This window comes from Chryseobacterium sp. CBo1, from assembly GCF_001693475.1.
Lineage (GTDB): Bacteria > Bacteroidota > Bacteroidia > Flavobacteriales > Weeksellaceae > Chryseobacterium > Chryseobacterium formosense.
This window is the reverse complement of record NZ_MAUH01000008.1, coordinates 57,672-115,342: the sequence shown is the minus strand read 5'-3', so window position 1 is coordinate 115,342 and position 57,671 is coordinate 57,672. Positions and strand designations below refer to the sequence as shown.

The following is a 57,671-nucleotide window of genomic DNA, read 5'->3' as shown; positions in this document are numbered from 1 at the left end:
GAGAAACGGCACAACATCTTGGAGAAGGTAGTACATTAACCACAAAAGTAAACGGAGAAGTAACATCACAATATACATTTCATAATAACGGAACGGTAAGTAGTGATTTAGGTCCTTTGGACAATAGATTTGACCATACAACTCAAGGAGGAACAACCATTATGGCTTCAAATTCAACAGGAGGTTATGGAGCTCTTAACTACGGAAACGTTGCTACAGGTGCTGCTTTAGAGCAAGGTTCAGGTATTGCACGGGTAGGATCTAATTATAAGCTTTACACCGCTACTCAAACAGGACGTGTATTTCACGGAAATCAGCACGTTAAAACCTACAGTATTTCTAAATTTGGAACCAAATTAGGATATGTAGCAGCAGGAGCAGGCTTGGTAATGGATGGTATTGGTGTTTATAACTATACTCAAAATCCAAATGCACCAGATGCTGTTACTCCTACAAAAGCTGCCACCAACACAGGAATGTCGGCTTGGGGAATATTAGGAGGTCCTTATGGGGTTATGGTATCTGCTGCTTATGGTGGAATGGAAGCAATATATCCGGGAGGTGTTGAAGGTGCTATGAATGATAATACTAAGTTTCAGTCAGAATTAGATAACGGAGTTAATAAAGCGGGTCCGAATAGAGTGTATATAATTCCAAGAGGTCCTAAATAAATGATAATATTATGAAAAAAATAAAAAAATATTATCATTACTTCTATTATAGGATTTACCGTTTTATAGAGTATACTTCAGAGCAAATGGGAGGTAAGTTTTTGACGGAGTTTAAAGCAGGAATTACAGTTATGGCTTTTGAAATCTGGTCACTTCTGTCTATTTATAATTATTATACTATAATTACAAAACAGAATCTACATTTATCATTTAAAAATCCTTTGATATATATTCCTTTTATAGTAATTATTTTATTAAAATGGCAAAACTTTTCTTCAAAAGAACAATGGTTTTTATACCATCAACAGTTTGATGCTTTACCTAAAGCAGTTAATAAAAAAGGCGGTTGGATTGTATTGGGAATAGCAGTATTTATTATACTAAATTTAGTTTTCTCCTTTTATCTAATGATGCAGATAGACTGGAGTAAATATAGATGATACAAAAAACCTCGCAAATTGCGAGGTTTTTTTGTGTTTTAATTTCCAAAATGACAACTAAAAATCTATAAAATAAGTTGTCAAATTGGCAACAAATATTTTTATTTTCATCTGAAAAAGGCGTTTTATTTACAGATTAGCAAATGCTTTTCTGGTTTTACAATCCCGAATGTAAGTATCAATAAGATCGTAAAGCCTCGCTCCCGCACGATTGTATCGTGTGGCAACTGAAACAAATCCCTCGCTTTTAGCGAGGGATTTTGCATTTATCTTAAACAAACCTAATGACAACTCTCCACACCATGCCTATGATTCGGATCCGTATTATGACAATCAATATCATGTCCCGGCGAAATTTTCATGGCTTCGGCTCTTGGAGAAATGTAAGGAATGCCTAATTCTAAACCTCTTAATATAAAAAGTCCACCCAAAAGGATCATGAGAACCGGGATGGCTTTTAAAATTTTTGTTCTGAATGCCTGATTAACGAGATTTCCGACCAAAACAATGGCAAACATGAATGGAAGTGTTCCCAATCCGAATAATGCCATGTATGAGGCGCCCTGCCAGATTCCGCCACTTGCAAGACTTGCGGTGAGCGCCATGTAAACCATTCCGCAGGGAAGAAATCCATTCAGAATTCCGGTGGTGAATCTTGAGCGGTAATCAGACTTCTGAAGCAATTTTCCTAAATTGGATTTAACCTTAAAAAGAAATTTAGAAATAAAAGGAATTTTCGAAGCAAAATCTTTTCCGCCAAAAGAAAATAATGCCATAATGATCAGCAAAACGCCCACTGCAATGGTAAGATATTGCTGGAAACCTGCCATTTCGAATCCTTCACCGATAATTCCTAAAACTGCTCCCAGAAATGCATAGGTGAAAATTCTTCCGAACTGATAGGTAAGATTCTGAAGATAATAATTGGTAGCCTGTTTTTTGGTTAACCCCATCGACAGCGCAATAGGACCACACATTCCGATACAGTGAAAGCCGGATGCGAAGCCTAAACCAATGGCCGATATGATGAGTGCTATTTCCATATCACATCATAATCGAGACGGTAGTCGGTTTTATCTTTTTTCCAGGTCAGTCTTAGCGTATAATTTCCATTTTTTAGAACTGCTGCCGGAATGGTGAAAGAATTGGCAGCATCCAGAGTGATCTCTTTTTTAATGTCTAAATTCTGGTCATCGGAACGGTTCAGCACGAAGCTTACTTTTGTGTTGGTATTGTTTATTTCTGCAGGAAATTTGATGGTAATTCCGGAAGTGCTTTGAGAGTAAACAGGCTTTTCTTCAAGGTCATCTGCTCGCTTTTTAGCATCAATTACATTTTGATACTGAAGTTCTTCTTCGTAATATTTGTCGGTAACCATTTCAGAATTTTTCTGTCCGTTTGGAAAAAGAAAAACCATCGACAAAATAAATATAATAAATGAGGCAAGTGCTAAAAAAATACCGTGTCCCCAAGTGAAATTTTTCATAATTGATAAGATTGATGTTGTATGAAGTGTTAATTAAATTAATAAAACAATTCATTTTAGATTTAATTTTTTTAAAACTGAAGCTTGAAAGGTCCTTCAAAATAGGTTTGATAAGAATCAATTAACTTCCCTTTCATATCGTAAACTCCGATGGTGATGTTTTGTTTGGATAAATTCATTTCAGTTTCCGGGAAACTGATATTGATCGTTCCTTTTGAAATTTTATCACGATCTACCGTAATTTTACTTGAAGAACTGAATCCGATTTCAGCATGCGCCGGATCAATGACTTTAATGGTTACAATTTTCTTGTCGTTGGTTTTGTTTAAGAAAGTGTAATTGTAAGTATTAATAATTTTTCCGTCTCTTACAAAGAATGTACTTCCTGCGGGTTTGATGAATTTTGCTTCCATTTCGCCACGGCTGGAAAGCAGAAATCCTAAAAATCCTACCAGTAAAACAAGAACAACGGCAAAACCTTTCATTCTTCCGGTAAATTTATATGGAGCTCCGGTTTCAATTTCTTTTTCGGATGCATAACGAATCAATCCTTTCGGAAGACCCACTTTCTCCATTACTTCATCACAGGCGTCAATACACGCTGTACAGTTTACACATTCTAATTGCTGTCCGTCTCTGATGTCGATTCCGGTCGGACAAACCACTACACACTGATAACAGTCTATGCAATCACCTTTTCCAACTGCTTTTCTGTCTTCACCTTTTCTCCATTTTGAACGGTTTTCACCTCTTTTAAAATCATAAAAAACATTAATCGTTTCTTTATCAATTAAAACACCCTGTAATCTTCCGTATGGACATACCAATGTACAAACCTGTTCTCTGAACCATGCAAATACAAAATAAAATGCCGCCGTAAAGAGAATCATCACCATAAAATTGGTCGGGTTGGCAAACGGACCTTGTGACACGATATTCAATACCTCTTCATACCCGACAATGTACATAAACATAAAATGGGTAATGATTAGTGAAATAATAATGTAAACCGACCATTTCAGGCTTCGTTTCCAGATTTTTTCGGTATTCCATTCTTGTCTGTCCAGCTTCATTTGCTTATTACGGTCTCCTTCGATCAGGTATTCTATTTTACGAAATACAGATTCCATAAAAATTGTCTGAGGGCAGATCCACCCGCAGAAAATTCTTCCGAATGCTATCGTAAAAATGATAATGAAAATAAGAGATGCAATAGCGCCTAAAGTAAGGATGAAAAAATCCTGTGGATAAAAAGGCTGTCCTACGATGAAAAATTCTCTGTCGATGACATTGAACATAAAGAACGGATTTCCGTTGATCTTGATAAACGGAACAGCAAAATATACGATAAGCAAGATATAGCTTACCAGATTTCGGTAATTGGTATATTTTCCTTTTGGTTTTCTTGGAAAAACCCATTTTCTTTTTCCGGATTGTTCCATTGTTCCTATAGAATCTCTATAGGTTTCAGGGTCTAAAACCTGTCCCTGTCCGCCGCGAGCGGCTTCTTCGTCTATTTTTGACATTTTCTCTAGGTTTTAAAAACGAAAAAACATAATTCGTTACTATTTTATTTAATAACAAATTATGTTTTTTCATATACTTTTCTATTTTTTTAATTACTGTTTTTCCCAATGCGCTTCGTCACCGTATGGAGGTGCACCGCCTTCAGCCGGAGTAATTGTTTTTTTCATCTGGTTGATCGAGTAAACGTAAGCTGCAACTTTCTCGATATCGCTTCCGGTTAAGACTCCGTTTTTACCCCAAGCCTGCATTGCCGTTCCTGTTACCCCATTTTCAACAACGTGGAATACGTTTTTGAATAATGTTTTTTCAGGCTGATTGTGCCAGAAATTATCGGTAAGGTTAGGACCAATACCTCCTTTACCTCCATCTGAGTGACAAGATACACAGTTTGATTTGAAGATTTCTTCACCTGCTGCAATATTGTCTTCAGAAAATTTCGCCGATTCTATAGTCACCGGTGGCTGTTCTGCAAGATACTTCGCAATGGCAGCTTCCTGTGTTTTATATTCCTGGTCATATTCGCTTAGCGGATGTGCAAAATCTGTAAATGAATAAGCACAGATATATACGATACAGAAAACCGTACCAAAGTAGAATAAACCGACCCACCATTTTGGCAACTGGTTATCCAGCTCCATAATTCCGTCAAAACCATGGTCGATAAGAATATCTTTCTCTTCCGTATCAGACTGCTTTTTGAAAGCTGCTGAATATAATCTTGTGAAATAAGGAATCTTTTTCTCAGCCAAATATGCTGATTTCTCTTCAGCAGTTAGCTTTTTAAATTTATTGTTTTCAATTAAATCTCCGATTGCAGAGTGGATGTATGCTAAAACGGCACTGATCACCACCGTACCCCAGAAATAAGGAGAAGTTAAAAACGAATAGCTTTGTACAAACAAATAATAAAAAATTACTAATAGTACCGTAATTATTAAGATGTTTACAAAAACCGGTGTTCTTTGTCTCATAATAAATAGTTTAATTTTTTAAATTAAAATCATCTTCGTCATCCTCAAGCGGAGCGTGTTCTTCTTCTCTGTAGTATTTTTTAGGTCTGCTGAAGACATAAATTAACAGTGCTACGAAGAACAGCATAAAGAATATCAGAGCCAATGTCTGGTAAAAACCTGCGTTTTCGGTATTGGATAATATGTCTTTAAAGTTTTGAGGAATCATCGGAAACTTTTAATAATTTTAGTTAGTACTTGCTGTTTTAATTTCAGTTGTTTTAATATCTGTACCCAATCTCTGAAGATAAGAGATCAATGCTACGATTTCTTTTTTCTCCAATTCTCCTTTTGGTCTCTTTGCATAAGCATCTTTCAAATCAGCTGCTTCTACAAAAATATCTTTTACGATTTTTGCTGCCTGATTGTCTGCCCATTGATCTGCAGAGTCAATTTGCGCTTTTGTATAAGGTACATCGTAAGTATTCTTCATGAATTTCAGCTTGTCGACCATTTTAGATCGGTCAAGATTATTTGAAATCAACCAAGGGTAACGAGGCATGATAGAACCTGCAGAAGTTGATCTTGGGTTATACATGTGCTTGTAGTGCCAAGAACTTGGGTTTTTACCACCTTCTCTGTGCAAATCCGGTCCTGTTCTCTTAGATCCCCAAAGGAAAGGTCTGTCGTAAACGAATTCACCTGCTTTAGAGTACTGTCCGTTTTTACCGTTAAATCTTACGATCTCATCTCTGAATGGTCTTACCATCTGAGAGTGACAAGCGTTACATCCTTCTCTGATATATAAATCTCTACCTTCAAGTTCCAGTGGTGAATAAGGCTTCACTGCAGAAATTGTCGGCACACTTTTCTTTAATGATAAAGTAGGAATAATTTCTACCATACTTCCGATCGAAATCGTTAAGAAAGATAAAACTCCTAATAATAAAGGCATTCTTTCCAACCAAAGGTGAGTACCTTCTCCTTCTTTTCTCTTGTTGCTGATGTTTGCCAATGCAGGTGCTTCAGCAGGAACTTCTTTCTGGAATGATCCTTTCTTGATTGTCATGTAAAGGTTTACCACCATAAACAGACCTCCGGTAAGATAGAATAAACCTCCTACGAATCTCATTTTAAAATAAGGAATGATCGCCGTAACGGTATCCAACCAGTTTTTCCATAATAATGTTCCGTCCGGGTTGAATTGCTTCCACATCAAACCTTGTGTAAATCCTGAAATATACATCGGAACTGCATAGAAAATGATTCCTAAAGTACCTAACCAGAAATGCCAGTTAGCCATTTTTACAGACCAAAGTTTTGTTCTCCACATGATCGGTACCAAATAATAGATCACACCGAATGCCATGAAACCATTCCATCCTAATGCGCCTAAATGTACGTGACCAATTACCCAGTCGGTAAAGTGACCGATTTTGTTGATGTTTTTTGTTGCCAATAATGGTCCTTCGAAAGTTGCCATACCATAACATGTAACTGCAACCACAAAGAACTTAAGAATAGGATTCTCTCTTACTTTATCCCAAGCTCCTCTCAAGGTAAGAAGACCGTTTAGCATTCCTCCCCAAGATGGTGCGATAAGCATGATCGAAAAACCTGTTCCCACTGCTTGTGCCCAAGCTGGTAAAGCGGTATACTGAAGGTGGTGAGGACCAGCCCAGATATATACGAAAATTAAAGACCAGAAGTGAATAATTGATAACTTGTATGAGAATACAGGTCTGTCTGCAGCTTTTGGTAAGAAATAGTACATCAGACCTAAAACCGGAGTCGTTAATACGAAAGCAACCGCATTGTGACCATACCACCATTGAACGATAGCGTCTTTTACACCTGCATACGCTGAATAAGACTTCCATCCGCCGAATGATAACGGCACCTCAAGGTTGTTGAAAATATGAAGCATCGCAACCGCAATCCACGTTCCGATATAGAACCAAATCGCAACGTAAAGGTGACGAACTCTTCTTTTCCCAATGGTAAGGAACATATTAATTCCAAAAATAATCCATGAGAATGCAATTAAAATATCAATTGGCCACTCGTGCTCAGCATATTCTTTTGAAGTATTGATCCCCATAAAGAATGTGATGAAGGTAGCTACAATCATGATTTGCCACGTCCAGAAATGAATCCAAGATAGCGTGTCGCTGTACATTCTTGTTTTTAAAAGCCTCTGTAAAGAGTAATAAACTCCCACATAAACGATGTTACAAACGAATGCAAAGATTACCGTGTTGGTGTGTAGCATTCTGATTCTACCAAAGCCTAATGCACCGTTGGTATTGATTAAACCTTGTATGTTTCCTGATGCCAGACTGTTGATTGTTGTATCATCGGTCCCGAACAAAAATTCAGGAAGCTCAGGATAGAAAAGCATCAATGCTGCCGTAAGTCCAAACACGAAACCGATAATTCCAAAAACTATGGTAGCGTATAGGAATGCACGAACAATACTGTTGTCATAACTAAACTTTTGTGTCTCCATATTAACTATTCACTTTTTTCTTCAAATTTATTATTATCTCCTTTTTTCTCTTCGTCTTTGTTGCCAGTTTCTTCTTTTTCCTTTATTTCATCGGAGTCAAAGAGAATTCTTACAGCTGGTGATTCATCATCTTCAAACTGTCCTTTTCTGGCGAAAACTATAAATACGACCAGAAAAACCGCAGCCAAAGAAACGCTGCAAAGGATCATTAAATATAGAATATCCATTTGACAACAAAATTAACCTATTTTCGGGGTTCAAATTTAGTGAAAAATAATGACATTCATCACGAAATAAGGTTTTCAGCTAATTTAAAATCAGTCTAAATAAGGGCTTTTACGCCTGTTTTTTGAAATATTTCTTCCCGAGGATCCAGGTTGAAACTGTTGTGAAAGAAATGACAGTGATCGAACTTGCTGGCATAATTAAAGCGGCAAAAAGAGGATTCATATTTCCAGATACAGCATAGGTTAAACCCACAACATTGTACAGGAAGCTGATCAAGAATGTTAATTTTACGATGGTAATCGAACCTTTACATACATTCAGATAACGGTCAAGCTGAGAAACTTTTTCGCCATTCATAATAACATCGGAAGAAGGTGTAAAGCTGTTGCTGTCGTCAGAAATTGCAATTCCCACGTTGCTCTGTTTTAAAGCTCCTGCATCATTCAATCCGTCTCCAAGCATGATTACTTTTAAGCCTTGATTTTGAAGGTTCTGGATGTAGTTCAGTTTGTCTTCCGGGTTTTGGTTAAATGCCATTGAGCTGTAGCTCGGAATGATGTCTTTAAGCTGATTTTCCTCAGAAGAATTGTCACCACTAAGAATGAAAATTTTATAGTTCAACAGCTTTTTGAAAAGATCTTTCAGGTTTTCCCGGTATTCGTTTTTGAAGATGAATTTACCAATAAATTCATTGTTTTTACTGATGTAAACAGCGGTCTCGAGATTTTTAGACTCCTGATTATTGTATTTTGCCGAACCAATCTTGTACATATTTCCTCTTACGGTTGCTTCGTAGCCTTTACCTGAAATTTCCTCAAAATGATCAACAGGGAAATATTCATCCTGAACTTCCAAAAATTCATATAAAGATTTTGAAAGCGGATGATTGGAGTTTTTAACCAGACTTTTAATGTTCAATAAATCAAATTCCTGAATTTCAGAACCTTCGTATTTGATGTTTGATTTTTTTCTATGGGTAATGGTTCCTGTTTTATCAAAAACCAACGCATTCACTTTTGCAATTTTTTCAATGGTCAGAGTATCTTTTACATAGAATTTGTTTCTGCCTAAAATTCTCATAATATGCCCGAAAGTAAATGGAGAAGACAAAGCCAATGCGCACGGACAGGCAATAATTAGTACCGCAGAAATTACCTGAAACATGGTTTCAAGATCGATGAAATACCAATAAATTCCTGCAACCAAAGCAATTCCTAAAATAATGAATGTGAAATATTTACTGATGTCGTTGATTAAGGTGTCAAGTCCGGTCTCATGCTTTTTGAATGCTTCTTTGTTCCAAAGCTGGGTAAGGTAGCTTTGATCCACGTTTTTAATCACTTCAAGCTCTAAAGAAGAACCAACCTGTTTACCTCCGGCAAAAATTTTATCACCCGGATTTTTCGTAATGCTTTCGCTTTCGCCCGTGATAAAGCTGTTGTCGATATTTCCGTTTCCGCTGATCAGAATCGCGTCAACCGGAATAATTTCCTGATTTCTTACTAAAATCCGGTCACCGATTTTAATTTCAGAAAGCAAAATGTTTTCCTGTTTTCCATTAAAATCTACTTTGGTTACCGCGATCGGATAGAAAGATTTGTAATCTCTGTCATAAGAAAGCGAGCTGTACGTTCTTTTCTGGAAAATTTTACCCAAAAGCATGAAGAATAAAAGCCCACAAAGTGTATCGAAATATCCAGGACCGTAATCGGTGGCAATCTCATAGATGCTTCGTCCAAAAAGAACGAAAATTCCCAAAACAATCGGAACATCGATATTCACAATCTTGTTTTTTAAACCATACCAAGCTGATTTATAATAATCTGAAGCAGAATAAAATACAACCGGAACGGAAAGAAGAAACATCAGAATTCTGAATAATCCTTTATAATGATCCATCCAGAAATCTTCACCACCAATATATTCGGGGAAGGCTAGAAACATTCCGTTTCCGAAAGCAAATCCAGCAATTGCCAGTTTTACCAATAAAGATTTGTCTAGATTGTCCTCGTTTTTATCAGCGGTCTCAAGATTGATGGCAGGTTTATAACCAAGATTTGTTAAAAATTTAGCTAAGTCACTTAATTTTAAATGATTATGGTTGAAAGAAATCTGTAAGGTCTTTCTTGTGAAATTCACCTGAGAATAATGAATGTCTTTATTCAGTGTGTGAAGACTTTCTAAAAGCCAGATGCATGACGAACAATGAATAACCGGAATTCTGAAAGTTACTAAACTTGTATTTCCTTCCGAAAAATCTGTGATTCTGTCGAAAATTTCAGGCGTGTCGAGATAATCATAATGTGAAGCATTTTCATCCGGACGGATTCCCGCTCTTTTATTGAGTTCATAGAAGTTGCTGAGATTATTGGTATTCAGGATTTCATAAACAGATTTACAGCCTGTACAGCAGAAAATTTTTTCATCGAAAGAAATTCTCTCTTTTTCTATCCCTTGTCCGCAATGAAAACAGTTCTCGCTCACCTTCATAAATTATTGAGTCACAAAATTATAACAATTTTTTTTTGTTTATCGATTTAAAATGTTCTATTTTTGTGACAAATGTCATAAAAATGTCGCAGGAACAACAAATTGCTATTGAAGAGAGATTTGCAAGAGTTTTTAACGATAAATCATTTAAAGAAAGGTTAACCAGTGCAGATTTTGATAAGTATGTGAAGGCAAAAAAGAGCCTTACTTTTCAAAAGCACGATATTATTTTCGAAGATGGTGAAACTCCGAAGGGAGTTTATTTTTTGGAAAAAGGTGCAGCCAAACTTTCTAAATCAGGAGCTTTTGGTAAAGATCAGATTTTAAGATTTATTAAAGAAGGGGATATCATTGGGTATCGTGCGTTACTTTGTGGCGAAAATTTTCAGGCAAAGGCCGAAGCAATGACGGATGTGGAAGCTACTTTCCTTCCTGCTGAAATTTTTATGGATTTACTTGAAGTTGATTCACAATTATCTTTCGTTATGCTTCAGAAGATCTCTTACGAATTGGGAGAATCTTCCAACACGATTACATTCCTTGCGCAAAAAACGGTAAGAGAAAGACTTGCTGAAATTTTATTACTTCTTGAGCAGAAATTAGGCACTGATCCGGAAGGATTCATCAAAATATCTTTAACAAGAGAAGAGATTGCCAACATCATCGGAACAGCTACCGAAAGTGCAATTCGTCTGATTTCTGAATTTAAAGGAGATCAGCTCATCGAAGTAGATGGTAGAAATATAAAAATTCTCAACCACGACAAACTCATGAAACTGGGTCACGTGGTTTTATAGAAATTCAAAAAATATAAGTCGGCTCAGTGCCGACTTTTTAACTTTTAAATAATCATAAATAGTATGTCTGTTCATTCTGAAATTAAAAAAGTTACGACCGAAACCTTGCGAAAAATGAAATTCGACAAGGAAAAAATAACAATGCTTACTGCTTACGATTTTACAACCGCGAAAATGGTTGATGCAGGTGGAATTGATGCAATATTGATCGGAGATTCTGCTGCGAACGTCATGGCTGGTTTTGAAACAACGCTTCCCATTACTTTAGATCAGATGATTTATCATACGCAAAGCGTTGTGAGAGGAACCGACAGAGCTTTGGTGATTGCTGATCTTCCTTTCGGAACTTACCAGAGTAATCCGGATATTGCTTTGGAATCTGCCGTGAGAATGATGAAAGAAGGTGGCGCTCATGCCATTAAAATAGAAGGCGGAAAGGGAATTTCTAAATCGATTAAGAAAATCATCAATGCCGGAATTCCGATTATGGGACATTTGGGATTGACTCCGCAATCGATCTATCAATTTGGCACCTATAAAGTAAGAGCAAAAGAAGAAGCAGAAGCTGAAAAATTAATCAGTGATGCAAAATTGCTTGAAGAGCTAGGTTGTTTCGGAGTTGTTCTTGAAAAAATTCCGGCTGATCTTGCAAAACAGGTTACAGAAAGTATCTCAATTCCCACCATCGGAATCGGGGCGGGACCTCATTGTGACGGCCAGGTTTTGGTTTATCATGATATGGTTGGGATGAATAAAGGTTTTTCGCCTAAATTCTTAAGAAGATATTTAGATTTATATACAGAAATTACAGGAGCTGTTTCACAATACGTAAAAGATGTGAAGAGTGCTGATTTTCCTAATCAAAATGAAAGCTATTAATGGACAGGAATAATTTGCAGACCGCACAGGGAATCATCTCTATTTTGGCAATTATTTGTCTGGCTGTGGGATGGTTTAAAATCTTTCCGGGAGATATTAATTATTTTTTATCGGGAAGATTATTTTATATTTTAATCGGCATCAGCTTTATTGTTCAGGCGAGAATGTTGACATTGATCAATCCTAAATTTGTTTACCCTTTATACGCCGCAGCAGGATTGTGTATTATAGGAGCTTTTTTACCGGTTGATTCAGGTCTTAATGTGATGAAAACGATTGGTCTTTTGGTTGGGGTTGTCATTTCTTTTATGAGCAGATCACAGTACCGTCAGTAATTATGGAAGAACAAATCGTCTACGAAGACAATCATCTTTTAGTCATCAATAAAAAAGTCGGGCAGCTCGTTCAGGGAGATAAAACCGGAGACGAATCTCTGCTCGATTCTATTAAAAATTTTATTAAAAAAAGAGATAACAAACCCGGAAATGTTTTTCTGGGTTTGGTGCATCGTATTGACCGGCCGACTTCAGGTTTGGTTATTTATGCTAAAACATCAAAAGCACTTTCAAGACTTACTCAAATGGTGAAAAATCGTGAGATTGAGAAAACGTATTGGGCGGTTGTGGCTAAAGAAATGATTCCTCAAAGTCAGAAATTGGTTCATTATTTAAAGAAAAACGAGAAAAATAATAAAGCAATTGTTTTTCCAAAAGCGACTGATGGAGCGAAAGAAGCTATTCTTACCTATAATATCATTAAAACGTTAGATAATTATCTTTTATTGGAAATTGATCTTGAAACAGGAAGGCATCATCAGATAAGAGCCCAATTATCAAAAACGGGAGTTCCGATCAAAGGTGATTTGAAATATGGTGCTCCAAGATCCAATCCGGATGGCGGGATCAACCTTCATGCAAGAAAGCTTCAGTTTATTCATCCTGTTACCAAAGAACCGGTAGAAATTGTTGCTCCGGTTCCGCAAAATGATGCGATTTGGAGGGCTTGTGAAGAATAGAAAATTTTGAAAACAAAAATAATACAAGCGGTTCTGAATTTCAGAACCGCTTGTATTTAAAGTAGATTTCTCAATTTCAAATCTCGAATCTCAAATCTCAAATCACAGTTATTGTCCTTGTTGCAAAATTCCGCCATTGCTGTCACTTTGCGTTGTGTTTTTGATCATATTCGGATCTTCTTTAGCAAGCTTATTTTTGGTTGGAATTTTGTAATTCACAGAGATTCCGAAACTTCTGCTGTCAAATTTATTGGATGTAAACACTTTTCCACCCAAAGAATTGGCTACGATGACACTTTTATTCTGATTAAAAATATCTCTTGCATAAAGTGAAAGATTAAGACGATCGCTCATAAATTTTTTAGATATGGTAATATCCAAAGCGTTGTTTAATGGTTTTTCAATTTCAAAATAATAGAAATTTCCTCCTTTTGGTATTACGTTGTAATTTGCCTGAAGTCTGATGTCTTTTGGTAAAATAAACTGTCCCATCAAGCTGAAAATCCAGAATCCTTTAGTCTTAAGATCCGGCATTTCCTGAATCTGATAACCTGTATAAACATACAATAAATTCATTTTGTCAGGATTCACATTAAATTTCATCAGCTCGCTGAACGGTGTCGTGAAAAGCATGAACGGAATAGGCATTCCTAAATTAAAATTATGCGTTCTGATGCTGTTGACTTGTACCTGTTCGTTTGTGATTAAATTATTTTCTCGGGTAACTTTCTGTACAATTTGGTTTTTTACCCAGCTTGTGTTATAGCCGATGTAAGCATAATCAAATGCGCTGATCTTGATCTCTGCATTGTCATAAATCGTTGGCTGAAGATTCGGGTTTCCGCTCGAATTTAAAGTTTCGGTACGAAGCACCGTGTTATTTGGGTTCAGAAGCGAAACACTTGGCAAACTGATCTTTTTGTTGTAATTAATATTTACAAAAAGCTGTTTCATCAGGTTATATTGCACACTTGCATTTGGAAAAATCTTGAATTTTTTAAACGGATTTAAATTATCCTGTTTTACAGTCCCGTTATCATCAAGCACTCGGGTAACTCCCGTGATGTCATAGTTTTCAGCTCTTGCTCCGGCAATGAAATCAAATTTTTTCAAAGTTGCCTGAAATTCAAGATATGCAGAAGCTGTCTGTCTTGTATAATCAAGATTCACCAGATTTCCGTCTTTCGTTTCAAAATTCTGCTGGTCATATAAACCTCCGAAACTCATTTTTCCTTCGTCAAGAATTTTCAAAGGCTGTGAATAATCAATCCGGAAATTATATAGATTGAATAACGAAGAATTGTTTAGTGAAGTCTCCCCAAACTGATCAAATTCAGAATTGCTGTTGGTGTAAATTGCTTTAAAATCAAGCTTTTTATTTTTATCATCAAATTTCTTCTGATAGGTTGCGGCAACTTCCTGTCTTAAACCTTTAGAATCACTTGTTAAATTTGATCTTGTTACCTCATTTAAAAATTGGTCAACTGTAACCGACGAGCCTCCATTATTATGATTGATGTCGTAATTCAGCAACAATCTGTCTTTTCCAAGATCAAATGTGAATGCAGAATTCAAATAATACGTTCTTCCCAAAGAATTGGATTGGTTTCTGCTTAATGCATCAAACTCAGAAAACGATAAGCTTTCGCGGTAATACTGTCCTAAATTTACCTGCCATCCAAACCATTTATTCCTTGAATTTAGCGAAAGTGAATTATTAAATCTGCTTCTGTATTTATCGTAATCTGAAAAACGGTAACCTCCGTTATAAACGGCAGTAAGATAATTTTTCGCTGACTTGCTTGTGATGATATTCAAAATTGCTCCGCCGGAAGTCGCCGGAAATTCTGCGCCGGGTTGTGTGATAATTTCAATTCTTTCGACCGAATTTGCAGGCATTCCTTCAAGAAAAGCGTTCAGCTCATTGCTGGAAATATTTAAAGGGCGACCATCCATATAAACATCAAGCGGTTTTCCCTGATACATCATTCCTACCATGTCTGAAACAACAAGACCCGGAAGTTTTTTTACCCCTTCCATTAATGATCCGGAATTTAAGCTTGGCTGCTCAGAAAAATCAAAAATCGTACGGTCTGCTTTTTGTTCAACGGCTTTTTTAGTTTTAGTAATAACTACCCCTTCGATTTGTTTTTCTTTTTCTGTGGCTTCTTTGTTGTCTTTGGTTTCCTGTGCAAAACCAAAAACCGAACCTAAAATTGAAAGCGTAAGTAATGTTTTCTTCATGATGTGAGTTAAAAATCTATTCAGTTAGACGCCGAAAAATCAGTTTTGTTACAAAATCTTATTGTGCTCTGTCTTTTTCATCAAATTTGATATTTTTTGTATTGACTTTCTTTTTGTTGTTTCCTAATGTATAATTTACGCTCAAACGAAAACTTCTTCCGTCCCAATAATTATTGAAATGCTGACTGTTGTCGCTGAAATATATGTTTCCACGGTATTTTTGGGCGAAGATATTGGTTACAGTTGCATTAATCTGAAGCTGTTTTTCCATCAGAGAAATTTTTATTCCCGAATTTAAATTAGAAAAATTCTGAAAGGAAGAATTTACATTTTTATAAGGCAAATCCTGGCTGTAATTAGCGAAGAAGAATAATGTTTTGCTTTTGTTTAAAGTGAATGTATTATTAAATGAATAGCTTAAAGAATGCCCTTTCCAAGTTTCAGCTTCAATATTGTAAACTTTTGAATCGGTTAGTGAACCGTTTACCGAAAGACTTGCTTCCCAGAATTTGAAAAATTTATCGGTGTATGAAACATTAAATCCATAAAAATTATTATCATAATAATTAAGATAAGTTCCTATTTGTGAAAGCCCGTCAATCATAGATATTTGTCCGAAACCATTTTTTAGTTTTAAATAATAAATACTTGCGGAAAATTTGCTGTTGTAAGTATATCCGAGCTCTAAATTATTGATATAAGACGGCGTTAGCAGAGGATTTCCGGATGAGTAAGAGTACGGATTTGAATACCATCGGAAAGGATTCAGGTTGCTCATGCTTGGGCGGTTGATTCTTCTGGAGTAAGATAGATTGAAAATATTTTTATCTCGTTTGTAAGAAACGAAAGCCGACGGAAACCATTGTCCGTAATTGTAAGAATTACCTGTGTTTGTTGATGGTGTGAAGCTTTGTGCATGCGTATTTTCGTAACGAAGTCCTGCTTTTGTTTCCCAGTGTTCACCGAAACTTTTCGCATAACTCACATAAGCAGCATAGTTTTCTTCTTGATAATTAAACAAATTGGCTCTCTGCAAATCCGGAATATATTGGTTATTGATAATGTTAAAATATTGAAGATCGGTAGAGTTTTTAAACTGATTGAATTTTAATCCGGTCTCGATGGTTCCGAATGAAAAAGGTAATTCTAAGTCGCCCTGTAAAGAGAAAACCTGTGGTGAAATAATGGAAGTTGTTTTTACATCCTGAACGGAATTATCATTCACTTTCAAAGTTGAGAAATTTACATCTGTATCCGAATTATTTTTGAAAAAATTCCCTGCGAAGCTCAGTTTTTTTCCTAATGTATCTAACTTTAAATCATAATAGGCACTCAAAGTGTGGGCTGGAAGTTTTTCGCGATGGAAGGTTTGGGTCAAAAGATTTTCGACTGTTGAATCTGGATTTATATTTTTTGTTTCATTGACGATGTTCATCCCCGATTTCTGATGAGCATAAATGTATTCCACCCCGATTTCAGAATTTTTATTGAGCTTGTACGAAAGATTTAGGTTTGGTGTCAATTCATTCCACATATCTTTTCTCACCGACCGGCTGTAGTTTTGCGTGGCTCCTAAAATGATATAGTTTTCTTCTGAGCGTTTGGCACTGTCGTAATAATTGAACTTTACACTACCACTAAATCTTTCAGTTTGATAATTAAGTGTTCCGCTGTTGCTAAAACCTGAATAGGTTCTTTGAATTAAAGTAGAATTGATATTCCCGCTGAAACCAAGATTCGGATTTTTTTTTAAAACAATATTGATCAGTCCGCTGTTTCCCTGAGCTTCGTATTTTGCTGGAGGAGTTGTGATGACCTCTATTTTAGCGATATTTTCAGAACGAATTGTTTTCAGATAATTGAGAAGCGCTATTCCTGAAAGATTCAGCATTCTTCCGTTGATCATCACATTTACACTGCTTTTTCCGGTAATAGAGATATTTCCAAGATTGTCATCTACTTTAAGCATTGGTACATTGGCTAAAGTTTCTGCCCCATCCATTCCTTGTGATGCGATTGATGCTTCAACATTGAAGATCAGTCGGTCAGCTTTTCTTTCTAGAAGTGCTTTCTTCTTTCCATTAATGGTTACCGTTTCTATGTTTTTTATTTGTAAAGAGTCTTTTTTTTGGGCATATGAAAAAATAGATAATAGTGAAGCAGCAATAAGGAATGTCTTTTTCATGAGGTTGATTATTTTTTTTGACAAATTTATATCTCACCCTTATCAGACAAAATGTCGTTTCGACCAATAAGGAGATATGTCGGTTTAAAATATTTTCGTCGGGAAAAAACGGAGGTTCATAGATTTGAAAGTTTTAGATAGGCTTTTGTATCTATTTTTGGTCAATGAAAAATATAATTCTTCTTATAAGTATGATTTTACTGCAGCTCTTTGCAGGCAATCACAAAGTAGATGTTTGGAAAACAATTACAATAGCTCCAAACGGAAGCATTGATATTGATAAAGTAAAAGCGCCGGTAACTTTAGAAATAAAGAATCTTTCAGATGAAAAGATAAATTTGGTTTCTGATATTAAAATACCTGCTGAAATTTCAGGTAAGTCTGAACTTAGATACAGATTGCCTAAAAAAAGCAGTTTAAAGCTGGAGAATAAAAACGCAACTTCGGTTTCAATATATTTGCATTATTACTCTTCTAAAAGTATTTTTATTAACAACAAAGAATTAAGATGAGAGCAAAGCAAATTTTATTTTTACACATTTTTTATTGGATTCTTAATCTAATTTTTTCCATCGTCACCCCGGTTATAGCCGGTAAAACAGAGTTCTTCGTTTTGAATGTTACTTTCTTTGCGGTTAGTTTTATTGCTTTTTATATCAATTATTTTTACATCGTTCCGTTTTTTTTCAATATTAAAAAACTCTATTTCACGATTTTCGGTTTTTTTGTAAGTGTAGGTTGTTTCGTATTCTTCCGTTATATGGTAGAAGAATTGATCTTGCCTCTTTTCATAGGACATGGCAATTATGCTGAAGGTACTTCGCTTTTGTATTACTATTATGATAATGTCTTTTATAGTTCTACCACGCTGTTCATCAGTACTGTGCTGTCTTTGTTCAATATATTTTTTAAAAGAGAAGAAGAACGGCAGAAATTGATCGAAGAAAAAAAATATGCCGAACTCAAAGCTCTGAAAACTCAGATTAACCCTCATTTTATCTTTAATTCGCTTAATAATATTTATTCTTTGGTATTCCAGAATTCTGAAAAAGCTTTGCCTGCGATTGAAGAACTCAGTAAGTTATTGCGGTATTCAACCAAAGATTTAGAGCAGGATTTTATTCCTTTGGAACGAGAAATCGGTTATGTGGAAAGTCTGATTGAGCTGGAAAAATTAAGAATCAAAAATCCTGAGAAAATTATAATTTCAAATCAAATTAAAAATCCTGCTTTGAAAATTTCACCGATGTTAATTGTTCCTTTTGTTGAAAATGCTTTTAAGCACGGTGATTTCAGAGATAAAGGTTTTGAAATGAATATTTCTGATGAAAATAAAATTCTGCATTTTTATCTTTTAAATTATAAAAAAGAAAAGATGAAAGATTCAGTCTCAGGAATCGGAATTGATAATGTCAGAAAACGTCTTGAGATTTTGTATCCAAAAAAGCATGAACTCAAGATTACGGAAACCGAAGCAGATTTTACCATAGATTTAAAGATCGATTTGAAGAATGAAGAAAATTAAATGTATCGTCGTTGATGACGAACCTCTTGCTGTGTCACTGATTGGAAATTATGTGGGAAAAGTTCCCTTTTTAGAACTTGTTTTTTCTACCGAAAATCCTATTGAGGCTTTGGAATTTATTCAGAAAAATGAAGCAGAACTTGTTTTTCTTGATATTCAGATGCCTGAAATAACAGGAATCAACTTCATGAAAATTGTTGGTGATAAAATGAAGTATATTCTCACAACAGCCTATTCTGAATACGCTTTGGAAGGTTATGAGCATAATGTAGTGGATTATCTTTTAAAACCGATTTCTTTTGACCGTTTTAATAAAAGTATCCTTAAAGCTAAGGAACGTTTTCCTTTGGATGATGCTAAAGAATCAGGGCATTTTTTTGTAAAATCTTCCGGACAGCAACATCGTATCAACTTTAATGAAATCCTTTATGTGGAAAGTATCAAAGATTATGTCAACATCAAAACTGAAGCTCAGGAATACATTGTTTTAGACACTTTAAAATCCTTGGAAAACCAGCTTCCTGAAAATTTCAGAAGAGTGCACAAATCTTTTATACTAAATACAGAAAAGGTGAAAAGTATTGGTTTAAAAAAAGTGATTCTTACTTCTGAACAGGAAATTCCGATTGGAGAAAGCTATAAAATGAATCTTCTGGATAAGATAAAATAAAAAAGCAACTTCAAACTGAAGTTGCTTTAGCAATAATATAAAAATTAAATTCTAATTTTCCTGTTGTTTGATTAAATTCAAAGCAGAACCTGCTTTAAACCAATCAATTTGCTGATCGTTATACGTATGATTTGCCATGACAATATCTTTAGTTCCGTCTGTATGAATAAACTCTAAAGTCAGTTGTTTTCCCGGAGCAAATTGTTCCAAATCCAAAAAGTTTACCACATCGTCTTCCTGAATCTTGTCGTAATCTGCTTCATTGGCAAATGTAATTCCCAACATTCCCTGTTTTTTCAGGTTGGTTTCGTGAATTCTCGCAAAAGATTTCACCAAAACAGCTTTCACACCTAAATGTCTCGGCTCCATGGCAGCGTGTTCTCTTGAAGAACCCTCACCATAATTTTGGTCTCCCACGACAATTGAAGGAATTCCTGCTGCTTTATATTGTCTTTGTACAGCTGGAACTTCGCCGTATTCTCCGGTCAGTTCATTTTTAACCTTATTGGTTTCCATGTTGTAAGCATTTACTGCTCCAATCAGCATATTATTTGAAATATTATCGAGGTGTCCTCTGTATTTCAACCAAGGTCCTGCCATAGAAATGTGGTCGGTTGTACATTTTCCGAAAGCTTTAATTAAAACTCTCGCTCCTATAATATTTTTTCCATCCCAAGCCGGGAATTCCTCCAATAACTGAAGCCTGTCAGAAGTCGGACTTACCTTCACCTCAACAGTAGAACCATCTTCGGATGGAGCCTGATAACCATTATCATCTACAGCAAAACCTTTTGCAGGTAACTCAAATCCTTTAGGCTCATCTAATCTGATTTGCTCTCCGGATTCGTTGGTTAAAGTATCTGTAATTGGATTGAAATCTAATCTTCCTGAGATAGCAACTGCAGCCACCATTTCTGGCGAAGCTACGAAAGCGTGAGTATTTGGGTTTCCGTCTGCTCTTTTTGCAAAGTTTCTGTTGAAAGAATGAATAATAGAGTTTTTCTCTCCTTTTTCAGCACCTTCTCTGTCCCATTGTCCGATACAAGGTCCGCAAGCATTGGTGAATATTCTTGCGTTCTCAAATTTTCTGAATGAATCTAAAAATCCGTCTCTTTCTGCGGTAAACTTTACCTGCTCAGAACCTGGATTGATACCTAAAATTGCTTTAGGTTTTACTCCTTTAGCAACAGCATCTTCCACTATAGAAGCAGCTCTTGATAAATCTTCATAAGATGAGTTGGTACACGAACCGATTAGAGCCCATTCCACTTCAAGAGGCCATCCGTTGGCTTCAGCTTTTGCTCTGAATTCAGAAACCGGTGTTGCTAAATCCGGAGTGAAAGGTCCGTTTAAGTGAGGTGTTAATTCAGAAAGGTTGATTTCAATTAATTGATCGAAATATTGCTCTGGGTTTGCATACACTTCAGCATCACCTGTTAAATGTTCAGCAATTTTGTCAGCAGCATCTACAACATCCTGTCTTCCTGTAGCAGCCAAATATCTTCTCATCGAATCATCATATCCGAAAGTAGAAGTTGTTGCGCCAATTTCAGCACCCATGTTACAGATTGTTCCTTTACCTGTTGCTGAAAGAGATTCTGCTCCTTCTCCGAAATATTCTACGATGCATCCGGTTCCACCTTTTACCGTAAGAATTCCTGCTACTTTCAAGATAACATCTTTTGCGGAAGTCCAGCCGGACATTTTACCGGTTAATTTTACCCCGATTAATTTTGGCATTTTCAATTCCCAAGCCATTCCTGCCATTACGTCTACTGCATCTGCACCACCAACTCCGATGGCAACCATACCTAAACCTCCTGCATTTACCGTGTGAGAGTCGGTTCCGATCATCATTCCTCCCGGAAATGCATAATTTTCAAGAACAACCTGGTGGATAATTCCAGCTCCCGGTTTCCAGAAACCGATTCCGTATTTGTCGCAAACCGAGCTTAAGAAATTGAAAACTTCTGAATTTTTATTGATACCTTCCTGTAAATCTGCTTCTGCACCGACTCTTGCCTGAATAAGGTGATCGGCGTGGGCGGTTGAAGGAACGGCTACTTTGGCTTTTCCGGCCTGCATAAATTGTAAAAGTGCCATCTGTGCAGTGGCATCCTGCATGGCAACTCTATCCGGAGCAAAATCTACATAAGAATTTCCTCTTTCATGTTCTTTTGTTGCGTTGCCTTCCCAAAGATGGGTGTAAAGGATTTTTTCTGAAAGTGTTAATGGCTTACCTGTGATTTGTCTTGCTGCTGCAATTCTTTCAGGATAACGCTCGTACACTTTTTTGATCATGTCAATGTCGAATGTCATATCTATTTTAATTTTTCTTTTTCAATAAATTTTCCCGGTATTTTTAATTAAAACTTAAACCGAAAGTTCTTTTTAGTAATTCATCAAAATCTGTTCCTACCAGTTATGGTAAACATAAATAAGATGTATGATGAATATTTTTTTCAACTATCAAGTTAAGGAAAAATAAAATTGCTGTTATTGACATAGGTTAAAATAATCTTAATCATCCTAAAATGGAAAGATTCTAAACAAATTAGCGTTTGAATAAACTAACGTATATTTTTAAGAATTGACTAAAAGTACTGTATATTTGATATTATCCATAGTACCTAATCAATGAAATCTCTTAAACTCTATCAGTTTTTTTTATTTGTTGTAATTTTTTTCAATACTAATGCGCAAACTTTCAAGATTTATCATAATGAAATTTTACTAAATACTGTAAATGTTTTCAAGCCAGCATCGAGAATCGAGATGATAAGCTCGTTAAAATTCAAAAATGAATATTATTCAATTTTTCAGGAAAGTGAGTTGTATTATTTGGGGCATTCTCAGAACTATTTGGTGAAATTTGACAATAATGGAAACATACTGTTGGTAATAAAGTTGCCTGAAAAACTATCCAATAGTTACCTGGATTTCTTTGAATTAAATGACAAGTTATATGTGCAGGATCAAGATAATTCAAGATACGTCTTTGATTTTGTTATGAATAAATTTTTAGAAACTTCAAAAGGGAATGATCTTGTTTATGAAAATACAAATTACAAAGTCTTTTATAAAAGCTTTGGAGAATGGGGTGAAGCGACTTGGTTTATCAATAAAAAAGACAAATCTGAATATTTCACAAGTAAGGATGGGAAAGATGTGAATTTCTTAAATGGAAAATTTTATATTACAAATCTTAGTTCAATATGGGAAATTGAAAATCCAAGAAAACTCGATAAATGCGAACCTGATCAATATTATGATGTAATTAATAATAAAAAGTTTGGAATGTTTACTTCCTATGATAATGATAAGGGAATTAATCTAATTTTCAAAGACACGGTTGTATATGATTCTTATGATCCAGGGACTCCAGTTGGAAGTTTAAATTATGCTTTTGTAACTTCCTTTGTCACGAATGATAAATTATTTCAAATTACACAATTGAAAGATAAGACAGCGATTACAAGAATTAACAACGGTAATGTTGAAGTGGTCTACAAATTTGATGAGAAATATAATTTTTTTTCTTGGCGTAATCAATTCAGAAATACGGAAAACAGTAATAAATTTTTAAAATTTAGAAATGGCTACAATTCGTTTGGTTTTTTTGAAGCTGAAAGAGAAGATGTGAATATAACAAAAGTACAATTCGAATATGATACTTTGCAATACGTTAAATCTGATAATATTGTAAGCTTAATTTCTATTCTTGCTCAAAGAAATGAAGTTTCAAAAAACGATATTGTTGGCTTTGAAAAGTCAACAAAAGGAACTGATTTACTGAAATACAAGAGTAATATTAACCACAACTATTATTATCCAAGAAAATACAAAGATGTTAATGTTCAAACCATAAATTTTTTAAAATCTGAGAACGAAATTTTAACACAAAACATAGACTATTTATTCACAAAAAAAGATGAACAATTAAGGGCTATTTACATTGATTATGATCAGACATTATATAACAATACTGTCGGAAAAAATTATTTTCCAATCAGAAATAATAATGTTGATTTAAGTGATGAAAAATTCAAGGAGAAACACAAAGAAATTCGTGAAAAACTAAATGAAATTGGACAACAGATTGTTGTAAAGCCTAGAGAAAACAAAGGGACATATGAGTCGTGGATTATTAATGGATGGCGTTTTAATCTTTATAAAATCAAACCTAAAGATATTTACGGAGTAACACTTTTAATTTGTAGAGAAGAAGATTTTAATGAAAATGATTAACAAAAGTACTAAACAAAAAATGGAAGACTTCAAAAGAAATCTTCCATTTATATTTAAAAGGTCTTTCGACTTTAATTTAAAATCTATTAATGACCAACGGTTACCAATTCTTTAATCGATGGAACGAAAGTTGTCAAATCGATTCCTTCAACCGCAGCTTTGTATTCCTCAATGCTTGGAATTCTTCCCATAATTGCTGATAAAACAACAACCGGAGTTGAAGCCAATAATGATTCTCCTTTTTTACGTTCAGAATCCTCAACCACTCTTCCTTGGAAAAGACGCGTAGAAGTTGCTAAAACAGTATCTCCTTTTTCAGCTTTTTCCTGATTACCCATACAAAGGTTACAACCAGGACGCTCAAGGTACATCATATTTTCATACTGCGTACGAGCTTCGCCTTTAGGAGCATTATCATTAAATTCAAAACCAGAATATTTTTCTAATAATTCCCAGTCACCCTCAGCTTTTAATTCATCAATGATATTATAAGTAGGAGCCGCAACGACCAACGGAGCTTGGAACTCTACTTTACCGTTTTTCTGTTCAAGATTTCTCAACATCTGAGAAACAATTTTAAGATCTCCTTTGTGAACCATACAAGAACCTACGAAACCAAGATCAACTTTTTTCTCACCACCGTAGAAAGTAAGATCTCTGATCGTATCGTGCGTATATCTTTTAGAAACGTCGTCGTTATTTACATCTGGATCAGCAATCATTGGTTCAACGATAATGTCTAGGTCAACCACTACTTCTGCATAATATTTTGCATTTGCATCCGGAGTCAAAGCTGGTTTGTCACCCGTCCTGATTTCCTCGATTCTTTTATTTGCTTTGTTGATTAGACCTTGAAGAACATGATTATGATTATCCATTCCTTTGTCGATCATAATCTGGATTCTGCTTTTCGCAATTTCCAGTGATTCAATCAAAGTATCGTCTTCAGAAATACAGATAGAAGCTTTGGCTTTCATTTCTGCAGTCCAGTCTGTAAATGTAAACGCTTGATCAGCAGGAAGTGTTCCGATGTGGACCTCGATAATTCTACCTTGGAAAACGTTTTCTCCATCAAATTGCTTCAACATCTGAGCCTGAGTTGCGTGAACCACATCACGGAAGTCCATGTGCTCTTTCATGTCTCCTTTGAAAGTCACTTTCACAGATTCAGGAATCGGCATTGAAGCTTCACCTGTTGCCAAAGCAAGAGCTACTGTTCCGGAGTCAGCTCCGAAAGCAACCCCTTTAGACATTCTTGTGTGAGAGTCACCTCCAATGATGATTGCCCATTCGTCAACCGTAATATCATTAAGAACTTTGTGAATAACGTCGGTCATTGCATGATATTCACCTTTCGGGTCACGAGCTGTGATCACTCCGAAATCGTTCATAAATTTCATTAATTTAGGGATATTCGCCTGCGCTTTTTTATCCCAAACCGAAGCTGTATGGCAACCTGACTGATAAGCTCCGTCTACGATTGGAGAAATCACGGTTGCAGCCATAGATTCTAATTCCTGAGCAGTCATCAAACCTGTTGTATCCTGAGAACCAACAATGTTTACTTCTACACGAACGTCTGAACCTGCATGTAATAATTTACCTTCAGTAACACCTACTGCATTTCTGTTGAAGATTTTTTCAACAGCCGTCAAACCTTGTCCTTCAATAGAAATTTCTTTAGAAGGAGCGAAAACTGTCGGCGCTGTAATTCCTAAAGTTTTTGCCGCAAAAGTCTGGATTTTTTTACCGAAAACGATGGCGTAAGAACCACCTGCTTTGATAAATTCTAATTTTTGAGGAGTAAATGATTTTGAAATATCTTTCAGTTCAGTTTCTCCGTTGTATAATTTTTTTTCTTTGGTATTGATTGTTAGAACAGTTCCTGTAGCAACAGAATATTTTTCTTCTAAAACAATGTCACCATTTTCATTACGAACAGGGTTTCCGTTTTCGTCAACTTTTTTCACCCAGTTTTGTAGGTCAATACCGATACCTCCGGTTACATCAACTGTCGTTAAGAAAATTGGAGAAATACCGTTTGTTCCAGCTACAATCGGAGCGATGTTTACGAAAGGTACATAAGGACTTGCCTGTTTTCCTGTCCAAAGCGCTACGTTGTTTACACCCGACATACGAGAAGAACCAACTCCCATTGTTCCTTTTTCAGCGATCAACATAACACTTGCATCGGGATGTTGAGCCTGTAAAGCTTTGATTTGTTCCTGAGCTTCAGGAGTAATCATACATTTTCCATGCAATTCTCTGTCTGAACGAGAGTGCGCCTGATTTCCGGGAGACAATAAATCAGTAGAAATATCACCTTCACCAGCGATGAAAGTAACCACTTTGATTTCTTCCGCAACTTCCGGAAGTTTAGTGAAAAACTCTGCCTTTGCATAGCTTTCCAAAATATCTTTAGCGATAGCGTTACCCGCTTCGTAAGCTCCTTTCAAACGAGCTGTATCAGCATCATACAAATAAACTTGAGTTTTAAGAACTTCAGCAGCCTGTTTTGCAACAACTTCATCATTACTTAAAGCCAAATAAAGTAAAACTTCAATTGACGGACCTCCTTTCATGTGAGATAGAAGCTCAAAAGCAAAAGCCGGAGTGATTTCTTCAACCACAGATTCGCCAAGAATAATTTCTTTTAAAAATTTAGCCTTTACACCTGCAGCACTTGTTGTACCCGGTAAAGTATTGTAAATGAAAAATTTTAGAGAATCAGTTCTGTGCTCGTTAGCTGTGTCTTTAATCTGCTCAATAATTGCGCTTAGCAATTCAGCACCGTCGATTGGTTTTGGGTGAAGACCCTGTGTTTTTCTTTCCTCGATTTCTTGGATGTAATCCTGATAAATATTCATAATGATAGAAGTCTTTTCAAATTTAAATAGACCATAGAACAATGTCGTGTTTAATCCTTGCGGTATTTGTAGCGAATGAGCTATAATCTGTAAATTTTAAGTGTTGTTTGATTTTGTTTTTAAACCTATTAAAGATGGCGGTTCCTATAACTGTAATGTCAAAAATCAATTCTTTAAAATGTTTTTCTATATCAAACACTTAAAAATGTTCCCAAAAATACGGAATTTTAATTTTTTTTTTGGTTTAAATTATTTAGATTCTATATAAATATCAATTTTATATTTTCTATTTTTGACACAAAATACATTGAGTGATGATTTTAGGAAAACTGAAACTTGGATTTTTTATAACATTAGCTGTTTTTGCTTCTGCTCAGTCTAAGTATTTGAAAGGTAAAGGTTTAGCTAAATCGAAAACTGCTGTTTCTTCAAAGGTTTCAAAAAAATCGGGATCTGATTTACCGGTTGTTAATGAAAATATACCATTGCTGATTCCGCAAAAAAAGAACGGAAAATCTGGTTTTGTTAATCAGAAGAGCCGATTTGTGATTCAGCCGGAATATGATTTGGTGATGTTTTTTGGTGAAGACTGTAATCTTCTGAACTCTCCGAATGAGAAAATCAGAAAGTTCGGAACTAATGATTTTGCAACTGTTGAGAAAAACGGAATTACTTTCAGGATCAATAAATCCGGAAAAAGGGTCTATCAGTATAAAAATGATGATTTGGGAAAGTGTAATCTTACGTTGCAGAAAGCATTATTCCATGCCTATATTCTTCACGGAAAATATGGGATTATTGAAGATTCAAAGTTTAAAAATCCTTCAGATCGCAGCCAGTTTGCAATTTATCCTGATTATCAGTATCTCTATATTATGGAGGGAGATGATGTTGCCAATCCTATGATTGTTGCCACTTATAATGATAAATTTGGAGTGATTGATGTCAATAATAAAATTGTAATTCCTTTTGAATATTCAGATATAAAAAGAAATTACAGCTGGAAATTGGGAAAAATGTTTGAAGTAACCAAAGACGATAAAAATTATTATTATATCGATTCCGACAACCGTTCGTATTAGATTTAAATAAAAATTTAGACGAAAATGTTTTCGTTGATCTAGGTTTAAATATTTTTTGTAATTTTGCCGCTGAAATTAAAGGGGTGCCCCAATCGGAGCTGAGATTATACCCAATGAACCTGGAACAGGTAATGCTGTTTAGGGAAATTTGAAAATGAGCAATGAATAATAAGCAATTAGTAATACAATAAATTACTTATTACCAATCACTCATTACTTATATCATAATCGCCCCTTTTATTCCATTAAATTTTTAAAATTTATAAGAATGAAAGGATTATTTTTTTTAGGACTTACCGCAAGTTCACTGAGTTTTGCACAAACTCACAATTCCGATTCTCTGAAAGCCAGAGATATTGAAGCTGTAAACTTCACCAAAAGACTTCCTGTCGCAAAAGAAATCATCAATGTTCAAAAAGATGTCGACAGTAGAAATCTCGGACAGGATTTACCGATTCTTCTGAAAAATCAAATCTCAATTATTTCAACTTCCGATGCAGGAAATGGTGTAGGATACACCGGTTTTAGAATTCGTGGAGTTGCCGGAAGGGGAATTAATGTCATGATGAATGGCGTTCCGTTCAATGATTCCGAAAGCCAGGGAACTTTTTTTGTGAATGTTCCGGATTTAACGAGCTCTGCGTCGCAAATCGTTATTCAAAGAGGAGTTGGAACTTCCAACAACGGTGTTTCTGCCTTCGGAGCGAGCATCAATGTGATTTCAAAAGAACCGGAAGACAAGTTTTATTTTAAAACAGATGACAGTTACGGTTCATTCAATACCTACAAATATTCTGCGGAAATAGGTTCCGGAAAATTCTGGAAAGACCGTATTTCTGTGATGGGAAGATATACCAACATTCATTCTGACGGATATATTGATAGAGCTGCTTCGGATTTGAATTCTTACAACTTCACTGCTTTATTTGAAGAAGGAAAAACAAAACTTCGCCTGATGGCTTTTGGCGGAAAAGAAAAAACATACCAAGCTTGGAATGGCGTAGACAGACAAACCTGGGAAACCAACCCAAGAACCAATTTGTCAGGAGCAATTTATGATGCAAACTGGGAAAATGTAGTTGGTTTTTATGATAACGAAACGGATAATTACAGACAAAATCACTATCAATTACTTTGGGAGCAAGGTTTAAACGAAAAGTGGAATCTTGAAACAACGCTTCATTACACAAAAGGAAGAGGCTATTATGAAAACTACAAACAGGGTGATCCTTATGCAAGATATAATTTGCCTGATTTTAACGGAAACGAATATTCAGATTTTATCAGAAAAAAATGGCTGAATAATGATTTTTATGGGATCGTTTCTACGTTATATGGGAAATTCAACAATCTGGATCTGAATTTTGGAGTTGTTGGAAACCAATATTACGGAAGACATTATGGAAACGTGAAAGATGTTTTCTTTGCTGAAATTCCGCAACATGAGTATTACCGAAATCGTTCGGTGAAGAATGAAGTTGCAGGTTTTGCAAAAGCTTTGGTGAAAGTAAATGATTTTGAATTCTTCGGAGATTTGCAATTGAGAAATATCGATTATGACACCAAAATTTTAATGGAAGGTGATGGTGAAGGTGCAGATCTGAAAAAGAACTGGCTGTTCTTCAATCCGAAGGCGGGAATCAATTATAGATTAGGAAACGGAAAAGTATTTGTTTCTTATGCTCATGCGCAAAGAGAGCCGAACAGAGATGATTTAATTTCCGATAATGATGTTAAAGCAGAGAAACTGCACGATTTCGAAGCGGGTATTGAAAAACAGTTTGGTCCGGTTGCTTTTACCGCAAACCTTTATTATATGTATTATCTGAATCAGTTGGTTTTAAACGGACAGATCAGTAACATCGGAGAATTTATCAGAACCAATTCCGGGAAAAGTTATCGAAGAGGAATTGAGGTGGGCGCTTTGGCGAAACTTTCAAAACAATGGGAAGTTTCCGGAAATGTAAGTTTAAGCCAGAACAAAAATCAGGATTTCAGAATTGAAAATGAAAAAGGAACAACAAACCTTGGAAATACAGAAATCTCTTTTTCACCTAATGTTATTGCCAATTTAAGTTTGAAATTTAATCCCACGAAAAACTTTCAGTTCTCTTTGATGAATCAGTATGTAGGAAAACAGTATCTGGATAATACGGAAACTGCCGATTTACAGCTGAAGGATTATCTTCTTACAGATTTTAATGCACAGTATCAGTTTAAAATTTCGAAACACGATGTTGCTTTGAAGCTTTTGGTAAATAATATTTTCGATCAGAAATATGTGAATAACGGTTATGTTTATAACGGTCCGATTTATTTTGCTCAGGCAGGAACCAATTTTATGTTCGGAATCAGCTGGAAGATTCAGTAATATAATAAGACACCATTTTACATTTTATATAGTAGTTAGATTTTCTAATTAAATTTTTTTAAGACTGTTTCGGCAGTCTTTTTTATTAGATTTAAATTTAAAATTAAATAAAATCTGTGTAAATCAGTGTAATCTGTGGGAGACTAAACAACAATATTCATTTATGATTTTAACATTTTAAACTCAAAATAAATCTCTCAAAAAGTCACGAAAAAGTCATAAATTTGCGGTCAAATGAATATTTCAGCTTACATTTTAGAATATCTGAAGCAATTCGGAACAGTTGTAGTTCCGCAGTTTGGTGTTTTCTCACTCGAAAATTCCAAGGCAGTTATCAATTCTGAAAACGGAAGTATTCTTCCACCTTCAAGCAAGATTGCTTTTCATTCAGATTATCAGGTTGCGTCGGATGATCTGGTCAATTTTATCAGTACTCAGAAAAGTGTGTCTAAAAATTCTGCTGAAAGCGAACTTCAGGTTCAGACCGATTTCTGGAAGAAAAAGCTTCAGGCAGATCAGGTTTTAGAAATTAATAACCTCGGAACGATTTATATTGAAGACGGTCATTTGACATTCAACGGAAACCGTTTGGAATCCGATCATCCGGATTTTTATGGTTTGGAAGAAATTCGCTTTTCGGATATTAAAAATAATGAAAGTACGATTCCGACGGTTGACAGAGAAAAAGATTACAAATTCAACAAATCTATTTTGTGGATTTTTCTTTTCATCATTCCTGTTTTGGGAATTTTATATTTCGGTTATACGCAACAAGAGTTGATTTTCGGTAAGAAATCATTCGACAGTGTTTCTGTGCAAACCACTACAAAAAGAATTGAAAAACCCGTTCCTGTAAAAATAGATTCGGCTCAGATGAAAATTGCAGATTCTATTAAGCAGATTCAATTGAAAAAAGATTCTTTAATTCAGGATTCTATTAAAAAAACAGCCGTGAAATCTGTGAAAATTCCGGCAACTCAAAAATCAAAACCTCAATGGCAAAAATAAAAAAAGCGTCAGAATCGCTTACAGTGATGACGAATATCGTTCTTCCGAATGATACCAATCAACTTAGAAACCTTTTCGGTGGAGAATTGTTGGCAAGGATGGACAGATGTGCATCAATCTCAGCAACGAGACACTGCGAGAGAAGAGTAGTAACAGCTTCTGTGAATCACGTTTCTTTCGATCATCCGATTCCCGAAGGCGGAATTGTAGTAATGGAATCTAAAGTTTCCCGTGCTTTTTCAACTTCAATGGAGATTTATGTGGATGTTTGGTTGGATGATCCGATTAATCATAAAAAAATCCAGACCAATAAAGGAATCTATACTTTTGTAGCGGTGGACGAATTCAACAGACCGATTCCGATTCCTGATATGGAGCCGGAAACAGATCTTGAAAAAGAAAGATTTGCTGCAGCCTTACGAAGAAAAGAATTATCTCTGATTCTTTCAGGAAGAATGAAGCCTACAGATTCTGTGGAACTGAAAAAATTGTTTGCAGGAGATATTGAACAATAATTGACAACGGAAGAATTTTTTTCTTCCGTTTATTTTTAAATGTAAGTTACAAAAATGAGAATCTTATTATTAGATAAAAACCATCCTCTTATCACCGATCAGCTTTTAGACAAAAACTTTATTCTGGAAGAAGACTTCACGTCTTCTTATGATGAGGTTTGTGCTAAAATTCAAAATTATGATGGAGTAATTATTCGCAGCAGAATTCCTTTAGATAAAAATTTCCTTGAACATGGAGAAAATCTGAAATTCATCGCAAGAGTAGGAGCCGGAATGGAAAATATAGATATTCCTGTCGCTGAAAAACTTGGAATTCAATTGATTAATTCTCCTGAAGGAAACCGTGATTCCGTGGCTGAACACGTTATCGGAATGCTTTTAATTTTAATGAACCGGCTTTTCATTGCTTCTCAGGAAGTAAAAAACGGAATCTGGCTTCGTGAAGAAAATCGTGGCGACGAATTATTAGGAAAAACTGTAGGATTAATTGGCTACGGAAATATGGGAAAAGCCACCGCAAAAAGACTTTCGGGTTTTGGTTGTAGGGTAATTTTTTATGATATTCTTCCCAATCTTTCCGATGAATTTGCGACTCAGGTTTCTTTAGAAGAATTGAAAGAAAAAGCTGAAGTTTTAAGTTTACACATTCCTTTGACAGAGGAAACTCACTATTTAATTGACGAAAATTTCATCTCAGAGATGAAAAATGATTTCTATTTCGTTAATACAGCAAGAGGTAAAAATGTTGAAACGAAATATTTAGTTGAAGCTTTGAAATCAGGAAAAGTAAAAGGAGCTTGTTTGGATGTTTTAGAATATGAAAAGTCATCATTCGAAAATCTTGATACTTCGACTTCGCTCAGTACAAGAGAAAATGAAGATTTAAGTTATCTTTTAAACTCAGAAAAAGCAATAGTAACGCCTCATATCGCAGGGTGGACTCATCAGAGCAAAGAAAAACTGGCGCAGGTAATTGTAGATAAAATTGTAGCTGCTTTTTGTTAAGATTAGGAGGTTAAGAAAATTACTCATTTAGGGTGTGAAATTTTATGTTAAATAATTCATAATTGATAATTGCCTTTTCATTTTTGAACTGAGTTTTATTAAATTGCCACTCATTTTTTGAACGCATGAAGAAGCTTAACCTGGTATTTGTTACAACCTTTTTTTTATTTCTTTTTTCCTGTAAAAATAAATCTGAAAGCAATATTGCAGCCTCAGAATCTACAACCAATCTTCCTAATTACGGAAATGTAGATCTAAGCAAAGTTTTTGCGGATGAAAACTTCAGTCTGGTTGATAAAAAATACGCAGTAAATTACATCGATCAATACTATAAAAAAGTTTGGGAGGGAAGCAACCTGAGCGGAAGTTTTCTTGTGGCGAAAGGAGATGACATTCTGTACGAAAATTACAGAGGCTTTGCGAGAGAAGGAAACCAGAATCCTATTGATAAAAATACGGCACTTCACGTTGCTTCAGTTTCAAAAACAATGACAGCAATGGCGATGATGAAATTGATCGAAGCCGGTAAAATAAAATTAACAGATCATCTAACACAGTTTTTCCCCGGATTTCCTTATCCTAATGTAACAGTTCAAACTTTATTAGACCAAAGAAGCGGACTTCCAAAGTACGAATATTTCATTACTAAAATTCAACCTGCTCCTGCAGAGCTTTCCAAAACTTTCATTACGAATCAGGATGTTTTAAATATGATTATTAAATACAAACCTGAATTAGCAAGAGATACTGATACGGGTTTTATGTATTGCAATACCAATTATGCGCTTTTGGCTTTATTAATTGAAAAAATCACCAAAACTCCTTTTCCTCAGGCGATGCAAGAAATGGTTTTCACACCGTTGAAAATGAAAAACACTTACATTTTTCAGGAGAAAGATATTCCGACTGCGTCACAATCATTTTATTTTGGTGGAAACAGATTGTATCCTTTAGACCGATTGGATCTGATTTACGGTGATAAAAATGTGTATACAACACCCAGAGATCTCCTCAATTTTTCGAAGGCTATGTTTTCAAAAGATTTTTTAAAACCAGAACTGATGGAAATGGTTTTCACACCATACAGCAATGAAAAAGCAGGACAAAATAATTATGGTTTAGGTTTCAGGATGAAAATTTTTGATAACGGTGAAAAGCTGACCTATCACAACGGTTGGTGGCACGGAACAAACTCTGTTTTTGCTCATCTTTTAAAATCAAAAGTGACGATTGTTGCCATTGGAAATAAATATTCGGGAAGAGTGTATACCGCATTGGCTTTGTCCGGATTATTTGAAGATTTTCCGGCTCAGAAAGACAAGCTCCACAGCATTATGAATGATAATCAGGACACTTTGAAAACCCAGACCGAAGTTTTTGGAGAATAATGTTTATTTTTGCTCAAATAATTTCATGAAAAGATTTCTTCTTTTATTTATCATTGGGATTCTTGTGCAGTCTTGTGCAAGAGTAGGTTCACCAGTTGGAGGCGCAAAAGACAGTTTGGCTCCGGAAGCTATCGGTTCGAATATCGATACGACGAGAGTGAATGTGAGAAGAGATATCAAAGAACTTCGTATCGATTTCAATGAGTATATTACGCTGAAGGATATCAATAAAAACCTTAATATTTCTCCACCCATAAAAAATATCAAGCGAATTCTTCCATCGAATATTGCCAATAAATTTTTGGTGATTCAGTGGACAGATACTTTGCAGGCAAATACAACCTATAATTTTAATTTTGGTAATGCGATTGTTGATAACAGTGAGGGCAATCCTCTGAGATATTACAATTTTGCATTTTCAACAGGCGAAAAACTTGATGATCTCTACATCAGTGGAGAAGTAACCGATGCTTTGGCTCTTAAAAAGAAAACCAGCTCAGAAAATAAAATGGTTGTTGGTCTTTATCAGGTGAAAGACAGTATGGACTATCGACAAAAACCTTACTACATTACAAAGGTAGATGATGATGGTTATTATGAATTAAACTATCTCGCACCGGGAAAATATAAAATCCTGGCTTTCGATGATGATAATGAAAACTCAATTTACAATCCCGGAAAAGAAAGAATTGCTTTCAGAAAAGATACCGTTGTTGTAGAGAAATCAATTTCAGGGTTAAATTTAAAATTATTTCCGTCTAAAAAACCTTTCAAAAAACCTGAGTTTAAAGAAATGGCAGGCGGAATTATGATGCTGTTTGAAGGAAATCCTGATGAGGTAAAAGTGCTTCCGGTAAGTGAAAAACTTAAAAATATTAAAGTTACTCATATTCCAAAATCAGACTCGGTAAAAATTTGGTTCGATGCTGTAAAAAGTGATCTGGGACAAACGACCAACGAAAAAGTGGAGTTTAGCTATGATACAGGAAAAGTGCAGGATACCGTTTCCACTTTTTATAAATACAATAAGAAGAATGTGATGGAGCTTAATAATGACAGCGGTGGTTCTCTGCTACCTCCTAAAACCGATTTCACACTATCTTCAAACTTTATTATTGATAAAATAGATGCTGAAAAATGGACTTTAAAAATAGATAGCACAGTAACGGTACCTTTCACGGCAAAAATATCAGAAACAAACCCGTATCATATTTTGGTAAAAGCAGATTTTGAAAGTGGTAAAAAATATCAGCTGACTGTTCCTAAAACTACAGTCTCTTCATATTACGAGAAAAATCCTGATTCCAAACGTTTCGACTTTGAAATTGATAAGATTGAAAATTACGGGAAGCTTATTATAAAACTTAAAAACGCTCCGACAAAAAAATATTGGTTACAGCTGTTAGATTCAGGAGAAAAACCAATTTATCAGAAATATACAAGCGGAAACGAAGTCACTTTTGATATTCTAAAACCCGCGGAATATATCGTTCGTATTTTGGTTGATAATAATGAAAATAAATATTGGGACGAAGCCGATTTCGAAAACGGAGTTTTTGCTGAAGACGCCTATACTTACTACAAAACAGCAGTGATCAGACCTTTATGGATTTCCAATGAAGACTGGGATTTGACAGATACCAGAACTTTGGATACCAGTAAAATGGGAACAAGCAGTGGTTCTCCAAAGAATACGCCTTCTCAACCAAGTCAGAACAGACCGTCAACAACGAATCCTACAAGCACAACAATTCAAAACGGTAATACCAATACAAGAAGCACAAACAGACAGCTTCAAATACAGAGATAATGCAGAAGTTTAAGAAAATAGTTTTTTGGTGTCTGGTTGGTTTTGCAATGATTCAGTTTATTCCGATTGATAAAGTGAATAAGCCGGTGGATAAAAGAAAGAACTTTATAGAAGTTAAAAACACTCCTGCTAAAATTTCTGAACTGATAAAAAACGCTTGCTACGATTGTCATTCCGATGAAACGGTTTACCCGAAATACGCTTATATTGCGCCGTTTTCCTGGTCAGTAAAAAGTCATGTGAATGAAGGAAGAGAACATCTTAATTTTTCAGTTTGGGCAACTTATAATGATGATCTTAAGAAAAATATGCTGACGAAATCAATTCAGACGATAGAAAATAAGATTATGCCGATGCCTGCTTACATTATTTATCATAAAGAAGCCAATCTTACCGATGCGGAAAGAACTTTACTGATAAAGTATTTCGAAGAGATATTAAAATCTAAAACATACTAATTTTAAATAAAAAACTCTCGCAATTTGCGAGAGTTCTATTTTTGATGATTATTTGTTATTCTTAATATAGCTTTCAAAAAATATCTTCTGAGAATCAAAAGCAATGTCATCCAGATTGATTTCTGAGACTTTAATCCAATGCGTCTCTGAAATTTCAGATAACGCTAATTTAGCTTCAAACTTCTCTGCAACGTTATATTCATAAAAAAGGTCGATCGTATTATAATCTATCTCTTTGTACTGATAAACATTCGGAAGGCTTGTAAGATATTTTAAATTATTAATATCAACATCAATCTGAAGCTCTTCAAAAAGCTCTCTTTTGCAGGTGTTTTCTGCACTTTCTTTAGGATCGACAAAACCACCCGCAAGATCGAGTTTTCCTTTTTTAGGCTCCTGATTCCTTTTCGTTAAATAAATTTCATCCTTGCAACGGATAACAACGGCAACGGCTCCTGCAACATTATTATATAAAGTAAAACTACATTCGGGGCAGCTCCACTTTTTTTCTCCATCCCATTTTAGGGTTTCTTTTCCGCAGTTCGGACAAAATTTTAATATTTTCATTAAGCAATATGAGAATTTCTCGGATGATAATTTAAAATCACATCACGAAGTTCTTCAGTTTTTAAATGGGTGTAAATTCCGGTCGTTGTAATGCTCGAATGTCCCAACATTTCTTGTATATACCTTAAATCGGCACCATTCTGCAACAGATGTGTCGCAAACGAATGTCTGAATGTGTGAGGCGAAATTTTCTTGCTTACTCCGGCTTTATCGGTAAGTTCTTTAATAATAATAAAGACAATCACACGAGACATCGAAGTTCCTCTGCTATTAAGGAAAAGAATATCTTCATGTTTTTTGTTTACCTTACTCTTAGAACGGACTTCATTAATATATTCCTTCAAAAGTTTAGCGGTGTATTGTGCCAAAGGAACAAAACGCGTTTTTTCACCCTTTCCGGTAATTTTAATGTAATTTTCTTTAAAATTGATATTTGAAATCTTAATATCAATCAATTCCGAAACTCTCAGACCACAACCGTAAAGCACTTCAATAATGCAGTGATTTCTTTTTCCAAGATCAGAACCCCTTTCGATAGCTTCAATTATCCTTTCGATATCGGTAAGGCTTAAAGTATCGGGTAAGTACAATCCCAATTTTGGTCCTTCCAGCAGAGCAGAAGGGTTGTCATCACGAATTTCATCTTCCAGAAGATACCTGAAAAAAGCTTTAATGGAAGAAATCCATCTCGCCTGTGATCTTTCACTGAATTTTTGTTTCGATAATTTGAAAATGTATTCCTGCAGATTGTCGTAGGTAATCTTCTCAGGCCCAGTGTTTTCAAGGTCGCCAACGGCGTAATCTTTTAGTTTCTTGATGTCGCGAATGTAGGCGTCAAGTGTGTTTTCTGAAAAGTTTCTTTCGAAGCGAAGAAAGATTTCAAAATCTTTAATTTTTTCATCCCAAGTCATTGTGTTTTATTTTTTTAATTCATTCTCTGATACTTGTATTATTTCAATCCGATGTTCTTTTAAAAAAGCGATACCTTCATTATCTGAATAAGCATTAATATAGACAAGTCTTGAAATACCGGCCTGTAAAATCAGCTTACTACATTCTTTACATGGCGACAAAGTAAGATACAGTGTAGCGCCACGAGCAGACTGTGTAGAGCCCGCCAATTTCAAAATTGCATTTGCTTCTGCATGAAGAACGTACCAGTGTGTTTTACCGTTTTCGTCTTCGCAGCAATTCTCAGATCCCGATGGGGTACCATTGTATCCATCTGAAATAATCATCCTATCTTTTACGATAAGAGCTCCTACCTGCTTTCTTTCACAGTAGGAAAGTTTTGCCCACTCCTGAGCCATCTTTAGATAAGCTTTATCAAACTTATTATACATCTGCATCGTTTATTTTCGAAATAATTTGTGATGTGGTATTTAGAAATTCGGCTTTCTTTTTTCTAAAAAAGCTGAAACTCCTTCTTGTTTGTCTTCCATATCAAAAAGCTCTCCGAAAAATTTTATTTCGGTTTCAAAACCTTTATCAGTATCCGACAGATTGGTTGCTTTAATCGCTTTTGAAATCGCCATAGGAGAATTAAACGCTATTGTTTTTGCTAATTCTTCTGTTTTGGAAAGAAGCTCACCAATTGGGAAAACTTCATTTACCAGACCGATTTCTTTTGCTCTTTGTGCAGGAATCATTTTTGCTGAGAAAATCATTTCATTCGCAATACCTTTTCCTACTAATTTTGGAAGTCTTTGGGTGCCCCCATATCCCGGGATCAATCCTAAGGTTACTTCAGGAAGACCAAGTTTGGCATTTTCGGAAGCGTATCTGATGTGGCAGGACATCGCCAGTTCTAAACCTCCTCCTAATGCAAAACCGTTTACAGCAGCAATAACAGGTTTAGAAAGGTTTTCAATTTTATTAAAAAGAATATTTTGTCCGTTTCTTGCCAGCTCTTCTGCTTTTTCTTGATTAAAGTTACTAAATTCTTTTATATCTGCACCAGCTACGAATGATTTTTCTCCGCTTCCGGTTAAAATAATTGCTCTTACTTCATTGTCAGACTGTAATTCATCAAGCGCCGAACTGATTTCCTTTATGGTCAATGCGTTCAGTGCATTCAGGCTTTCAGGTCTGTTTATGGTAATTACAGCTATTTTATTTTCTTTTTTTAGCAGTATATTTTCGTAAGTCATTATCTCTTTAATCTTTAAGAACCTGCAAATTAAAAATTTTTTACAAATAAAAAGGGAAAAAATTAATTTTTTCCCTTTTAAATGTTTATTATTTAATAGTTTACTTTGAATGATTCATCATATTTGCATCAATATTGACACTTAAACCTGAAGCTACTTTCATGCCAAGCTCAATATTTGCTCTGAAAAAATGACATAATTGACGGTTGATAATTTCATCTTTTTTTGGTCCGTCTATTCCACTCATACTACCAATAATATTATTTACAAGATGATCCCTGTCTTCCTGATTCATTGCTTTTGTATATAGAAGGCCGGGTTGAGTATAATGATCGTCATCGTTTTCGTTTCTATTGAAATTAGCAACATGATTGCTGTCTAATTCATATTCATAATTCTTGTAAGCAGAATCGGGTACAATATCATCGAAACTATTAGGATGATAATTCGGTTTGTCCTGATATTCACTTGAATCTGCCATAAAACCATCTCTTTGATAATTATTTACGGCAAAAGGACACCTGTTAACTTCCAGCTGATGAGCATTTACGCCAACTCTGTATCGGTGCGCATCCGGATAAGAGAATAGTCTTCCCTGAAGCATTTTATCAGGAGAGAAACTAATACCGTTTACTAAATTACTTGGTGAGAAAGTAGATTGTTCTACATGTGCAAAATAATTTACAGGGACTTCATTCAGTTCCATTTCTCCAACTTCGATAAGCGGAAAATCTCCCTGAAACCATACTTTTGTAATATCAAAAGGATTCCATCTGAATTCTTTTGCCTGCTCTTCAGTCATTACCTGGATGTACATTGTCCATTTTGGGAAATCGTTGTTATCAATTGCATTGCAAAGATCTTCCTGTGCAAAATCAGGATTTTCACCTGCCATTTTCACGGCATCATCATTGCTGAAATTTTTGATTCCCTGTTTTGTCTTAAAATGAAACTTTACCCAGACTCTTTCATTCTTATCATTAATCATTGAAAAAGTGTGAGAACCAAATCCGTGCATATGTCTGTATCCGTAAGGAGTTCCACGATCTGACATTAAAATTAAAACCTGGTGAAGAGATTCGGGATTTAAACTCCAGAAATCCCACATCATGGTTGCGCTTTTCAGATTGGTTTTTGGAACACGCTTTTGAGTGTGAATAAAATCCGGGAATTTTTTGGCATCCTTAATGAAAAAAACGGGAGTATTGTTTCCTACAAGATCCCAATTTCCGTCTTCAGTATAAAATTTTAAAGCAAATCCTCTCGGGTCTCTTGCTGTATCTGCGCTTCCTTTCTCTCCGCCTACGGTAGAAAATCTTGCAAACATTCTGCATGAATTTCCAACTTTAGAAAATATCTTTGCTTTCGTGTACTGCGATATATCGTGTGTTACCGTAAATGTTCCGTAGGCTCCTGTTCCTTTTGCGTGTACAATTCTTTCCGGAATTCTTTCTCGTACAAAATGAGCAAGGTTTTCCTGTAATATAAAATCCTGTAATAATACCGGACCACGTGCGCCGACGGTCTGTGAATCCTGATGTTCAAAATAAGGTGCGCCGCTTCCTGTGGTTAATTTCTTTGAATCCATATAGTTATGATTTGAGGTTTATTTCCAATTTTCAGTATCAAATTTAGTTGAATTTTTAATTGCTTCTGCCAAAAACATCATATCTTTGTCATAGATAATATTAATCAGATGAACATTCAGCAATTGGAATATCTTATCGCTGTAGATAAGTACAAACATTTCGGTAAAGCGGCTCAGGCTTGTTTTATTACCCAGCCTACACTAAGTGCAATGATACAGAAGTTTGAAGATGAACTGGATGTAAAGGTTTTCGACAGAACAACTCACCCGATCAGAACCACGGATGTTGGACTTCAGATCATTGATCAGGCAAAGGTGATTATAGAATCTGTCAATGAGTTGAAAAACAAAGCGAATTTGCTGAACAATATTTTAGGAGGAACTATTAATCTGGGAATTATTCCTACCGTTTCGTCATTTATTTTACCGACCGAAATTTTCCATTTTCTCCAGAATAATCCTAAAATTCAGATGAATGTAAAGGAAATGACAACCGATAATATTATCAAAGCTTTGAAAGCAGGTGAATTGGATGCAGGAATTATTTCTACACCTTATGATAATGCCAATGAATTTTATCAGGATTTCTTGTTTAATGAAGAACTGATGATTTACAGTTCGGATACAGAAGCAAATAAGAAAAACACATTTATTGTTCCTGAAGAAATGAATGTAGAAAAAGTTTGGCTTCTTGAGGAGGGAAACTGTCTGAGAAGTCAGTTTGAAAACATCTGTCATTTAAAAGAAAATACATTAAAACCTAAAAATCTGGATTTCTTGGCATCAAATATTCAGACTTTGGTACATATGGTTGATAAAGTAGGCGGAATCAGCATTTTACCGGAATTGGCTTTAAACCAACTTTCAGAAGAACAGAAAGGTAAAGTGTTCAGATTTAAGAAGCCTTTCCCTTACAGAGAAATCAGCATCATTTATTATAAGCCGACATTTAAACAGAAAATTATCGATGAGCTCGGATCTTTTATTAAATCTTCTTTAGAATCAAAATTAAATTACCACGAAGCCCCAAAAGATTTTGTAAGCATTAAACCTCAATAAATAAAGACCGGATTTTTATTCGGTCTTTTCGTTTTTTATTTATCTGCGAAAAGTTTTGAGTATTAGAAAAATAGTACTTAAATTTGCAAACGTTTATTAACGAGGAAAAATTTGACCTGATTGCAACCTCTATAAAAAAATGCTAAAACAGTATAATTCTTTTTAGCTTTTTCCGGGCAATTATTCTATCTTTTTCTTCATATTTTAATTAAAAAATACAAAGATATATGTCTTATTTATTTACATCTGAATCAGTTTCAGAAGGACATCCGGATAAAATTGCCGATCAGATCTCCGACGCACTTATCGATAACTTTTTAGCATACGACAAAACTTCAAAGGTTGCTTGTGAAACTTTGGTGACAACAGGACAGGTTGTTTTAGCAGGAGAGGTAAAATCTGATGCTTACTTAGATGTACAGACTATTGCAAGAGAAGTAATCAACGGAATTGGTTATACAAAAGGTGAATATATGTTTAATGGAGATTCTTGCGGAGTTATTTCTGCAATTCATGAGCAGTCGCCGGATATCAATCAAGGAGTTGACAGAGTTGCTGCTGATGAAACTTTCGAAACAAAAGCAAATGCACAGGGAGCAGGAGATCAGGGAATGATGTTCGGTTATGCAACCAACGAAACGGCAAACTACATGCCTTTGGCTTTAGATTTGGCACATACAATTCTTAAAGAACTTTCTGCGATCAGAAGAGAGAATTCTAAGATTACATACCTTCGTCCTGATGCAAAATCTCAGGTAACTATTGAGTATTCTGATGATCACAAACCGGTAAGAATTGATTCTATCGTAGTTTCTACTCAGCATGACGATTTCGGAGCTGAAGAAGAAATGCTGAATAAAATCAGAGAAGATATCAAAAATATTTTGATTCCTAGAGTTGTGGCTTTACAGACAGAAGAAATCAAAGCTTTATTTAATGATCAGATCAAATATCATATCAACCCAACAGGAAAATTTGTAATCGGTGGGCCTCACGGAGATACAGGTTTGACTGGTAGAAAAATCATCGTAGATACGTATGGTGGAAAAGGAGCCCACGGTGGTGGTGCTTTCTCTGGAAAAGATCCTTCAAAAGTTGACAGAAGTGCGGCTTATGCAACCAGACATATTGCTAAAAACTTAGTGGCTGCAGGTGTTGCAGATGAGGTTTTGGTACAGGTTTCTTACGCAATTGGTGTTGCTGAACCTTGTGGTTTATATATTAATACGTACGGAACTTCTAAAGTTGGTTTAAATGACGGTGAAATTGCTAAAAAAGTATCTACAGTTTTCGATTTGAGACCTTATGCAATCGAGCAGAATTTGAAATTAAGAAATCCTATTTATCAGGAAACAGCTTCTTACGGTCACATGGGAAGAGAGCATTTTGTTGCTGATAAAACATTCAATAAAGGTCACAAAAATGAGTTGACTCTTACAGGTTTAGAATTCTTCACTTGGGAAAAATTAGATAAAGTGGAAGAAATAAAATCCGCTTTCGGAATTTAATTCTGCTTTTCGGTATAGAAACTGCTTTAACATGAAAATGCTAAAGCAGTTTTTTTTATTTTTACACTTAAATATTTTATAATGAATATGCGATCTGCAATCACAATACTTTTTCTCTTTTTTATCGGAACTCTGGTAAAAGCTCAATACACTGTTCATAAGATGATTAATGTAGGCTATGTTTACCAAAATCAAAGCTTTGGAGAAATAGGAGGTAAATTAATGTTTCTGAAAAATGATGATGTGATCTACAGATTGGGTGCTTCGGCTTTGATGGGATCTGCAAACTCTGAATTTGCGATTATGCCTAAATTACAAGGTGATATTTTATTCAATTTTGAAAGAAACGTAGACTTTTATCATTCTTATTATTTTCTTGCCGGAGTAGAAGGAACCAATAAATATGTTGCTCCAAAAATCGGAGTTACTCTTTTCGGAATTTTAGACCTTACCGGAGGTTATGCTTTTCCTGTTGGTAACTCAGGTTTAAATGGAAAAGAACTAAAAGGACTAAATGTAAATTTCACATTAAATATTCCTACAGCCTTCTTACATGATATGTTAAAGTAATTTTTTTTGCATAATTGTTGTAAATATTTAATAATTGCTTAACAGTTATTAAAATTTTATTTATATTTACAACATAATTTCTATGCTTATTGATAAGACTCTACTTTAATACCCGTTTACGCAAACAAAATTAAGCTTGATCCTAGTCAGGAAAAGTTTGTCAGCGGATAATAAATATTTGAGAAGAGTTATGAAATCAACAGACAGTCAATTAATAACCTTGTACCAAAAAGGTGACGAAGAAGCATTATCTATATTAATCCATCGCCATCAACGAGAGCTTTTCACATTTATTTTGTATAAAATAAATGATCAGGATCTTGCGAATGATGTTTTCCAAGATACATTCATCAAAATTATTGTAATGCTCAAAGAAGGGCGTTACAACGAAGAAGGTAAATTTATTCTCTGGGCAAAAAGAATTGCTCAGAATCTTATAATCGACCATTTTCGTGCCAAAGCAAAAAATATTAAAGTTTCAGAGACTACTTTCAATAGCGACGAGTTTTCAATATTCGATTTGATAAGAGAACCTTCGGAAAACATTGAAGATCAGTTGGTAAGTATTCAGATCCAGGAAGATTTGCTGAAAATGTTGCAATTCCTACCACAAAACCAGCAGGAGGTGATAAAACTCAGGTTTTTTGACGGACTGAGCTTTAAAGAAATTGCAGAACATACGGATATGAGCATTAATACGACTTTAGGACGTGTAAGATATGCGCTGATCAACCTCAGAAAAATCATGGAAGAGAATAATATTATTCTTACGAGATAATAATTCACAATGTTTCACGTTTTAAAGAAAAACCTTTTTTCGCCTATGAAAAAAAACGATTCTTTAAAAATGAAAAGCTTGAAACCCAAAAAGCAAACCATTGATTTTTTGCTCAGTTTCTCAAAAAATCTTGAAGTAGTGAAGATTAAGAATAATCATATTCACCTTTCAAAAAATTAATCATTAATTTTGTGCTGTATGAAAATTCAGCACATTTTTTTTGATCTCGACAATACTCTTTGGGATCATCGCCGAAACGCTTATCTTACCATCAAAGATCTTTTCGAAAAAGAGGAAATCACTTTAAAATACAATATTGATTTTGAAGAATTTCATTCTGTTTATCATGAAATTAATGAAAAACTGTGGGAACAGATTCGTGACGGAGAAATTGATAAAGAATATCTGAGAAAACATCGTTTTTATGATACTTTCAATCGTTTTGGAATTGATGACCTCAAACTCTCAATGTTTTTTGAAGAACATTTTTTAGATAAAATTTTGAATTATAATCATCTTGTTGAAGGTGCGGAATATATTTTAGATTATTTGAAAGCTAAAAATTATACACTTCATATCATCTCGAATGGTTTTCAGGAAGTGACAGAAAGGAAATGTATTCTTTCCGGAATCGATCATTATTTTAGAACCATTACCAGTGCAGATTCTGTCGGCGTGAGAAAGCCAAATTCTGCTATTTTTGAATATTCATTAGGGGTTGCTGAAGCAAAAAATGAAGAAAGTATTCTGATTGGTGACGATTGGATCGCGGATATCATCGGATCACAACAATTTGGAATAGATTGTATTTTCTTTGATGTTTTAAATGAAAATAAAGGGGTTGAAAATTTAAAAGTGGTCAAACATCTTTTACAGATTAAAGATTATTTATAAAAATATATTTAAATAGTTTCGGCGGCACCAAAGGTGCCGCCGAAACTTTATTCATTAAGAAATATTCAGAATTAAATTCCTAAACTTTCTCGCACTCTCTTGATGGTTTGAGTAGCAATTGCTCTTGTTTTTACGGCGCCTTCCTGAAGTTTGGTTTCCAGTTCATCAAGATTGTTCATATAGTAAGAGAACAGTTCTCTTTCCTTTTCAAATCGTGTAAGAATTAAATCTAACAATTCTTTTTTAGCATGTCCGTAACCAAAATTTCCGGCTAAATATTTTGCTCTTAATTCTTCGGTCTGTTCAGGAGTTGCAATGAGTTCATAGATTGCAAAAGTCTTATCTGTTGAAGGATCTTTTGGCTCTTCCAAAGATTTAGAATCGCTTTCGATGCTCATTACCTGCTTTTTTAGTTCTTTTTCAGGTAAGAAGATGTTGATAATATTTCCTCTGGATTTCGACATTTTGTGACCGTCAACTCCGGGAACATATTTCGTGTTTTCCTGCAATTCAGCTTGTGGTAAAACCAAAACTTCACCCATCTGATTATTAAATCTTGAAGCTACATCACGCGCAATTTCTAAGTGCTGAAGCTGGTCTTTTCCTACAGGAACAATTTCGGCATCATACAATAAAATATCTGCTGCCATCAAAATCGGGTAAGTAAATAAACCTGCGTTTACGTCCTGAAGTCTGTCTGCTTTATCTTTAAAAGAATGCGCTAAAGTCAATCTCTGATAAGGAAAAAAACATGATAAATGCCAAGATAGTTCACAGGTTTCAGGGATGTCGCTTTGTCTGTAAAAGAATGTTTTTTCGGTATCTAGTCCGCAGGCAAGCCAAGCTGCAGCAATTTCGTAGGTGTTGTTTTTAAGTTCTTTTGCATCTTTAATCTGCGTAAGTGAATGAAGATTCGCAATAAATAAAAATGATTCGTTTCCTGATTGCTTTGAAAGCTCTATTGCAGGAATGATTGCACCCAAAAGGTTACCAAGGTGCGGTGTTCCGGTGGCTTGAATGCCGGTAAGAATTCTTGACATTTGTTTAAAATTATTTTAAAAATTATTGAATTGCAAATTTAGGTATTTCTCCCACAGATTTGCATGGATGATTGTGAATTTATATCAATAGGGGCGGACTTTAGTCCGCTCTAATAATTTAATGCAGATTGGTTTTAGCCAAAATTTAAAATGTCTCACGCAGATTTTGCTGATTGAGCAGATTTCTTATAGGTAAAATATTTAGACGAAAAATCTGCGTAATCTCCGAGATCAGCGAGAGATTAAATTTAAGGAATCACAATTTTCTCCCCTCCAAACTTCGGCTCAACTCCAAACATAAAATCCCAAAAAACTTTAGCTCTTGCCAGTTTTTCTCTTGCATTGGTTTTTAAACCGGCATATTTGTTTACATCTTTTGCATTATAACCCCACGCTTCAATATTGTTTTTCCTTGCAAGATAAACCGCTCTTTCATTGTGAAATCTTTGTGAAATGATAATGTATGAGTTTTGACCAAAAATTTCTTTCGCTCGTAAAACAGAATCTAAAGTTCTGAAACCTGCAAAATCCTCGAAAATTTTATCGGCAGGAACTCCGGCTTTGATGAGCTCGTTTTTCATTTCTTCCGGTTCGTTGTAATCTTCTTTAGAATTGTCTCCGCTTACAATAATATTTTTGATTTTTCCAGATTTATATAAGTCTGCAGCAGCTTCAATTCTGTTGAAAAAGTAAGCATTTGGTGCTCCGTTTGATAAAGTTTTACTTGTTCCTAAAAGAAGTCCGGTCTTTTCATCAGGCAACTTAGAAACATTAGAAGTTACGTAATCTTCCGTCTGATTATTTATCGTAAAATTTGACCAGACGATAAAAATAATTCCTGCCACGAAAAGCAGCAGGAAAATTTTGATTATATTTTTTATAATTTTTCTCATACATTTTAACCTTGAAGTTTTCATAAAAGTATGAAATCCCCATGAGTTGGCAACACAAAAAACCGATAGAGATTATGGGATTAAATATGTCCTTTAAAAGACAATAAAAATCTACATATTAAATATTTTAAAATTCAAGTCCGTTCGGGAAAGCTTTTTTTCTGAAAATTAAAAGTAATGCAGCTCCGACTGTAATGGCTGAATCGGCAACATTAAAGATGTATTTGAAAAACTCAATATGTTTTCCTCCAATTAGAGGCCAGCTTTCAGGAACGTACCAATCAACGATCGGAAAGTGAAGCATATCAACCACACAGCCTTTCATAAAAGTAGAATAGCCTTGTCCGAAAGGAACTAGTTTGGAAACTCCGCCATAACCAATCCATCTTCCGGTGCTTTCATCGAAAACGGTTCCGCTGTCGAAAATCAATCCGTAAAACATCCCGTCAATTAAATTTCCGATGGCTCCGGCAAAAATCATTGCCATTGGAATCAGTAAGTAATTGGATTCACCTCTTTTTAGCCATTTTTTAAACAGATAAACCATTCCGCCAATCAGAAAAATTCTTACAATAACCAGAAAATATTTACCGATAATTCCGCCAAAATGAAAACCATACGCCATTCCCGGGTTTTCGACAAAAGTCTTATTGAAAAAGCCATTGATTACGGGAATACTTTCATTGAGTTCGAAATTTGTTTTCACATAAATTTTTGAAACCTGATCGATCAATAAAATAAGTAAGGTTACTAATGCTACTTTTTTCATTACTTATCTTTCTTAGGATTGTCTTTAAAATTTTTTACAGGTTTTTCTTTTTTCGGAGTACGGGGTTCGAAATTTTGAGTTTTTGCTCCTCTTGTATGAAATTTTTCATAGCGAATTCCCATATCTTTCATAACACTTTTCAGTGCATTCAGCTCCATCTGGTTTTTTGGGTGTACAATTAATGCTTCCATTTTAATTAATTTTTTGTCGTTCCGAGTGAGACTTACTTTTTTGACAGCTCGTCGAGTCTTTTTCTGTCTTTTGCAGACAAATCATTGACTCCGTTTTTGCCCATTTTGCTCAGAAGATGGTCTATTTCCCTTTCTCTTTCTCTTTTGTCTGAATTAAATTTATCGTCAATCGTGAAATTTTTTTCCTTTTCAGGGAAGAATCTTTGCTTTATTTTTTCTCTGTTGAAAAACCATAAAACAGCAATAAGAATGACAGCTAAAATGATGAATTCAGTCATAGATATATTACAAATTAGGTTTATAAAATGTCGTAAAACAAATTATAAACCTAATTAATTATTTACAAAAATAAGATAAAAATTTTATCTCTGCATATTTTTAGCTTCGATGCTCAAAGTAGCGTGCGGAACTGCCAAAAGTCTTTCTTTCGGGATCAGTTTTCCGGTTACTCTGCAAACGCCGTATGTTTTGTTTTCAATTCTGATTAAGGCATTTTTCAGATCACGTACAAACTTTTCCTGTCTTCCTGCAAGAATAGAATTCTGCTCTTTGCTCAGTGTTTCTGCACCTTCTTCAAAAGCTTTGAAAGTAGGCGAAGTATCGTCTGTACCATTATTTTGATCGTTAATAAAACTTTCTCTTATCAACTGAAGATCTTTTTCGGCTTTATCTATTTTTTCTTTAATTATCTTTTTAAATTCCTGTAAATCAGCATCGCTGTATCTTACTCTTTCGTCTTGCATGTTCTTTTTTCTTTTTAATAAAATTATGAATTGGAATTTGAAAAAACAATAACTAATTATTAATTTTTTTCAACATTCACCTTGAATTTAATGTCATCTATGTCGATTTCGTTAAAATTTGAAAGTGAAGATACAATTTCTATTTTATTTGACAAGACTTCAGATGAAATATATTCTTCATTTTCTTTAATTTGATTTAAAAATGGAGAATTTTCTTCTAAAAAGATGTTGATTCTGTCTGTTAATTCAAAATCTTTATCTTTTCTGATGTTCTGAATTCTGTTAATAAACTCTCTTGCAATCCCTTCAGATTTTAACTCTTCTGTCAGTGTCAAATCTAATGCCACAGTTGTTTTTCCATCTGAAGTTACCGTCCATCCCGGAATATCTTTTGTTGAAATTTCTACATCGTTCACAGTAATTTCATATCCCTGAATATCTATTTTCCCTTCTTTTTCTAAAGACGAGATTTGTTCGGCAGAAAGATTAGTAATTTCATTACCAACTACTTTCATGTCTTTTCCAAGTCTCGAACCTAAAGTTTTGAAGTTTGGCTTAATCTGTTTTACAATTAAATGTGAGGCTTCTTCAGCGTTAATTAATTGCAATTCTTTAACATTAACTTCTTGTTTAATTAATTCTGCAACCGCCAAAATCTGCTCTTCAGTTTTAGCATCCAACACAGGAATTAAGACTTTTTGTAACGGTTGACGCACTTTTAAGTTTTCTTTCTTTCTTAAAGAGAAAACCATACTTGTAATATTTTGCGCCAAATGTGTTTTTTCAACCAAATCCTGATCGATCAAACTTTCGTCTGCAACCGGGAAATCTGTTAAATGTACAGATTCGTTGCTGTCTTTTCCTGTTACTTTATTCAAGTCCTGATACAATTGGTCCATAAAGAACGGAGCAATTGGTGCAGATAATTTGGCAACTGTTTCAAGACAGGTATATAAAGTCTGGTAAGCAGAAATTTTGTCATCAGAATAATCGCCTTTCCAGAAACGTCTTCTGCACAATCTTACGTACCAGTTACTCAAATTATCATTGACAAAATTGCTGATTGCTCTTGCTACTCTTGTAGGTTCATAATCTTCGTAGAATGCTTTTACTTCTTTAATTAATAAGTTTAATTCAGATAAAATCCATCGATCGATTTCCGGTCTGTTTTGAATCTCTTTTTCAGAATAATTAAATCCGTCAACATTCGCATATAAAGCAAAGAATGAATAGGTATTGTAAAGCGTTCCGAAGAATTTTCTTCTCACTTCATCGATTCCGTCTTTGTCGAACTTCAGATTTTCCCAAGGATTAGCATTGGAAATCATATACCAACGCGTCGCATCAGGACCGTAATCTGAAAGTGTCTCGAACGGGTCAACTGCATTTCCTTTAGATTTTGACATTTTCAGACCGTTTTTATCCAAAACAAGTCCGTTACTCATTACGTTTTTATAAGCAACTGAATCAAAAACCGCTGTTCCGATGGCATGAAGCGTATAAAACCATCCACGAGTCTGGTCAACTCCTTCAGCAATGAAATCTGCCGGAAAAGCTTTATGGGTGTCAATTAATTCTTTATTTTCAAAAGGATAGTGAAGCTGCGCATAAGGCATTGAACCTGAATCGAACCAAACGTCAATCAGGTCACTTTCACGGTTCATTGCTTTTCCTGAATCTGAAACTAAAACAATTTTATCAACAATGTTTTTATGCAAATCAACCAAAGAATAGTTTTCTTCAGACATATTTCCGATCTCAAAACCTTTGAACGGATTTGATGTCATGAATCCTGCTGCGATTGATTTTTCAATCTCATTGTACAATTCTTCGATAGAACCGATGATTTTTTCCTCTTTTAAATCTTCTGTTCTCCAGATTGGCAACGGAATTCCCCAATATCTTGAGCGGGAAAGATTCCAGTCGTTCACATTTTCAAGCCAGTTTGCGAAACGTCCTTCACCGGTAGATTTCGGTTTCCAGTTGATTTCTTTATTTAAATCAACCAACCTGTCTTTTACAGCAGTCATTTTCACAAACCAGGAATCCAGTGGATAATACAATACAGGTTTATCAGTTCTCCAGCAATGAGGGTAGCTGTGAACATATTTTTCTACTTTGAAGGCTTTGTTTTCTGTTTTCAACAAAATCGCAAGTTCCACATCCCACGATTTTTCAGGTGCAGTTCCTTCGTCGTAATATTCGTTTTTGATGTATTTTCCAGAGAATGTTTCCGGAACATTTTCTCCTTTAATAAATCTACCTTGTAAATCTACTAATGGAACCAAATTATCATTCTCGTCTTTAATCAACATCGGCGGAATTCCTGCTTCTTTTGCAACTCTTGCATCATCTGCACCAAAAGTCGGAGCCGTATGAACGACACCTGTACCGTCTTCAGTAGTTACAAAATCACCTAAAATTACTCTGAAAGCGTCTTCAGGATTTTCATTTGGTGTAAACCAAGGAACTAACTGCTCATATTGAGTTCCAACCAATTGTTCGCCAGTAAATTCTTTTAAAATTTTAAAAGGAATTGTTTTACTGTCTGAAGTATAGTTTGCTAAATCTTCATCAGTTCCTTCCACATATTTTTTACCAAAATTCTTTTCGACTAAAACTCTTGCCAAAACAACTGTTACAGGCTCGAAAGTATATTGATTGAACGTTTTCACGACTACATATTCAATATCTCTTCCAACTGTCAACGCTGTGTTTGAAGGCAAAGTCCAAGGCGTTGTCGTCCAGGCTAAAATGCTTACATCACCGTCAACATCGTTGAATAATTGAGAAGATTCTTTTTTAACTTTAAACTGAGCAACAATTGTTGTATCGGTAACATCATGATACGTTCCGGGCATGTTTAATTCCGCAGAAGAAAGTCCGGTTCCTGCTTTTGGAGAATATGGCTGAATGGTGTAACCTTTATACAACAAATCTTTGTTGTATAATTGTTTTAGCAACCACCAAACCGTTTCCATGTATTTTGATTTGTACGTGATGTACGGATCTTCCAAATCTACCCAATATCCGATTTTTTCGGTAAGGTGATTCCAAACATCCGTATAACGCATTACCGCTTCACGACAAGCTTTGTTGTAATCTTCGATCGAAATTTTTTTGCCAATATCCTCTTTCGTGATTCCAAGTTCTTTTTCAACTCCTAATTCAACAGGAAGTCCGTGCGTGTCCCAACCCGCTTTACGGAAAACCTGTTTCCCGTTTTGAGTTTGGTAACGACAGAAAATATCTTTCAACGCTCTCGCCATTACGTGGTGAATTCCGGGCATTCCGTTCGCTGAAGGCGGCCCTTCGTAAAATACAAACTCAGGTTTTCCCTGACGTGTTTCCACGCTTTTTGCGAAAGTATTGTTTACTTTCCAGAATTCCGAAACTTGTCCGGCGATGTCGATAAGATTGAGGTTTTTATATTCTTTAAATTGGCTCATTGTAATTCTCAATTTGTTGATGATTAATCAAGTTGGCAAATTTAGTGATTTTTGTCGGTTTATAATATATGTTTTATTTTGATAACGTCTATGAAAAAGTTGTTTAAAACTTTATGGTGAAAATTTGCGAATTGTCAATTGTGAAATGTGAATTTTAGGATATGTTATAAAACAAAATTTGTGGCTTGCGAGTCAATAGAGGCGGGCATTAGCCGGCTTAAATGTTTTTTTGGGATTGGCTTTAGCCAAAACTTATTTTTTTCTCGCAGATTTTTCTGATTGCGCAGATTTTATTTTTAACATTATCATCTGTGAAAATCTGTATCATCTGTGGGAAATAATTAATTTTAAATTAAATAAATTTGTCTTCTAAATTTAAACTATTGGAACTTTTCCCATCCATCGAAAAATCAAGCGTTCAGGAAATAAAAACTTTTCAGGAAGAAAAACTGAAAGAGCTTTTGAAATACCTTGAAAACCATTCGCCTTTTTATCAAAGAATATTCAAAGAAAATAACATTGCTATTTCTGAGATTCAGACTTTGGAAGATTTACAGAAAATTCCGACTACCGCGAAGAATGATATTCAACAGAATAATGATGATTTCTTTTGTGTTCCGATGACCGAAATTGTGGATTTCAGTACAACTTCCGGAACATTGGGCGATCCTGTGACTTTCGGACTTTCAGAAAAAGATATGGAGAGAATTGCCTACAATGAAGCTATTTCTCTTTCGTGTGCCGGAATTTCTAAAGGTGATGTTGTTCAGATGATTACCACAATTGACAAGCGATTTATTGCCGGTTTAGCCTATTTGCTCGGACTGAGAAAAATTGGAGCCGGAGTTGTAAGAATGGGACCTGGAATTCCTGAATTACAGTGGGATTCTATTTTCAGGTATAAACCGAAATATCTGATTACTGTTCCGTCTTTTTTATTAAAAATGATTGATTACGCCGAGAAAAATGGTTTAGATTAAGAAAATTCAAGTGTAGTTGGTGCGGTTTGCATTGGAGAAAGTATCAAAAATCAGGATTTTACAGATAATATTCTTTCTCAGAAAATCAAAGAGAAATGGAATATTCAATTATATTCTACTTATGCTTCCACTGAAATGAGTACGGCGTTTACAGAATGTGAATTGCAAAATGGAGGACACCAACATCCTGAATTAATCATTACTGAAATTCTTGATGACGAAGGCAACCCAGTGAAAGAAGGAGAAAGTGGAGAATTAACGATAACAACTTTAGGCGTTGAAGCGATTCCTTTGCTGAGATTTAAAACCGGAGATATTGTAAAACCTCATTATGAACCTTGCCATTGCGGAAGAAATACAATGCGATTGGGCCCGGTTATCGGCAGAAAACAGCAGATGATCAAATACAAAGGCACAACTTTATATCCGCCTGCGATGAACGATATTCTGAATGATTTTAATGGGATTTCGTGTTATCAGATTGTGATTCATTCCAGCGAAATTGGTCTGGATGAAATTATTATCAAATTGAGCACAGAAAACAGTGACGAAAATTTTGTAAATGAAGTGCGAGACCATTTCCGTGCAAAATTGAGAGTCAGTCCGAAAATTGAGATTGTTGATTTTGATATCTTGTCTAAAATAGTTTTTCATCCGAACAGCAGAAAACCTATTACATTTATCGATTTAAGATAAATTTTATTCTATAAATATTGAAATATTGTTATTTAATTAAGTTGGAATTTCTTTTCTAATGCTATATTTGCTGCTTTAATTATAATCTATGAAAAAAATATTTTTGCTTTTGTTTGTAGCAATAGCAACAACAACTTTTGCTCAAAATCTTACCGTAACTTCTGGAAACCTTAGTTTTTTAAAAGGACAAACAGAAGTTAATGTTGAACGGAATTACGGAAGCCCACTTTTTCAGGCTGATAATTTTTCGGAAACCGAATATTTAGAAAGAAGACATAAAGAAACGGTGGCTAAGAAAGGCGAAGCTGCCTGGAAAACATGGATTGACACGTGGGAACAACATGTGGAAACAATCTGGACAGAAAAGTTTATTGAAGGTTTAAATAAATCAAAAAAAATTAAATTCAGCCAAAATATTGAAGCTAAATATACTTTAATCATTCATCCAACATGGATGTATGCGGGTTGGAGTGGTTTTGTAACACAACCCGGAAAATTGTCTGCAGACATTACGATTGTGGAAACAGCAAATCCTTCAAACGTTTTGGTGACAATGAAAGGTGATAAAATTGAAGGAGTGGGAAGCAAGGTAGATTACGGAATGGAATACGGTAGACTTTCTGCTGCTTACGAAAAAACAGGTAAAGAAATAGGAAAAGAAATCAAAAAAGCTTTGAAATAAAACAAAACGGTCTGAAAATTCTCAGACCGTTTTTGTTTTATGCTTTTTCTTTTTCTGCCTTGATGAAATTGGCGAGGTTTACAATTGCCGTATCGTGAATTCTCACAAAAGTATTTTTCTTATCCCATACATAACCTGCCAAAACTGCACAGATTTTTCTTTTCACATCAGGATTTTCGGGTTGATGGAAGAATAACTCCTGAAGATTTCCGGTGTACCATTCTTTTACATACGTTGTGAAAACATTCACGCCATATAAAATATAATCTGCAAATTCTTTTTGCCAGTCTACTTTTTCGCCATTCAGTTGTCTAATTGCCAGTTTTGCCGCGGTCATTCCGCCTTCTGTTGCAAAAGCCATTCCTGATGAAAAAACGGGATCAAGGAATTCTGAAGCATTTCCAGTCAACGCAAATCCGTCTCCGTACAATTTTTTCACAGAACAGGAATAATCTTTCAAATGTTTTGGCTCAAATAAAAATTCTACATCTCCAAAGCGTTTTACATAATAATCAGACAGAGAAATTGCTTTTCTGAGCGCTTCTGCAGGATCTCCGTTTTCAGATAGTTTTTCAATATATTCGGTAGGGCCAACAATTCCTACACTCGTATTTCCATTAGAAAAAGGGATTACCCAAAGCCAGACTTCAGTTTCAATAATATCAAAAGAAATCAAAGTTCCTTCCACGCCTTCTTCTCTGTTGATGTCTACAACATGAGAAAAAATGGCAGAATGCGGAGAAAGTTTTGAAGGCTTTTCCAAATCTAAAAATCTGGGCAAAACTCTTCCGTAACCGCTGGAATCAATCACAAATTTTGCATGAATTTCTTTGGTTTCTCCATCTTTGTTTTTAACGGTTGTAATAGAATCTGTTCCGTTGAATTCAATGCCGATTACTTCCGTTTCAAATTCAAGGTCAATACCTTTATTAATAACTTCCTGAGCTAAAGTATTATCAAAATCGGCTCTAGGAACTTGCCAGGTCCAGTCCCATCCTTCTCCGAATTTGTTGCTGAAATCAAAGATGCAGACCTCATTTCCTCGCATAAAACGTGCTCCCAATTTCTTTTCAAAGCCCATTTTATCCAAAGCAGGAAACAGTCCGGCTTCATCAAAATGATCCATTACTCTCGGAATTAAGCTTTCACCAACCACAAGTCTTGGGAATTTTGTTTTTTCAACAACTTTCACGTTGATGTTGTTCTTCTTTAAGTATGAAGAAGATACGCATCCTGAAGGTCCGGCTCCGATTACGAGAACATCAACAAATTCTTTGCTCATCTTTGATTTTTTATTTTAATAATTACTTCTATCTTTGCCGCAAAATTAATGACAATTAATTATATCCTACAAAATTATATATTATTACTTTTAATTAATGAAAATAAATAACTTTTTAGAACTGAAAGATTTTCAGAGAATTATTATCGAAAACGAACGCATAGAATTAGATTCATCACTTCTCCAGAGAGTGAATGAGAGTTTTTCTTTTCTTAAAGAATTTTCAAAAAATAAAGTAATTTATGGAGTCAACACCGGTTTCGGACCAATGGCTCAATTTAAAATTTCTGATGAAGATACGCATCAGCTTCAATATAATCTGATCAGAAGTCACTCTTCAGGTATCGGAAATCCACTTCCTGCAGATGAAGTTAAAGCCTGTATGTTGGCAAGACTAAATACTTTATCATTAGGAAATTCGGGAGTTCATGAATCTGTCGTTAATTTACTTAAAGAATTAATTAACAGAGATATTACACCGTTGATTTTTGAACACGGTGGTGTTGGTGCAAGTGGGGATTTAGTTCAATTGGCCCATTTGGCTTTGGTATTAATTGGCGAAGGCGAAGTTTTTTATAAAGGCGAAAGAAAATCGACAAAAGAAGTTTTTGAAACGGAAGGATTAGAACCGATCCAGGTGGAAATTCGTGAAGGTTTAGCTTTAATGAACGGAACTTCTGTGATGTCTGGAATTGGGATTGTAAATGCATACAAAGCCAATCAGTTAACTGAAATATCCATTAAATTATCTTGTGCTATTAATGAAATCGTTCAGGCATATGACGACCATTTATCAAAAGCTTTAAACGGAACAAAACTTCACATCGGTCAGCAGAAAATTGCTGAAAAGATGAGAAATCATTTATCTGATAGTCAATTAATAAGAAAAAGAGCAGACCATTTATACACTCATTTTGAAGAGCAGGAAAAGGTTTTCAAAGAAAAAGTTCAGGAATACTATTCATTGAGATGTGTCCCTCAGATTTTGGGTCCGGTTTTAGATACTTTAGAATATACTGAAAAAGTGTTGGAGAATGAGATTAACTCAGCCAATGATAATCCTATTATCAATGTTGAAGATCAACACGTTTATCATGGAGGAAACTTCCATGGTGACTATATTTCTTTGGAAATGGATAAGCTGAAAATTGTTGTGACAAAGTTGACTATGCTAGCTGAAAGACAACTGAATTATCTTTTAAATTCAAAAATTAACGAAATTTTGCCTCCATTCGTAAATTTAGGTAAATTAGGGTTTAATTTCGGGATGCAGGGCGTTCAGTTCACGGCGACTTCTACAACGGCAGAAAGCCAAATGTTGTCAAATCCGATGTATGTGCACAGTATTCCTAATAATAATGACAATCAGGATATTGTAAGTATGGGGACGAATGCGGCAGTAATTTGCAGAAAAGTCATTGAAAATGCTTTTGAAGTTCTTTCTATTGAAGCGATTACGATTGT

50 protein-coding genes, 1 pseudogene and 1 riboswitch (2 of these 52 cut by a window edge) are annotated in these 57,671 nt (G+C 35.0%); of the genes and pseudogenes, 26 read left to right on the top strand and 25 right to left on the bottom strand.

What is annotated here, in order from left to right; translation table 11 throughout:
• On the top strand, window positions 1-671 hold part of the coding region annotated (locus BA768_RS21430) for an RHS repeat-associated core domain-containing protein (RefSeq protein WP_228388332.1) (this coding region is incomplete at its 5' end). The annotated region extends 1,839 nt beyond the left edge of the window; 671 of 2,510 annotated nt are visible.
• An 11-nt stretch (window positions 672-682) separates the two neighbouring features.
• Window positions 683-1,111: a hypothetical protein gene (locus tag BA768_RS07065; protein WP_123947075.1), complete on the top strand. Its 429-nt coding sequence runs from the start codon at window positions 683-685 to the stop codon at window positions 1,109-1,111.
• Between the two features lie 281 nt (window positions 1,112-1,392).
• Here BA768_RS07065 and BA768_RS07060 read toward each other — a convergent pair whose 3' ends face one another.
• The 8 genes from BA768_RS07060 to BA768_RS07025 all read right to left on the bottom strand — a co-directional run bounded on the left by BA768_RS07060 (window position 1,393) and on the right by BA768_RS07025 (window position 10,295).
• Window positions 1,393-2,154 (bottom strand): sulfite exporter TauE/SafE family protein, encoded by a 762-nt coding sequence (locus BA768_RS07060; protein ID WP_065720237.1) that lies wholly within the window; start codon window positions 2,152-2,154, stop codon window positions 1,393-1,395.
• A complete protein-coding gene (locus BA768_RS07055) occupies window positions 2,145-2,597 on the bottom strand; it encodes a FixH family protein (protein ID WP_065720236.1) in 453 nt (150 codons plus the stop codon). The genes BA768_RS07060 and BA768_RS07055 overlap by 10 nt, the downstream gene beginning before the upstream one ends.
• Window positions 2,598-2,668: 71 nt before the next feature.
• Window positions 2,669-4,123 (bottom strand): cytochrome c oxidase accessory protein CcoG, encoded by a 1,455-nt coding sequence (ccoG, locus tag BA768_RS07050; RefSeq protein WP_065720235.1) that lies wholly within the window; start codon window positions 4,121-4,123, stop codon window positions 2,669-2,671.
• Window positions 4,124-4,216: 93 nt separating this feature from the next.
• Entirely contained in the window at window positions 4,217-5,095 is an 879-nt protein-coding gene (locus tag BA768_RS07045; RefSeq protein WP_065720234.1) for a cbb3-type cytochrome c oxidase N-terminal domain-containing protein, read from the bottom strand.
• 10 nt (window positions 5,096-5,105) lie between these two features.
• Entirely contained in the window at window positions 5,106-5,303 is a 198-nt protein-coding gene (locus BA768_RS07040) for a cbb3-type cytochrome oxidase subunit 3 (RefSeq protein WP_034672719.1), read from the bottom strand.
• Between the two features lie 18 nt (window positions 5,304-5,321).
• A complete protein-coding gene (ccoN, locus tag BA768_RS07035) occupies window positions 5,322-7,583 on the bottom strand; it encodes a cytochrome-c oxidase, cbb3-type subunit I (protein WP_034672716.1) in 2,262 nt (753 codons plus the stop codon).
• Between the two features lie 5 nt (window positions 7,584-7,588).
• On the bottom strand, window positions 7,589-7,810 hold the full coding sequence (ccoS, locus tag BA768_RS07030) for a cbb3-type cytochrome oxidase assembly protein CcoS (protein WP_034672713.1): 222 nt from the start codon (window positions 7,808-7,810) through the stop codon (window positions 7,589-7,591).
• A 109-nt stretch (window positions 7,811-7,919) separates the two neighbouring features.
• Window positions 7,920-10,295, bottom strand: a complete 2,376-nt coding sequence (locus BA768_RS07025; protein ID WP_185114193.1) for a heavy metal translocating P-type ATPase — start codon at window positions 10,293-10,295, stop codon at window positions 7,920-7,922.
• 89 nt (window positions 10,296-10,384) lie between these two features.
• Between BA768_RS07025 and BA768_RS07020 the strand changes: the two genes are divergently transcribed.
• The 4 genes from BA768_RS07020 to BA768_RS07005 all read left to right on the top strand — a co-directional run bounded on the left by BA768_RS07020 (window position 10,385) and on the right by BA768_RS07005 (window position 12,992).
• Window positions 10,385-11,098 carry a Crp/Fnr family transcriptional regulator gene (locus BA768_RS07020; RefSeq protein ID WP_065720232.1) on the top strand — a complete coding sequence of 238 codons (714 nt, stop codon included), beginning with the start codon at window positions 10,385-10,387 and terminating at the stop codon, window positions 11,096-11,098.
• Window positions 11,099-11,161: 63 nt separating this feature from the next.
• Window positions 11,162-11,977: a 3-methyl-2-oxobutanoate hydroxymethyltransferase gene (panB, locus tag BA768_RS07015; protein ID WP_065720231.1), complete on the top strand. Its 816-nt coding sequence runs from the start codon at window positions 11,162-11,164 to the stop codon at window positions 11,975-11,977.
• Window positions 11,977-12,312 (top strand): hypothetical protein, encoded by a 336-nt coding sequence (locus BA768_RS07010; RefSeq protein WP_065720230.1) that lies wholly within the window; start codon window positions 11,977-11,979, stop codon window positions 12,310-12,312. Before panB ends, BA768_RS07010 begins: the two co-directional genes overlap by 1 nt.
• The gene (locus BA768_RS07005; protein ID WP_065720229.1) at window positions 12,312-12,992 is read left to right on the top strand and encodes an RluA family pseudouridine synthase; all 681 of its coding nucleotides are present in this window, start codon (window positions 12,312-12,314) and stop codon (window positions 12,990-12,992) included. The genes BA768_RS07010 and BA768_RS07005 overlap by 1 nt, the downstream gene beginning before the upstream one ends.
• Window positions 12,993-13,100: 108 nt before the next feature.
• Here the strand turns inward: BA768_RS07005 and BA768_RS07000 are convergent, their stop codons facing one another.
• Entirely contained in the window at window positions 13,101-15,236 is a 2,136-nt protein-coding gene (locus BA768_RS07000; protein WP_065720228.1) for an outer membrane beta-barrel protein, read from the bottom strand.
• 58 nt (window positions 15,237-15,294) lie between these two features.
• A complete protein-coding gene (locus BA768_RS06995) occupies window positions 15,295-17,421 on the bottom strand; it encodes an outer membrane beta-barrel family protein (RefSeq protein ID WP_065720227.1) in 2,127 nt (708 codons plus the stop codon).
• Between the two features lie 164 nt (window positions 17,422-17,585).
• Here BA768_RS06995 and BA768_RS06990 point away from each other — a divergent pair, with 164 nt between their 5' ends.
• The 3 genes from BA768_RS06990 to BA768_RS06980 are packed head-to-tail and all read left to right on the top strand — an operon-like array spanning window position 17,586 to window position 19,616.
• On the top strand, window positions 17,586-17,933 hold the full coding sequence (locus BA768_RS06990) for a hypothetical protein (RefSeq protein WP_065720226.1): 348 nt from the start codon (window positions 17,586-17,588) through the stop codon (window positions 17,931-17,933).
• A complete protein-coding gene (locus tag BA768_RS06985) occupies window positions 17,930-18,946 on the top strand; it encodes a sensor histidine kinase (RefSeq protein WP_065720225.1) in 1,017 nt (338 codons plus the stop codon). Before BA768_RS06990 ends, BA768_RS06985 begins: the two co-directional genes overlap by 4 nt.
• Window positions 18,933-19,616 carry a LytR/AlgR family response regulator transcription factor gene (locus BA768_RS06980; protein ID WP_065720224.1) on the top strand — a complete coding sequence of 228 codons (684 nt, stop codon included), beginning with the start codon at window positions 18,933-18,935 and terminating at the stop codon, window positions 19,614-19,616. Before BA768_RS06985 ends, BA768_RS06980 begins: the two co-directional genes overlap by 14 nt.
• Window positions 19,617-19,667: 51 nt before the next feature.
• Here BA768_RS06980 and BA768_RS06975 read toward each other — a convergent pair whose 3' ends face one another.
• Window positions 19,668-21,935, bottom strand: coding sequence for an aconitate hydratase (locus tag BA768_RS06975; RefSeq protein ID WP_065720223.1), 2,268 nt, complete (start codon window positions 21,933-21,935; stop codon window positions 19,668-19,670).
• 546 nt (window positions 21,936-22,481) lie between these two features.
• Between BA768_RS06975 and BA768_RS06970 the strand changes: the two genes are divergently transcribed.
• A complete protein-coding gene (locus tag BA768_RS06970) occupies window positions 22,482-23,864 on the top strand; it encodes a hypothetical protein (protein ID WP_165601777.1) in 1,383 nt (460 codons plus the stop codon).
• An 86-nt stretch (window positions 23,865-23,950) separates the two neighbouring features.
• Here the strand turns inward: BA768_RS06970 and BA768_RS06965 are convergent, their stop codons facing one another.
• Window positions 23,951-26,731 (bottom strand): bifunctional aconitate hydratase 2/2-methylisocitrate dehydratase, encoded by a 2,781-nt coding sequence (locus BA768_RS06965; RefSeq protein ID WP_065720221.1) that lies wholly within the window; start codon window positions 26,729-26,731, stop codon window positions 23,951-23,953.
• A 314-nt stretch (window positions 26,732-27,045) separates the two neighbouring features.
• On the opposite strand from BA768_RS06965, the gene BA768_RS06960 reads away from it, so the two are divergent.
• From BA768_RS06960 to BA768_RS06925, 8 genes are all read left to right on the top strand, one after another.
• Window positions 27,046-27,813, top strand: coding sequence for a WG repeat-containing protein (locus BA768_RS06960; protein WP_051882510.1), 768 nt, complete (start codon window positions 27,046-27,048; stop codon window positions 27,811-27,813).
• Between the two features lie 70 nt (window positions 27,814-27,883).
• Window positions 27,884-27,977, top strand: a riboswitch (TPP riboswitch).
• Window positions 27,978-28,081: 104 nt separating this feature from the next.
• Window positions 28,082-30,184 carry a TonB-dependent receptor gene (locus tag BA768_RS06955; RefSeq protein WP_065720220.1) on the top strand — a complete coding sequence of 701 codons (2,103 nt, stop codon included), beginning with the start codon at window positions 28,082-28,084 and terminating at the stop codon, window positions 30,182-30,184.
• A gap of 234 nt (window positions 30,185-30,418) precedes the next feature.
• The gene (locus BA768_RS06950; protein WP_065720219.1) at window positions 30,419-31,192 is read left to right on the top strand and encodes a hypothetical protein; all 774 of its coding nucleotides are present in this window, start codon (window positions 30,419-30,421) and stop codon (window positions 31,190-31,192) included.
• Window positions 31,180-31,707 carry an acyl-CoA thioesterase gene (locus BA768_RS06945; RefSeq protein ID WP_034672672.1) on the top strand — a complete coding sequence of 176 codons (528 nt, stop codon included), beginning with the start codon at window positions 31,180-31,182 and terminating at the stop codon, window positions 31,705-31,707. Before BA768_RS06950 ends, BA768_RS06945 begins: the two co-directional genes overlap by 13 nt.
• 54 nt (window positions 31,708-31,761) lie before the next feature.
• Window positions 31,762-32,712: a 2-hydroxyacid dehydrogenase gene (locus BA768_RS06940; protein WP_065720218.1), complete on the top strand. Its 951-nt coding sequence runs from the start codon at window positions 31,762-31,764 to the stop codon at window positions 32,710-32,712.
• A gap of 125 nt (window positions 32,713-32,837) precedes the next feature.
• Window positions 32,838-34,100 (top strand): serine hydrolase domain-containing protein, encoded by a 1,263-nt coding sequence (locus BA768_RS06935; RefSeq protein ID WP_051882509.1) that lies wholly within the window; start codon window positions 32,838-32,840, stop codon window positions 34,098-34,100.
• Between the two features lie 25 nt (window positions 34,101-34,125).
• The gene (locus BA768_RS06930; RefSeq protein WP_083206600.1) at window positions 34,126-35,910 is read left to right on the top strand and encodes an Ig-like domain-containing protein; all 1,785 of its coding nucleotides are present in this window, start codon (window positions 34,126-34,128) and stop codon (window positions 35,908-35,910) included.
• Complete coding sequence (locus BA768_RS06925) at window positions 35,910-36,368, top strand: heme-binding domain-containing protein (RefSeq protein WP_065720217.1); 459 nt, start codon at window positions 35,910-35,912, stop codon at window positions 36,366-36,368. The genes BA768_RS06930 and BA768_RS06925 overlap by 1 nt, the downstream gene beginning before the upstream one ends.
• Before the next feature lie 48 nt (window positions 36,369-36,416).
• Here BA768_RS06925 and BA768_RS06920 read toward each other — a convergent pair whose 3' ends face one another.
• From BA768_RS06920 to BA768_RS06900, 5 genes are all read right to left on the bottom strand, one after another.
• Window positions 36,417-36,935, bottom strand: coding sequence for an NUDIX domain-containing protein (locus tag BA768_RS06920; protein ID WP_065720216.1), 519 nt, complete (start codon window positions 36,933-36,935; stop codon window positions 36,417-36,419).
• Window positions 36,935-37,846, bottom strand: coding sequence for a site-specific tyrosine recombinase XerD (xerD, locus tag BA768_RS06915; protein ID WP_034672661.1), 912 nt, complete (start codon window positions 37,844-37,846; stop codon window positions 36,935-36,937). Before xerD ends, BA768_RS06920 begins: the two co-directional genes overlap by 1 nt.
• Window positions 37,847-37,852: 6 nt before the next feature.
• Window positions 37,853-38,284, bottom strand: coding sequence for a deoxycytidylate deaminase (locus BA768_RS06910; RefSeq protein ID WP_034672658.1), 432 nt, complete (start codon window positions 38,282-38,284; stop codon window positions 37,853-37,855).
• 33 nt (window positions 38,285-38,317) lie between these two features.
• On the bottom strand, window positions 38,318-39,085 hold the full coding sequence (locus BA768_RS06905) for an enoyl-CoA hydratase-related protein (RefSeq protein ID WP_065720215.1): 768 nt from the start codon (window positions 39,083-39,085) through the stop codon (window positions 38,318-38,320).
• Between the two features lie 100 nt (window positions 39,086-39,185).
• Window positions 39,186-40,673, bottom strand: coding sequence for a catalase (locus BA768_RS06900; RefSeq protein ID WP_065720214.1), 1,488 nt, complete (start codon window positions 40,671-40,673; stop codon window positions 39,186-39,188).
• A 108-nt stretch (window positions 40,674-40,781) separates the two neighbouring features.
• On the opposite strand from BA768_RS06900, the gene BA768_RS06895 reads away from it, so the two are divergent.
• The 5 genes from BA768_RS06895 (at window position 40,782) to BA768_RS06875 (ending at window position 45,482) form a co-directional block, all read left to right on the top strand.
• On the top strand, window positions 40,782-41,732 hold the full coding sequence (locus BA768_RS06895; RefSeq protein ID WP_034672650.1) for a LysR substrate-binding domain-containing protein: 951 nt from the start codon (window positions 40,782-40,784) through the stop codon (window positions 41,730-41,732).
• A 227-nt stretch (window positions 41,733-41,959) separates the two neighbouring features.
• Window positions 41,960-43,240, top strand: coding sequence for a methionine adenosyltransferase (gene metK / locus BA768_RS06890; protein ID WP_065720213.1), 1,281 nt, complete (start codon window positions 41,960-41,962; stop codon window positions 43,238-43,240).
• A gap of 87 nt (window positions 43,241-43,327) precedes the next feature.
• Window positions 43,328-43,810, top strand: a complete 483-nt coding sequence (locus tag BA768_RS06885) for a hypothetical protein (protein WP_081874555.1) — start codon at window positions 43,328-43,330, stop codon at window positions 43,808-43,810.
• A gap of 190 nt (window positions 43,811-44,000) precedes the next feature.
• Entirely contained in the window at window positions 44,001-44,588 is a 588-nt protein-coding gene (locus BA768_RS06880; protein WP_034672641.1) for an RNA polymerase sigma factor, read from the top strand.
• Window positions 44,589-44,786: 198 nt separating this feature from the next.
• Window positions 44,787-45,482, top strand: coding sequence for a YjjG family noncanonical pyrimidine nucleotidase (locus BA768_RS06875; RefSeq protein ID WP_065720212.1), 696 nt, complete (start codon window positions 44,787-44,789; stop codon window positions 45,480-45,482).
• Between the two features lie 71 nt (window positions 45,483-45,553).
• Here BA768_RS06875 and trpS read toward each other — a convergent pair whose 3' ends face one another.
• The 7 genes from trpS to ileS all read right to left on the bottom strand — a co-directional run bounded on the left by trpS (window position 45,554) and on the right by ileS (window position 52,567).
• Window positions 45,554-46,522, bottom strand: coding sequence for a tryptophan--tRNA ligase (gene trpS, locus BA768_RS06870; RefSeq protein WP_065720211.1), 969 nt, complete (start codon window positions 46,520-46,522; stop codon window positions 45,554-45,556).
• Window positions 46,523-46,770: 248 nt separating this feature from the next.
• Window positions 46,771-47,415, bottom strand: a complete 645-nt coding sequence (locus tag BA768_RS06865) for a vancomycin high temperature exclusion protein (RefSeq protein WP_065720244.1) — start codon at window positions 47,413-47,415, stop codon at window positions 46,771-46,773.
• A gap of 127 nt (window positions 47,416-47,542) precedes the next feature.
• Complete coding sequence (locus tag BA768_RS06860; RefSeq protein WP_034672635.1) at window positions 47,543-48,184, bottom strand: lipoprotein signal peptidase; 642 nt, start codon at window positions 48,182-48,184, stop codon at window positions 47,543-47,545.
• Window positions 48,184-48,375 (bottom strand): DUF2683 family protein, encoded by a 192-nt coding sequence (locus BA768_RS06855; RefSeq protein WP_034672634.1) that lies wholly within the window; start codon window positions 48,373-48,375, stop codon window positions 48,184-48,186. The genes BA768_RS06860 and BA768_RS06855 overlap by 1 nt, the downstream gene beginning before the upstream one ends.
• 32 nt (window positions 48,376-48,407) lie before the next feature.
• The gene (locus BA768_RS06850; protein ID WP_065720210.1) at window positions 48,408-48,653 is read right to left on the bottom strand and encodes a DUF6576 domain-containing protein; all 246 of its coding nucleotides are present in this window, start codon (window positions 48,651-48,653) and stop codon (window positions 48,408-48,410) included.
• An 84-nt stretch (window positions 48,654-48,737) separates the two neighbouring features.
• Window positions 48,738-49,118 (bottom strand): TraR/DksA family transcriptional regulator, encoded by a 381-nt coding sequence (locus BA768_RS06845; protein ID WP_034672627.1) that lies wholly within the window; start codon window positions 49,116-49,118, stop codon window positions 48,738-48,740.
• Window positions 49,119-49,177: 59 nt separating this feature from the next.
• Window positions 49,178-52,567 (bottom strand): isoleucine--tRNA ligase, encoded by a 3,390-nt coding sequence (gene ileS, locus BA768_RS06840; RefSeq protein ID WP_065720209.1) that lies wholly within the window; start codon window positions 52,565-52,567, stop codon window positions 49,178-49,180.
• A 383-nt stretch (window positions 52,568-52,950) separates the two neighbouring features.
• Between ileS and BA768_RS06835 the strand changes: the two are divergent.
• Together BA768_RS06835 and BA768_RS06830 are read left to right on the top strand one after the other, a co-directional pair.
• A pseudogene (locus BA768_RS06835) lies at window positions 52,951-54,243 on the top strand (phenylacetate--CoA ligase family protein).
• 88 nt (window positions 54,244-54,331) lie between these two features.
• Window positions 54,332-54,925 carry a hypothetical protein gene (locus BA768_RS06830; protein ID WP_051882508.1) on the top strand — a complete coding sequence of 198 codons (594 nt, stop codon included), beginning with the start codon at window positions 54,332-54,334 and terminating at the stop codon, window positions 54,923-54,925.
• A gap of 37 nt (window positions 54,926-54,962) precedes the next feature.
• Here the strand turns inward: BA768_RS06830 and BA768_RS06825 are convergent, their stop codons facing one another.
• Window positions 54,963-56,207 carry an NAD(P)/FAD-dependent oxidoreductase gene (locus BA768_RS06825; protein WP_065720208.1) on the bottom strand — a complete coding sequence of 415 codons (1,245 nt, stop codon included), beginning with the start codon at window positions 56,205-56,207 and terminating at the stop codon, window positions 54,963-54,965.
• 97 nt (window positions 56,208-56,304) lie between these two features.
• Between BA768_RS06825 and hutH the strand changes: the two genes are divergently transcribed.
• On the top strand, window positions 56,305-57,671 hold the 5' portion of the coding sequence (gene hutH / locus BA768_RS06820) for a histidine ammonia-lyase (RefSeq protein ID WP_065720207.1). It continues 154 nt past the right edge of the window; the window shows 1,367 of its 1,521 coding nt (coding positions 1-1,367); it begins with the start codon at window positions 56,305-56,307; the stop codon falls past the right edge of the window.

Bases quoted from the DNA above. Each gene is read 5' to 3' on its own strand.
- BA768_RS07065 (WP_123947075.1), top strand. From the start codon at position 683: ATGAAAAAAATAAAAAAATATTATCATTACTTCTATTATAGGATTTAC.
- BA768_RS07060 (WP_065720237.1), bottom strand. From the start codon at position 2,154: ATGGAAATAGCACTCATCATATCGGCCATTGGTTTAGGCTTCGCATCC.
- BA768_RS07055 (WP_065720236.1), bottom strand. From the start codon at position 2,597: ATGAAAAATTTCACTTGGGGACACGGTATTTTTTTAGCACTTGCCTCA.
- ccoG (WP_065720235.1), bottom strand. From the start codon at position 4,123: ATGTCAAAAATAGACGAAGAAGCCGCTCGCGGCGGACAGGGACAGGTT.
- BA768_RS07045 (WP_065720234.1), bottom strand. From the start codon at position 5,095: ATGAGACAAAGAACACCGGTTTTTGTAAACATCTTAATAATTACGGTA.
- BA768_RS07040 (WP_034672719.1), bottom strand. From the start codon at position 5,303: ATGATTCCTCAAAACTTTAAAGACATATTATCCAATACCGAAAACGCA.
- ccoN (WP_034672716.1), bottom strand. From the start codon at position 7,583: ATGGAGACACAAAAGTTTAGTTATGACAACAGTATTGTTCGTGCATTC.
- ccoS (WP_034672713.1), bottom strand. From the start codon at position 7,810: ATGGATATTCTATATTTAATGATCCTTTGCAGCGTTTCTTTGGCTGCG.
- BA768_RS07020 (WP_065720232.1), top strand. From the start codon at position 10,385: ATGTCGCAGGAACAACAAATTGCTATTGAAGAGAGATTTGCAAGAGTT.
- panB (WP_065720231.1), top strand. From the start codon at position 11,162: ATGTCTGTTCATTCTGAAATTAAAAAAGTTACGACCGAAACCTTGCGA.
- BA768_RS07010 (WP_065720230.1), top strand. From the start codon at position 11,977: ATGGACAGGAATAATTTGCAGACCGCACAGGGAATCATCTCTATTTTG.
- BA768_RS07000 (WP_065720228.1), bottom strand. From the start codon at position 15,236: ATGAAGAAAACATTACTTACGCTTTCAATTTTAGGTTCGGTTTTTGGT.
- BA768_RS06995 (WP_065720227.1), bottom strand. From the start codon at position 17,421: ATGAAAAAGACATTCCTTATTGCTGCTTCACTATTATCTATTTTTTCA.
- BA768_RS06990 (WP_065720226.1), top strand. From the start codon at position 17,586: ATGAAAAATATAATTCTTCTTATAAGTATGATTTTACTGCAGCTCTTT.
- BA768_RS06985 (WP_065720225.1), top strand. From the start codon at position 17,930: ATGAGAGCAAAGCAAATTTTATTTTTACACATTTTTTATTGGATTCTT.
- BA768_RS06980 (WP_065720224.1), top strand. From the start codon at position 18,933: ATGAAGAAAATTAAATGTATCGTCGTTGATGACGAACCTCTTGCTGTG.
- BA768_RS06975 (WP_065720223.1), bottom strand. From the start codon at position 21,935: ATGACATTCGACATTGACATGATCAAAAAAGTGTACGAGCGTTATCCT.
- BA768_RS06965 (WP_065720221.1), bottom strand. From the start codon at position 26,731: ATGAATATTTATCAGGATTACATCCAAGAAATCGAGGAAAGAAAAACA.
- BA768_RS06960 (WP_051882510.1), top strand. From the start codon at position 27,046: ATGATTTTAGGAAAACTGAAACTTGGATTTTTTATAACATTAGCTGTT.
- BA768_RS06955 (WP_065720220.1), top strand. From the start codon at position 28,082: ATGAAAGGATTATTTTTTTTAGGACTTACCGCAAGTTCACTGAGTTTT.
- BA768_RS06950 (WP_065720219.1), top strand. From the start codon at position 30,419: ATGAATATTTCAGCTTACATTTTAGAATATCTGAAGCAATTCGGAACA.
- BA768_RS06945 (WP_034672672.1), top strand. From the start codon at position 31,180: ATGGCAAAAATAAAAAAAGCGTCAGAATCGCTTACAGTGATGACGAAT.
- BA768_RS06940 (WP_065720218.1), top strand. From the start codon at position 31,762: ATGAGAATCTTATTATTAGATAAAAACCATCCTCTTATCACCGATCAG.
- BA768_RS06935 (WP_051882509.1), top strand. From the start codon at position 32,838: ATGAAGAAGCTTAACCTGGTATTTGTTACAACCTTTTTTTTATTTCTT.
- BA768_RS06930 (WP_083206600.1), top strand. From the start codon at position 34,126: ATGAAAAGATTTCTTCTTTTATTTATCATTGGGATTCTTGTGCAGTCT.
- BA768_RS06925 (WP_065720217.1), top strand. From the start codon at position 35,910: ATGCAGAAGTTTAAGAAAATAGTTTTTTGGTGTCTGGTTGGTTTTGCA.
- BA768_RS06920 (WP_065720216.1), bottom strand. From the start codon at position 36,935: ATGAAAATATTAAAATTTTGTCCGAACTGCGGAAAAGAAACCCTAAAA.
- xerD (WP_034672661.1), bottom strand. From the start codon at position 37,846: ATGACTTGGGATGAAAAAATTAAAGATTTTGAAATCTTTCTTCGCTTC.
- BA768_RS06910 (WP_034672658.1), bottom strand. From the start codon at position 38,284: ATGCAGATGTATAATAAGTTTGATAAAGCTTATCTAAAGATGGCTCAG.
- BA768_RS06905 (WP_065720215.1), bottom strand. From the start codon at position 39,085: ATGACTTACGAAAATATACTGCTAAAAAAAGAAAATAAAATAGCTGTA.
- BA768_RS06900 (WP_065720214.1), bottom strand. From the start codon at position 40,673: ATGGATTCAAAGAAATTAACCACAGGAAGCGGCGCACCTTATTTTGAA.
- BA768_RS06895 (WP_034672650.1), top strand. From the start codon at position 40,782: ATGAACATTCAGCAATTGGAATATCTTATCGCTGTAGATAAGTACAAA.
- metK (WP_065720213.1), top strand. From the start codon at position 41,960: ATGTCTTATTTATTTACATCTGAATCAGTTTCAGAAGGACATCCGGAT.
- BA768_RS06885 (WP_081874555.1), top strand. From the start codon at position 43,328: ATGCGATCTGCAATCACAATACTTTTTCTCTTTTTTATCGGAACTCTG.
- BA768_RS06880 (WP_034672641.1), top strand. From the start codon at position 44,001: ATGAAATCAACAGACAGTCAATTAATAACCTTGTACCAAAAAGGTGAC.
- BA768_RS06875 (WP_065720212.1), top strand. From the start codon at position 44,787: ATGAAAATTCAGCACATTTTTTTTGATCTCGACAATACTCTTTGGGAT.
- trpS (WP_065720211.1), bottom strand. From the start codon at position 46,522: ATGTCAAGAATTCTTACCGGCATTCAAGCCACCGGAACACCGCACCTT.
- BA768_RS06865 (WP_065720244.1), bottom strand. From the start codon at position 47,415: ATGAGAAAAATTATAAAAAATATAATCAAAATTTTCCTGCTGCTTTTC.
- BA768_RS06860 (WP_034672635.1), bottom strand. From the start codon at position 48,184: ATGAAAAAAGTAGCATTAGTAACCTTACTTATTTTATTGATCGATCAG.
- BA768_RS06855 (WP_034672634.1), bottom strand. From the start codon at position 48,375: ATGGAAGCATTAATTGTACACCCAAAAAACCAGATGGAGCTGAATGCA.
- BA768_RS06850 (WP_065720210.1), bottom strand. From the start codon at position 48,653: ATGACTGAATTCATCATTTTAGCTGTCATTCTTATTGCTGTTTTATGG.
- BA768_RS06845 (WP_034672627.1), bottom strand. From the start codon at position 49,118: ATGCAAGACGAAAGAGTAAGATACAGCGATGCTGATTTACAGGAATTT.
- ileS (WP_065720209.1), bottom strand. From the start codon at position 52,567: ATGAGCCAATTTAAAGAATATAAAAACCTCAATCTTATCGACATCGCC.
- BA768_RS06830 (WP_051882508.1), top strand. From the start codon at position 54,332: ATGAAAAAAATATTTTTGCTTTTGTTTGTAGCAATAGCAACAACAACT.
- BA768_RS06825 (WP_065720208.1), bottom strand. From the start codon at position 56,207: ATGAGCAAAGAATTTGTTGATGTTCTCGTAATCGGAGCCGGACCTTCA.